At 65.9% G+C, this 57,671-nt stretch carries 44 protein-coding genes, 1 pseudogene and 1 riboswitch (2 of these 46 cut by a window edge); of the genes and pseudogenes, 20 read left to right on the forward strand and 25 right to left on the reverse strand.

Features of this window, described 5'->3' with window-relative positions:
* Window positions 1–151, reverse strand: the start of a protein-coding gene (locus NX778_RS13520; protein WP_258812272.1) for a pirin family protein. 761 nt of this gene lie to the left of the window's left edge; only the first 151 of its 912 coding nucleotides appear in the window; its start codon is at window positions 149–151; its stop codon lies off the left edge, out of view.
* Between the two features lie 229 nt (window positions 152–380).
* On the opposite strand from NX778_RS13520, the gene NX778_RS13525 reads away from it, so the two are divergent.
* The 4 genes from NX778_RS13525 (at window position 381) to NX778_RS13540 (ending at window position 6,243) form a co-directional block, all read left to right on the forward strand.
* Entirely contained in the window at window positions 381–1,484 is a 1,104-nt protein-coding gene (locus NX778_RS13525; protein WP_258812273.1) for a TIGR03118 family protein, read from the forward strand.
* A 109-nt stretch (window positions 1,485–1,593) separates the two neighbouring features.
* Window positions 1,594–2,958 carry an exodeoxyribonuclease VII large subunit gene (gene xseA / locus NX778_RS13530; RefSeq protein ID WP_258812274.1) on the forward strand — a complete coding sequence of 455 codons (1,365 nt, stop codon included), beginning with the start codon at window positions 1,594–1,596 and terminating at the stop codon, window positions 2,956–2,958.
* Window positions 2,959–3,073: 115 nt separating this feature from the next.
* Window positions 3,074–3,652, forward strand: coding sequence for a superoxide dismutase (locus tag NX778_RS13535; RefSeq protein WP_258812275.1), 579 nt, complete (start codon window positions 3,074–3,076; stop codon window positions 3,650–3,652).
* 203 nt (window positions 3,653–3,855) lie between these two features.
* Window positions 3,856–6,243 (forward strand): sensor domain-containing protein, encoded by a 2,388-nt coding sequence (locus NX778_RS13540; protein ID WP_258812276.1) that lies wholly within the window; start codon window positions 3,856–3,858, stop codon window positions 6,241–6,243.
* Between the two features lie 15 nt (window positions 6,244–6,258).
* On the opposite strand, the gene NX778_RS13545 is transcribed toward NX778_RS13540, so the two are convergent.
* From NX778_RS13545 to NX778_RS13555, 3 genes are all read right to left on the reverse strand, one after another.
* The gene (locus NX778_RS13545; RefSeq protein ID WP_258812277.1) at window positions 6,259–9,375 is read right to left on the reverse strand and encodes a glycoside hydrolase family 2 TIM barrel-domain containing protein; all 3,117 of its coding nucleotides are present in this window, start codon (window positions 9,373–9,375) and stop codon (window positions 6,259–6,261) included.
* A 68-nt stretch (window positions 9,376–9,443) separates the two neighbouring features.
* Window positions 9,444–10,322 carry an aldose epimerase family protein gene (locus tag NX778_RS13550; RefSeq protein WP_258812278.1) on the reverse strand — a complete coding sequence of 293 codons (879 nt, stop codon included), beginning with the start codon at window positions 10,320–10,322 and terminating at the stop codon, window positions 9,444–9,446.
* Complete coding sequence (locus tag NX778_RS13555) at window positions 10,288–11,532, reverse strand: XylR family transcriptional regulator (RefSeq protein ID WP_258812279.1); 1,245 nt, start codon at window positions 11,530–11,532, stop codon at window positions 10,288–10,290. Before NX778_RS13555 ends, NX778_RS13550 begins: the two co-directional genes overlap by 35 nt.
* A 187-nt stretch (window positions 11,533–11,719) precedes the next feature.
* Between NX778_RS13555 and NX778_RS13560 the strand changes: the two genes are divergently transcribed.
* From NX778_RS13560 to NX778_RS13580, 5 genes are all read left to right on the forward strand, one after another.
* Entirely contained in the window at window positions 11,720–13,351 is a 1,632-nt protein-coding gene (locus tag NX778_RS13560) for a glycoside hydrolase family 43 protein (RefSeq protein ID WP_258812280.1), read from the forward strand.
* A gap of 16 nt (window positions 13,352–13,367) precedes the next feature.
* Entirely contained in the window at window positions 13,368–14,618 is a 1,251-nt protein-coding gene (locus NX778_RS13565) for a glycoside hydrolase family 28 protein (RefSeq protein ID WP_258812281.1), read from the forward strand.
* Window positions 14,615–16,069, forward strand: coding sequence for a pectinesterase family protein (locus NX778_RS13570; RefSeq protein ID WP_258812282.1), 1,455 nt, complete (start codon window positions 14,615–14,617; stop codon window positions 16,067–16,069). Before NX778_RS13565 ends, NX778_RS13570 begins: the two co-directional genes overlap by 4 nt.
* A gap of 222 nt (window positions 16,070–16,291) precedes the next feature.
* The gene (locus NX778_RS13575) at window positions 16,292–20,020 is read left to right on the forward strand and encodes a TonB-dependent receptor (protein WP_258812283.1); all 3,729 of its coding nucleotides are present in this window, start codon (window positions 16,292–16,294) and stop codon (window positions 20,018–20,020) included.
* A gap of 77 nt (window positions 20,021–20,097) precedes the next feature.
* Window positions 20,098–21,564 (forward strand): tetratricopeptide repeat protein, encoded by a 1,467-nt coding sequence (locus NX778_RS13580; RefSeq protein WP_258812284.1) that lies wholly within the window; start codon window positions 20,098–20,100, stop codon window positions 21,562–21,564.
* 98 nt (window positions 21,565–21,662) lie between these two features.
* Here NX778_RS13580 and NX778_RS13585 read toward each other — a convergent pair whose 3' ends face one another.
* From NX778_RS13585 to NX778_RS13635, 11 genes are all read right to left on the reverse strand, one after another.
* A complete protein-coding gene (locus tag NX778_RS13585) occupies window positions 21,663–24,257 on the reverse strand; it encodes a glycoside hydrolase family 3 C-terminal domain-containing protein (RefSeq protein WP_258812285.1) in 2,595 nt (864 codons plus the stop codon).
* A gap of 115 nt (window positions 24,258–24,372) precedes the next feature.
* Window positions 24,373–25,413: an aldose epimerase family protein gene (locus tag NX778_RS13590; RefSeq protein WP_258812286.1), complete on the reverse strand. Its 1,041-nt coding sequence runs from the start codon at window positions 25,411–25,413 to the stop codon at window positions 24,373–24,375.
* Between the two features lie 22 nt (window positions 25,414–25,435).
* Window positions 25,436–26,578, reverse strand: a complete 1,143-nt coding sequence (locus tag NX778_RS13595) for a sugar ABC transporter permease (RefSeq protein WP_258812287.1) — start codon at window positions 26,576–26,578, stop codon at window positions 25,436–25,438.
* Window positions 26,579–26,582: 4 nt separating this feature from the next.
* A complete protein-coding gene (gene xylG / locus NX778_RS13600) occupies window positions 26,583–28,121 on the reverse strand; it encodes a D-xylose ABC transporter ATP-binding protein (protein ID WP_258812288.1) in 1,539 nt (512 codons plus the stop codon).
* A gap of 63 nt (window positions 28,122–28,184) precedes the next feature.
* Complete coding sequence (gene xylF, locus NX778_RS13605; RefSeq protein ID WP_258812289.1) at window positions 28,185–29,183, reverse strand: D-xylose ABC transporter substrate-binding protein; 999 nt, start codon at window positions 29,181–29,183, stop codon at window positions 28,185–28,187.
* A gap of 90 nt (window positions 29,184–29,273) precedes the next feature.
* The gene (locus NX778_RS13610) at window positions 29,274–31,052 is read right to left on the reverse strand and encodes an IlvD/Edd family dehydratase (RefSeq protein WP_258812290.1); all 1,779 of its coding nucleotides are present in this window, start codon (window positions 31,050–31,052) and stop codon (window positions 29,274–29,276) included.
* A complete protein-coding gene (locus NX778_RS13615; protein ID WP_258812291.1) occupies window positions 31,049–31,924 on the reverse strand; it encodes an SMP-30/gluconolactonase/LRE family protein in 876 nt (291 codons plus the stop codon). Before NX778_RS13615 ends, NX778_RS13610 begins: the two co-directional genes overlap by 4 nt.
* Window positions 31,924–32,709, reverse strand: a complete 786-nt coding sequence (xylB, locus tag NX778_RS13620) for a D-xylose 1-dehydrogenase (RefSeq protein ID WP_307728045.1) — start codon at window positions 32,707–32,709, stop codon at window positions 31,924–31,926. Before xylB ends, NX778_RS13615 begins: the two co-directional genes overlap by 1 nt.
* Window positions 32,710–32,730: 21 nt before the next feature.
* Window positions 32,731–33,912 (reverse strand): fumarylacetoacetate hydrolase family protein, encoded by a 1,182-nt coding sequence (locus tag NX778_RS13625; RefSeq protein WP_258812292.1) that lies wholly within the window; start codon window positions 33,910–33,912, stop codon window positions 32,731–32,733.
* Between the two features lie 117 nt (window positions 33,913–34,029).
* Window positions 34,030–35,124 carry a LacI family DNA-binding transcriptional regulator gene (locus tag NX778_RS13630; protein ID WP_258812293.1) on the reverse strand — a complete coding sequence of 365 codons (1,095 nt, stop codon included), beginning with the start codon at window positions 35,122–35,124 and terminating at the stop codon, window positions 34,030–34,032.
* A gap of 80 nt (window positions 35,125–35,204) precedes the next feature.
* Entirely contained in the window at window positions 35,205–36,098 is an 894-nt protein-coding gene (locus tag NX778_RS13635) for a LysR family transcriptional regulator (protein ID WP_258812294.1), read from the reverse strand.
* Window positions 36,099–36,199: 101 nt separating this feature from the next.
* Between NX778_RS13635 and NX778_RS13640 the strand changes: the two genes are divergently transcribed.
* The 8 genes from NX778_RS13640 to NX778_RS13675 all read left to right on the forward strand — a co-directional run bounded on the left by NX778_RS13640 (window position 36,200) and on the right by NX778_RS13675 (window position 44,599).
* Window positions 36,200–36,898, forward strand: coding sequence for an RraA family protein (locus tag NX778_RS13640; protein WP_258812295.1), 699 nt, complete (start codon window positions 36,200–36,202; stop codon window positions 36,896–36,898).
* Complete coding sequence (locus NX778_RS13645) at window positions 36,895–37,833, forward strand: hydroxyacid dehydrogenase (RefSeq protein ID WP_258812296.1); 939 nt, start codon at window positions 36,895–36,897, stop codon at window positions 37,831–37,833. The genes NX778_RS13640 and NX778_RS13645 overlap by 4 nt, the downstream gene beginning before the upstream one ends.
* 71 nt (window positions 37,834–37,904) lie before the next feature.
* Entirely contained in the window at window positions 37,905–39,227 is a 1,323-nt protein-coding gene (locus tag NX778_RS13650; RefSeq protein ID WP_258812297.1) for an MFS transporter, read from the forward strand.
* 121 nt (window positions 39,228–39,348) lie between these two features.
* On the forward strand, window positions 39,349–40,401 hold the full coding sequence (locus NX778_RS13655; RefSeq protein WP_258812298.1) for a porin: 1,053 nt from the start codon (window positions 39,349–39,351) through the stop codon (window positions 40,399–40,401).
* Between the two features lie 54 nt (window positions 40,402–40,455).
* On the forward strand, window positions 40,456–40,881 hold the full coding sequence (locus tag NX778_RS13660; protein WP_258812299.1) for a VOC family protein: 426 nt from the start codon (window positions 40,456–40,458) through the stop codon (window positions 40,879–40,881).
* 130 nt (window positions 40,882–41,011) lie between these two features.
* Complete coding sequence (locus NX778_RS13665) at window positions 41,012–42,313, forward strand: M20/M25/M40 family metallo-hydrolase (protein ID WP_258812300.1); 1,302 nt, start codon at window positions 41,012–41,014, stop codon at window positions 42,311–42,313.
* A gap of 233 nt (window positions 42,314–42,546) precedes the next feature.
* Window positions 42,547–43,146: a hypothetical protein gene (locus tag NX778_RS13670; protein WP_258812301.1), complete on the forward strand. Its 600-nt coding sequence runs from the start codon at window positions 42,547–42,549 to the stop codon at window positions 43,144–43,146.
* Between the two features lie 94 nt (window positions 43,147–43,240).
* Entirely contained in the window at window positions 43,241–44,599 is a 1,359-nt protein-coding gene (locus NX778_RS13675) for a serine hydrolase domain-containing protein (protein ID WP_258812302.1), read from the forward strand.
* Here NX778_RS13675 and NX778_RS13680 read toward each other — a convergent pair.
* Window positions 44,586–45,479, reverse strand: coding sequence for a DUF817 domain-containing protein (locus NX778_RS13680; protein WP_307728061.1), 894 nt, complete (start codon window positions 45,477–45,479; stop codon window positions 44,586–44,588). The genes NX778_RS13675 and NX778_RS13680 overlap by 14 nt on opposite strands.
* A 206-nt stretch (window positions 45,480–45,685) precedes the next feature.
* Here NX778_RS13680 and NX778_RS13685 point away from each other — a divergent pair, with 206 nt between their 5' ends.
* On the forward strand, window positions 45,686–46,372 hold the full coding sequence (locus tag NX778_RS13685) for a response regulator (protein WP_258812304.1): 687 nt from the start codon (window positions 45,686–45,688) through the stop codon (window positions 46,370–46,372).
* A gap of 90 nt (window positions 46,373–46,462) precedes the next feature.
* On the opposite strand, the gene NX778_RS13690 is transcribed toward NX778_RS13685, so the two are convergent.
* From NX778_RS13690 to NX778_RS13700, 3 genes are all read right to left on the reverse strand, one after another.
* Entirely contained in the window at window positions 46,463–47,155 is a 693-nt protein-coding gene (locus NX778_RS13690) for a hypothetical protein (protein WP_258812305.1), read from the reverse strand.
* Window positions 47,155–48,018, reverse strand: a complete 864-nt coding sequence (locus NX778_RS13695) for a MipA/OmpV family protein (RefSeq protein WP_258812306.1) — start codon at window positions 48,016–48,018, stop codon at window positions 47,155–47,157. The genes NX778_RS13690 and NX778_RS13695 overlap by 1 nt, the downstream gene beginning before the upstream one ends.
* 369 nt (window positions 48,019–48,387) lie before the next feature.
* The gene (locus NX778_RS13700) at window positions 48,388–49,608 is read right to left on the reverse strand and encodes a hypothetical protein (RefSeq protein ID WP_258812307.1); all 1,221 of its coding nucleotides are present in this window, start codon (window positions 49,606–49,608) and stop codon (window positions 48,388–48,390) included.
* A gap of 195 nt (window positions 49,609–49,803) precedes the next feature.
* Between NX778_RS13700 and NX778_RS13705 the strand changes: the two genes are divergently transcribed.
* Complete coding sequence (locus NX778_RS13705) at window positions 49,804–51,123, forward strand: ATP-binding protein (RefSeq protein ID WP_258812308.1); 1,320 nt, start codon at window positions 49,804–49,806, stop codon at window positions 51,121–51,123.
* 163 nt (window positions 51,124–51,286) lie between these two features.
* Here the strand turns inward: NX778_RS13705 and NX778_RS13710 are convergent, their stop codons facing one another.
* From NX778_RS13710 to NX778_RS13735, 6 genes and pseudogenes are all read right to left on the reverse strand, one after another.
* Complete coding sequence (locus NX778_RS13710) at window positions 51,287–51,622, reverse strand: hypothetical protein (RefSeq protein WP_258812309.1); 336 nt, start codon at window positions 51,620–51,622, stop codon at window positions 51,287–51,289.
* Window positions 51,619–52,293: a thiol:disulfide interchange protein DsbA/DsbL gene (locus tag NX778_RS13715; protein WP_258812310.1), complete on the reverse strand. Its 675-nt coding sequence runs from the start codon at window positions 52,291–52,293 to the stop codon at window positions 51,619–51,621. The genes NX778_RS13710 and NX778_RS13715 overlap by 4 nt, the downstream gene beginning before the upstream one ends.
* Before the next feature lie 112 nt (window positions 52,294–52,405).
* Entirely contained in the window at window positions 52,406–53,281 is an 876-nt protein-coding gene (locus tag NX778_RS13720; protein WP_258812311.1) for a cobalamin-binding protein, read from the reverse strand.
* Window positions 53,282–53,544: 263 nt separating this feature from the next.
* Window positions 53,545–54,051 (reverse strand): annotated as a pseudogene (locus tag NX778_RS13725) (ABC transporter ATP-binding protein); the annotation flags it as partial.
* Entirely contained in the window at window positions 54,048–55,085 is a 1,038-nt protein-coding gene (locus NX778_RS13730) for a FecCD family ABC transporter permease (RefSeq protein WP_258812313.1), read from the reverse strand. The gene NX778_RS13730 and the pseudogene NX778_RS13725, both read right to left, overlap by 4 nt.
* Before the next feature lie 4 nt (window positions 55,086–55,089).
* Window positions 55,090–57,078 carry a TonB-dependent receptor gene (locus NX778_RS13735; RefSeq protein ID WP_258812314.1) on the reverse strand — a complete coding sequence of 663 codons (1,989 nt, stop codon included), beginning with the start codon at window positions 57,076–57,078 and terminating at the stop codon, window positions 55,090–55,092.
* 71 nt (window positions 57,079–57,149) lie between these two features.
* A riboswitch (cobalamin riboswitch) is annotated at window positions 57,150–57,379 on the reverse strand.
* Window positions 57,380–57,514: 135 nt separating this feature from the next.
* Between NX778_RS13735 and NX778_RS13740 the strand changes: the two genes are divergently transcribed.
* On the forward strand, window positions 57,515–57,671 hold the 5' portion of the coding sequence (locus NX778_RS13740; RefSeq protein WP_258812315.1) for a M1 family metallopeptidase. The gene runs 2,030 nt beyond the window's last position; 157 of the gene's 2,187 nt are visible here — the first part of the coding sequence; its start codon is at window positions 57,515–57,517; the stop codon falls past the right edge of the window.

The following is a 57,671-nucleotide window of genomic DNA, read 5'->3' on the forward strand; positions in this document are numbered from 1 at the left end:
GCTCGAACACGTGCGGCCCCATCTGGTCGAGGAAGACGAAGGGCCCGACCATGCGCTTGTTCCGGCTCGGCAAGGCACGCCGCACCTTGAAGTCGTCACCAAGCTCATGCACCGGCGGCACCACCACCACTTCCAGTGAACTGTTGTCCATTTGTCGTCCCTTTCAATCTCGTAATGTGTGCTCATTGCGCCGCACAAAGCGACGAGTATGATGATGCCACGACCACGCCCAAACGTGAGCAACGCGACAGCGCGGCCGAGCAGTGAACTCCCGATGAGCACAAAAGTGCCGGGTCGCTGTTTGGCGAACCTCAAGCACTCTGTTGGCACCCCTGCGCATCATCGGACCCACGTCGACGATATGCGAATAGGAGCTAACAATGAAGAAGCTGAGCATGTCCCTGGCCGTCGCCGCAAGCGCGCTGGCCCTTACTGCCGCCGTGCCAGTCCTGGCGGGCGACTTCTACCAGCAGCGCAACCTGGTATCCAACAACCCGGCGCTGCACGCCGAACAACTCGATGCCAAGGTCGTCAACGCCTGGGGCGTGGCATTCAATCCCTATGCCGTGTCCTGGGTCGCCGACAACGGCACCGGGGTCTCCACCCTGTTCAACGGCGAGGGCGTGCCGTCCAGCCTGGTGGTGACCATCCCCGGGCCGAATGGCAGCGCCGGATCGCCGACCGGCATCGTGTTCTACGGCGGCTCCGGCTTCGTGGTCACCAAGGGCACGGCGTCCGGACCCAGCGTGTTCCTGTTCGCGGCCGAGGATGGCGGCATCTCGGGCTGGTCCCCGACCGTGGACCGCCTCAATGCCATCCGCGTCATCGACAATAGCGGTTCGGGCGCGGTATACAAGGGCATTGCGATCAGCGGCGCCGGCACCGGCAATCTGCTGTATGCGACCGACTTCCACAATGGCAGGGTCGACGTGTTCGACACCACCTTCAAACCGGTGACCTTGCCGGGGCGGCCGTTCCAGGATCCCCACCTGCCCGCCGGCTACGCGCCCTTCGGCATCCAGGCCATCCACGGCGACCTGGTCGTCACCTTCGCCAAACAGGACGCCGCCCGCCATGACGATGTCAAGGGCGCCGGCTTCGGCTTCGTCGACGTGTTCGCCCCCGACGGCACGCTGCTGCGCCGCCTGGCCGGGGGCCGCATGTTCAACGCGCCGTGGGGCGTGGCGATGGCACCGGACGGCTTCGGCCGCTTCAGCGGACGGCTCCTGGTCGGCAATTTCGGCGACGGCGCCATCAATGCCTTTGACGTCGCCACCGGCAGGTGGGTCGGCCAGTTGAAAGGCAGCGACCACAAGCCGATCCACATCGACGGCCTGTGGGGCATTGCTTTCGGCAATGGGGTCAGCCTGCAGCACGTCAACACCCTCTACTTCGCGGCCGGACCGAACGGCGAAGCAGACGGCCTGTACGGCAGGCTCGACGTGGTCCCCGGCGACGACCGCGACGACGACGCACAAAACTAGCGCGCAGCTACGCCGGCCGGCCCAGGACGGGCCGCCGGCGCCAAAAACACTTGTCGAATTTTCCCTGATGTGACATAAGCATCGGGTCAACCGTTTTCATGTCCAGGAAATGCAGCAGCCACCCGACACCGCCGACCAGGCCTACGCCGCACCCCAGGTGCTGTCCGTCACCGCGCTCAACCAGCAGGTCGCGCGCCTGCTGGAGCGCTCCTTCCCGCTGGTCTGGATCGGCGGCGAGATCTCCAACTTCACGCGCGCCTCCTCCGGCCACTGGTACTTCACGCTGAAGGACGACGCGGCCCAGGTGCGCGCCGTGATGTTCCGCGGCCGCGCGCAGTTCGCCGGCTTCATCCCGCGCGAGGGCGACAAGGTCGAGGTGCGCGCGCTGGTCACGCTGTACGGCGCGCGCGGCGACTACCAGATCAATGTCGAGGCGATCCGCCGCGCCGGCGTCGGCGAGCTGTACGAACGCTTCCTGCGCCTGAAGGAAAAGCTCGGCGCGCAAGGCCTGTTCGACCAGGACCGCAAGCGCGCCCTGCCCCTGTTCACGCGCCGCATCGGCATCGTCACCAGCCCGCAAGCGGCCGCCCTGCGCGACGTGCTGACCGCGCTGCGCCGCCGCGCGCCGCACGTGAGCATCGTGCTGTACCCGGCGCCGGTGCAGGGCCAGTTCGCCGCGGACAAGATCGCCGAGGCCATCATGACCGCCTCGCGCCGCGCCGAAGTCGACCTGCTGCTGGTGTGCCGCGGCGGCGGTTCGATCGAAGACCTGTGGTGCTTCAACGAAGAATGCGTGGCGCGCGCGATCGCCGCCTGCGCGGTGCCGGTGATTTCCGGTGTCGGCCACGAGACCGATTTCACCATCGCCGATTTCGCCGCCGACCTGCGCGCCGCCACGCCCACCGCCGCCGCCGAACTGGCGGCGACGCCGCGTGCCGACTGGCTCGGCTCGCTGGCAGCCGATGCCGGCGACGTGCGCCGGGCCATGCAGCGCATCCTGTCCGAAGCGAACCAGGGCCTGGACAACCTCAGCCGCCGCCTGCTGAGCCCGACGGCGCAGATCGCGCACCAGCGCCTGAAGCTGCGTTCGATGGCCGGCGCGATGACGCACGCGCTGCACCAGCCGCTGAACCGCCAGGGCATGGCGCTGGCCCAGCTGCGCCAGCGCTGGGCGCGCCACCGGCCGGACGTGCGGGCCGTTCGCGCGCAGATCGTCTCCGAGCAGCGCCACCTGGACACCAGTATCTGCAACCAGCTCAGGCAGCGGCGCGAAGCGCTGGCCGCGCTGGCCGCGCAACTCGAATTATTGAACCCGCAGCGCACGCTGGAACGCGGTTACGCCATCGTGTGTGATGCCAAGGGAAACATCCTGCGCAATCCAGCGAAGATCAAGGTCCACGAGACCCTGGCGCTGCGGCTGGCCGAAGGCAGCGCCGAGGTCGGCGTGGCCAGCGTACAAAGCCTGTTCGAATGACAAGGCCGTAAATACCGGGCCGTCTTGGAAGCCGGGAAGCAAATATGCAACCTTTCGCCAACCGGTTTAGAATGATGGCCCGACCGACTCGTTTCCAACCAATCAAGGACAAGACATGGAACACACTCTGCCGCCGCTGCCCTATGCCAAGAACGCCCTCGCCCCGACCATGTCGGAAGAGACGCTGGAATACCACTACGGCAAGCATCATCAGGCATATGTCACCAACCTGAACAACCTGATCAAGGGCACCGAATTCGAAAACCTGTCGCTGGAAGAGATCATCAAGAAGTCGTCCGGCGGCGTGTTCAACAACTCGGCCCAGGTCTGGAACCACACCTTCTTCTGGAACGGCATGAAGCCGAACGGCGGCGGCGCACCGACCGGTGCCGTGGCTGACGCGATCAACGCCAAGTGGGGCTCGTTCGACAAGTTCAAGGAAGAGTTCCAGAAATCGGCCGTGGGCAACTTCGGTTCCGGCTGGACCTGGCTGGTGAAGAAGCCGGACGGCAGCGTGGACATCGTCAACACCTCGAACGCCGCCACCCCGCTGACCACCGACAACAAGCCGCTGCTGACCGTCGACGTCTGGGAGCACGCCTACTACATCGACTACCGCAACGCCCGTCCGAAATTCGTCGAGAGCTGGTGGAACATCGTCAACTGGGACTTCGTGAACCAGAACTTCGCCTGAGCCTGACTCGGCAAAAAAAAATCCGCTGCGGCGGATTTTTTTTCGCGGTTCGCGCACGTTCGAAGATTTACCGTCGTTCCCTTTGTTTTCCCAGCAGCGTCCGTTCCATCCCCACCCGCACCAATTTCGCGCCGGTATTTCGATTGGCGCGCTACCATGCTCCCTCAGCGCCACTTTTCTCACGTGTCCGCAAGGAGGATGAGTTGGAGGCCGCCCCCCTGCCGATTGCCGTCTTCGTGGTCGATGCGGCCGGCAACATCGAAAGCTGGAACAAGGCCTGCGAAAAGATGGCCGGCTACACCGCGTCCGATATTCGCGGAAGCCGGCTGGACCGCATCATCAGCTTCGACGAGTCCGGCAACTGCAAGGCGCCGTCGCTGCCGCTCACCGGCGAATGCGAGGCCACCGGACACCTGACCAGCAACGACGGCCGCCGCATCCCGGTCCGCGTCACCATCGCGCCGCAGGCGCTGGACCCCGACAAGCCCGACTCCTTCAGCGTCATCGTGGCGCCGCGCCCCGGTGTGATGCCGCCCCGCTATGCGCTGATCCAGGACCTGCCGGTCACCGACATCATCGAGGGCCTGCCCTGCGTGTTCTATGTGATCGACCAGAGCGGCCACCTGCTGCTGTGGAACCGCCAGCTCGAAGCCGTGCTCGAAAGGACGAGCGAAGAACTGCCGACCATCAATGTGCAAAACTTCTTCGACGAGAAGGATGCGCTGCGCAGCACCGAAAACATCCTCGACGCCTTCGAGCACGGCAGCTCCAGCCACGAGGCCGAACTGATCGGCAAGTTCGGCAAGCGCACCGCCTGCCTGTTCAACTGCGCCCGCACCAGCCTGGGCAACGTGCCCTGCGTCTTCGGCACCGGCCTCGACATCAGCGCCCGCAAGGAAGCCGAACTGAGCCTGCTGCTGCGCGAGCGCGCCATTTCCTGCAGCGTCAACGCGATCTTGATCAGCTGCTGCAAGAACAAGGAATTCCCGATCGAGTACGTCAACCCCGCCTTCGAGCAGATCACCGGCTACACGCTGGACGAGATCAAGGGCCGCGACCCGCGCTTCATGCGGGTGGAAGGCTGCGACGAGCAGGAACACGAGCGCATCCGCGACGCGCTCCAGCGCCATGAAAGCGTTCACGCGATCGTGCGCAACGCCAGGAAGAACGGCGAAATCTTCTGGAACGACCTGCGCATCGACCCCGTGGTCAACCAGGAAGGCGAAGTGACCCACTTTGTCGGCGTCATCAACGACATCACCGAGGCCAAGCATTACGAGCGGCGCCTGCAGCACCTGGCCCACCACGACCCCTTGACCGGCCTGGCCAACCGCACCCTCCTGCACGACCGGCTCGGCTCTGCCATCGAACAGGCGGTGCATGAACACACGCTGGGCGCCCTCGCCTTCCTCGACCTCGACAACTTCAAGTACATCAACGACACCTTCGGCCACGACGCCGGCGACGAAGTCCTGCGCGAGATCGCCCAGCGCCTGCGCGCCGGCGTGCGCGACGAGGACACCGTGGCGCGCGTCGGCGGCGACGAGTTCGTACTGGTCATCAACGACCAGCCCAGCCCCGCCCACGTGGCCGAACTGGTCGAGCGCCTGCGCCACAGCGTCAGCGCACCGGTGACGGCAGAAGGCAACGCCATCCTGCCGGGCGTGAGCATCGGCGTCAGCCTGTTTCCGCGCGACGGCGAACGCGCCGAGCGCGTGATGCGCGCGGCCGACGCCGCCATGTACCACGCCAAGACCATGGGCAAGAACAATTGCCAGTTCTACTCGCCGGAGCTGAACCAGGCCGTGCACGACCAGCTGCTGCTCGAAGCGAGCCTGAGCCGCGCCATTCGTGACGACGACATGGTGGTCGGCTACCAGCCCAAGGTGGACCTACGCAGCGGCAAGATCGTCGGCGCGGAAGCGCTGGTGCGCTGGCGCCATCCCGACAAGGGCATCATCCCGCCCGACCGTTTCATTCCGGTCGCCGAGGCCACCGGCCTGATCGTCCCGCTGGGCGAGCTGGTCCTGTCCAAGGTGTGCGCAACCCTGAAGGAGATGCGCTCGGACGGCGCGCCCGACTTCGTCATCTCGGTCAACCTGTCGGCGCGCCAGCTGCGGCAGCGGCAATTCGTGACCCGGCTCGGCCAGATGCTCGCCCAGCACCAGGTCGAGCCCGGATCGCTCGAACTGGAAGTGACGGAAAGCCAGCTGATGGACCAGCCGGAGGAAGCTGTCGACGTGCTGGAGCAGCTCAAGGGGCTGGGCGTGCGCCTGTCCATCGACGACTTCGGGACCGGCTATTCAAGCTTGTCCTACCTGCGGAAATTCCCGGTCGACTTCATCAAGATCGACCGTTCCTTCCTCAGCGACGTCAGCATCGAGGGCAACGGCGTCATCACCCGCGCCATCATCGGGCTCGGCCACAGCCTGCGGATGAAGGTGGTCGCGGAAGGCGTGGAAACGCGCGAGCAGATCGCCTTCCTGCGCGACTACGACTGTGACCAGATGCAGGGCTACTACTTCAGCCCGCCCGTGCCGCGCGACAGCCTGCGGCAGATGGTGTCGAAGGACACGCGCCTGCCGGACTAGGCCCGTGGTCTCGCATCAGGCCGCCATCCAGCGCAGCGCGTTCAGCAGGAAGCGCGTCTGCAAAGGCGCCACCATGTCCGGCATGCGGTGGAACAGCACTTGCGCGCCCGCCTTGCGCACCGTGAAGCTCGACGCGCCCAGGCGACGGTCGTGGTCGCGGCTGTAGGCGGCGATCACCTCGATGCCCTCGCCCTCGACCAGCAAGCCGTTCGACGGCTGGCCCTCGACCTGGTGCCAGACGCCGGCCGCCATGTCCGCCGGAATGCCCTCGAACAGCGGATGCGCGCGCAGGATATTCCAGTTGCCCATCCACGGCGCGCGCAGATTGCCCGCCGCGCCGGCGTATTGGAACAATCCCAGCGCCGCCAGCTGTGTCGCAACGCCATCCGACAAGCCGTCTTCCGGCACCATCGCCAGCAAGGGCAGGCCGCCCTGGACGGCGGCGAGCACCTCAGGCGGCAACTCGCCCGGCACCAGCTTCGGCTTCGCGCCCTTCTTCGGCGCCGCTTCCAGTCCGGTCTGGTCGCCGACCTGGCGGCGCGCGATTTCCTCCGCCTTCAGGCCGGAAGCGACCAGCCCGTCATACGCCGCACCGGCCTTGAAATCCTCGACCTCCACACCCGGCAATGCCACCAGCCGCGCACGCAGCGAGCGCGAAATGCCGGACACGGCAATGCGCAAGGTCTTCGCGGCCGGCTTCACATCGGTGCGCGTGACCCACAAGTCGCGCACGAATGTCGCCTCGGGTTTCCCGGGTAACTCCAGCCGAATGGTGTGCCTGCCCTCCTTGGCGAATGCCGGCGTCCTGACTTTCTCCGCCAACAAATAGCTGAACTGGTCAGCCTCGTTCGCCGGCGCCGGGTAATCGGCGATCCTGATCGCTTTACCGTCCGGATCGATCACGCTCAGGCTCAGCTTGCCCGGCACCTGCTTGCCGGTGTCATTGAGCAGCCAGACGTCCAGCTCCGCCGCCTCGCCCGCCGCGTAGGTGTAGCGGCGCTGCTTGGCCACTGGCCGAACCGGCAACAGGCTGCAGCGGATGATCTCCGGATCGGCGTGGAAGTAGCGCAGGTTGTCGACGATGCCCGAATGGTTCTCGATCGCCGTCGATTCCCAGCCGCTGATGGCGGCCATGTCGACCTGGTCGCAGATGCGGATATTCTCCAGGTAATTCTGCCAGGCGTCGTACTGCTTCTTGCCGACCGCGAGGAAATAGCTCTCGGTGGTCGGGAAGGCCGTGCGGAAGCCCCATCGATCGAGGAAGGCGGCGGCGCCGTTGACGATCGCCTTGTGGTCCGCCAGGTCGTAGCTCTTGCCCCCACGCCGCACGATGTCGGCGATCATCTTCACATGGTTGTCGCCGACGGCGCAGCCTTCCATTTCACCGAACTCGACGATCGCTTCCGGCATCGTCTGGCGGTGAATGAAATGCTCCTGGTCGACATAGAATTTGTCATACCACTGGTCGCCCGCGCCCTGGTGATTGACCCACCAGCCGCCCGCCTTTTCCACATCGGAACGATAGTAGTGATCGTCATACGGCAGGAACATTGCCTGCGCCGCGCCGCGCCCGACGAAACCATCATTCAGGATCACGCTGCGGCTGGGATCGAGCTCGTGCATCGCACGCAGCACCGCTTCCACGTCCGGATTATTCAGGTCGGCCGACACCTCGTTCTGCAGCGTGTAGTGCACCAGCGAGGGATGCGAGCGCAGCGCGCGCACCATGGCCCTGCACTTGGATACCATGAAGTCGCGGCTGAAGGCATCGCCCGGCGACAGCCGTTCGCCCGCCTTGAGCGCCTTGCCGATCGCCATGCGCCCCGCGCCCGGCTCCATCGTGCGGGTCAGGCCCAGCTCGTCCTGCAGGTCCAGCACTTCGGGCTTGCCGACGTTGCGGTGGAAACTGAGCGAGTTCAGGCCCAGCGCCTTGGCCGCCGTCACTTCGCGCCGCGCCAGTTCGGTCGTCGGGAACAGGCCGTTGTAACCCCAGTAGCCCCACGAGATCGCGGTGTACAGCTTGATCCGGCGGCCATTCAGGCGGAACAGCGCGTTCTTGCTAATGCCTTCGGCGGCAAACCAGCGGAAGCCGAAGCGGACGATGCGCGAGTCGCCCTTCCATTGCAAGCGCAGGCGGTACAGGTTCGGCGTGTCGAGATCCCACAGCTTCGCCGACGGCGCGCTCACCCGCAGGCGGACCCGGGTGACACCGTCCCCTGTGGCGAGCTGTTCGACCTTGACCTGCGCCGCGACCGGTGCGCCCGATGCGTCCAGCACGGTGGCGCTCAAGTCGGCGGCGGTGACCGGCTGTTTCGCCACGATCTCGGCGTGCGCGGTGACAACGCGCGGATCCGGCGTATTGAGCACCCAGGCGTCGGCGATCCGGCCTTCCATCGGGTGCACGCTCAGCGTCATGCCGCGGTCGATGCCGCCGAAGCCGTGCGAGTGATACAGCCTGACCTTGCCCCACGGCGTGTTGTTGGAATCCTTCCAGTCGAAGCGTCCGCCCGGATTGGTGATGCGGATCGCCAGGCGGTTCGGCTGCCCCGGCTTCATCGCGGCCGTCAGGTCGCAATCGATCGGCAGTTCCGACATGATCGAATAGCCGACCAGCACCTCGTTCAGGAAGACCTCGGCGCGCATGCGGGCGCCACGGATGTGCAGCCACACCTGCTGCCCGGCTGCCGAGGCGGGAATATCGATGTTCTTCCACCACCACGACACGCCCGGTAGCGCGCCGTTCTGCGGCACGGGATCGTCGTCGGCGTAGCGGTATTCGTCGGCGGTGTAGGAGCGCGCGCCGAACTGGCCCCAGAAATGCTCCTCGACCGTCGTCGGCAATGTCACCATCAGTCCCTGCCCCTTGTACAGCGCATCCCAGCCGCCGGTCGGCCGGTTGACCGGCAGGTCGGCCATCGGCGGCACTTGCTCCGGCAGGTAGATGGCGTCGTCCTGCCACTGGGCGGCGCGGTCGAGCCACAGGCTCCAGCCTTCGTCGGCGATGGCGCGCCGGCCGTCGACCGCAGCCTGGTCTGCCGACGCGTTATCCAGTCCGAATGCCTTGACGCTAGTGAGCAGGCCGAGCGCTGCCGAGACGCCGAGCGCGCCGCGGCGGGTGATTTTGATAGACATTGTGTTTGGGTTAGGGTTGGAGGGGCCTCGCGCGGGCAAGGCTTGGCAAGTGCGTGCCGATGCGCACGCTAAAGCTGCAGCGTCAGCTGGTACACGGTTGTCCTGCGAAACACATTGCGCGGGCTGACGATCACTGCCGCTGCCAGCCCCACGCCCAGGTGCTCCGGATGCGAACATGGCTGCAGCCGCAAGCCGGCCCCGTCTGGCGACCCGCCCTGGGTGTCGGTGCAAAATCCCAGGCCCGCCTCGGTCGTGGCGACCTGCAGCCGCCTGCCCGAGCGCGGATCGTAGACCCGGGCCACGACGCGCAGCTGCCCGCGCTCCGCGCCCACCTGGAAACAATGGCCGAAGCCGCCCGCCAGCCCGATCTGCACGTCCGGCCAGACCAGCCGTGGCCCGATGGCGGCCGGCTTGCGAAAGTCGAACGCCGTGCCTTCCACCGGCGCCACGTCCATGGGAATGCCGCCGCGGTCGATCTTCAGGTAATGGTCGGCCTCGATCTGGAGCATGTGGTCGGCGACGTCGCCGCGCCCGCCGGTCAGGTTGAAGCGCGGGTGTGCGCCGAGGTCGACGGTCGACTCTTCGCGCGCGCCGACGTGGTGCTCGATCGACAGGCGTCCCTCGTCGTCGAGCCGGTAACTCAGCTCCACCGCAAGTTCTTCCGAGGCATGGCGCAGCGTCACGCAGCGTCCGTCCATCGTCCCCTGCCAGCCCGCGGGCGCCAGCCGGCGCAGGCTGCCCGGATGGCCGGGCTCCGCCAGGCTGTCGGCGCCGGCCATGACGACATCGGCCAGGCGCCCGTAGCGGTCCGGCGCCCACCACGCCATCAGGGCGGCGCCGTGCTCGCTGATGGTGACCGCCATGTCGCGGTCGTTGTGCAGCGTGAACAGGCGGCCGGGACCGGACGGGCCGCTAGCGCGAGAGTGATTCGCGGTCGTCAAAAACATCATCATCTTTCTGCAACTCTTCTTGCTGGTCCTGCGGCGCCAGCACGCGCTTCTGGTAGGCGCGCGGCGAACATCCGAGTTCGCGCTTGAACACGGAATGCATGTATGGACTGGAGGTGAAGCCGCAGCGGCGCGCCACGTCGGCCAGATTGCATTCGCCGCTTTCCAGGATCGTGGTGGCCGCCTCCAGCCGCATGCGCAGGATCTCGTCGTGCACGCTGCAACCGAGCTCCTGGCGGAAATAGCCCTCCAGCGAGGAACGCGAGATGCCCACGTACTCGGCCACCTGGTCGGTCTTGATGCCCTGGCAGGCGTACTGGCGGATGAAATGGCGCGCCCGCATCACGTGCGGATGCTTGGCCGCCTGGTGCCGGCTCGATGCGCGCACGTTGATGCCGGCCGGCGGCACCAGAATCCGCGACGCCGGCAGCCGCACACCGTGCAGCATCTGGTCCAGCAAGTGGGCCGCGGTGCGCCCCATCTCGTTGGCGCCCTGCACCACCGAGCTCATCGGAATGCGGGTCAGCATATTCGCCAGCGGGTCGTTGTCGATGCCGATCAGCGCGACCTGTTCCGGCACCGCGATGTCGGCCACGGCGCAAGCCTGAAGCAGCTGGCGGGCTCTAGCGTCGGTGACGGCGATGATGCCGACCGGCTTGGGCAGGCTGCGCAACCAGGCGATCTGCTGCTGCACCGCTTCGTCCCACGAAGGCGCGTTCGTGCTCTGCCCGCGGAACACTTGCGGCTCGAGCCGGTCGCGCCGCATCAGCGCGCAGAAGGCCTTCTCGCGCTCCTGCGCCCAGCGATTGGTCTGCGCCTCGGGCAGGCTGAACAGCGCGAAATTGTTCAGGCCCGCGCCGATCAATTGTTCGTAGGCGAGGCGGATCAGCTTGAAATTGTCGGTGGCGACGTAGGGCACGCCGGCCGGGTAGTCGTCCGGATTCTCGTAGGAGCCGCCCACCGCGACCAGCGGAATGGCGCTGTTTTCCAGCGCCGCCGCCACCGCCGGGTCGTCGAAATCGGCAATGATGCCGTCGCCCTGCCAGCGGTCGATACCGGGCAGGCGCAAGCGGAAATCCTCTTCGAGGAACAGTTCCCACTGGCTGCGCCGGCTCGACAGATAGGATGCGATGCCCGCAATCACTTCCCGGTCAAAAATCTTGTTCGCGTTAAACAACAACGCAATGCGATGCGTTTTCTTTGTCAACATATCTCCCCCCACCAGCGCATTCTAAAGCACGCTTTGTCAGCTTCCTGAGGAGCTCCATTCTGCATTCCGGTGCCGAGCCCGGCAATTTCGAATTCCACCAAGGCCCAATTCGATTTCTGACGACGATTCCTCCTGCGCGGGCCGAACTGCTAGCATCTCGCCAACTCTGCAGACCTGATTGCACATCATGAAAAAACGCTCTGTTGCCGCCTGCCTGCTGCCGCTGGCCATGGCGACCGTCCATGCGGCGCCGCAACAAACCAATACCAAGGACGCCTGGGTGGCCGACCTCGGCGACGGCCGCTACCAGAACCCGGTGCTGCACGCCGACTACTCCGACCCGGACGCGATCCGGGTCGGCGACACCTATTACATGACCTCGTCGAGCTTCAACAGCGCCCCGGGTCTGCCGCTGTTGCAGTCGAAGGACATGGTCAACTGGGAACTGGTCGGGCATGCGCTGCCGAAACTGGTCCCGGAAGACCACTTCGCGGTGCCGCGCCACGGCGACGGCGTCTGGGCGCCCTGCCTGCGCTACCACGACGGCAAGTTCTGGATCTTCTACCCCGATCCCGACTTCGGCATCTTCGTGATCACGGCCGAAAAGTTCACCGGCCCGTGGACCAAGCCGCACCTGCTCCTGCCCGGCAAAGGCATCATCGACCCGACTCCGCTGTGGGACGACGACGGCAAGGCCTGGCTGCTGCACGGCTGGGCCAAGAGCCGCGCCGGCATCAACAACCTGCTCACCCTGCGCAGCATGGCGCCGGACGCCAGCGGCCTGCTCGACACCGAAGGCAAGACCATCATCGACGGCAACAAGATCGCCGGCTACCGCACGCTGGAAGGGCCGAAGTTCTACAAGGAAAAAGGCTGGTACTACGTGTTCGCGCCCGCCGGCGGCGTCGAGGACGGCTGGCAGGCGGTGTTCCGCTCGCGCAGCCTCGAAGGCCCCTACGAGGTGCGCACCGTCATGGACCAGGGCAAGACCCCGATCAACGGCCCGCACCAGGGCGCGTGGGTGCGCGCGCAGGACGGCAGCGACTGGTTCCTGCACTTCCAGGACAAGGGCGCCTACGGCCGCTTGCTGCACCTGCAGCCGATGCGCTGGGTGGACGGCTGGCCCATCATCGGCGAAGACGGCGCCAAGGCCGGCGTCGGCCAGCCGGTGCTGGCCTACAAGAAGCCGGTGGCCGGCTTCCCGGTCAAGGCGCCGCCCACCAGCGACGAATTCAACGGCCCCACGCTCGGCCTGCAGTGGCAGTGGAACGCCAACAGCGACCCGCGCTGGTATTCGCTGACCGAGCGTCCCGGCTACCTGCGCCTGCACACCCAGGTGGTCCCGGAGGCGAACGGCTATGTGCGCGCCACGCCTGCCCTGCTGGCCCAAAAGCCGCCGGCGCCGGTCTTCGCCGTCAACACCCACGTGCAGCTGAACGATGCCGCCGAGGGCGACCGCGCGGGCCTGATCGTCAACGCCATGCAGTACGCCTGGCTGGGCCTGCGCAAGACCGCGGGCGCCACGCAGCTGGTCTACACGACCTGCACGCCGGCCAAGGTGCGCTGCACCGAGAAGACCACCGTGGTGCTGCCACAAGCGCCGAACGCGCTGTACCTGCGCATGAACATGGCTGAAGGCGCACTGGCCAGCTTCTCCTACAGCGCCGACAACGCGAACTTCACGAGCGTCGGCCAGCCGCTCGCGATCAGCAAGGGCCGCTGGGTCGGCGCGCAAATCGGCGTGTTCACTGTCGGCGAACAGGCCGGCGCCAAGCCCTCCAGCCTCGACGTCGATTACTTCCGCGTCACCCCACAATAAGATCGAGACAATACACATGAACGCACGCCTGATTTCCGCGCTGTCGGTCATCGCCATGGCCTTCGCGCCCGGCCTGGCATCGGCCGCCAAGACCTGTGACGTCAAGGCCTACGGCGCGACTGGCGACGGCGCGACCAAGGACACTGCCGCCATCCAGAAGGCGATCGACGATTGCGCCGCCGCGGGTGGCGGCACGGTGGTCCTCGCCGGCGCTCCGGTGTTTGTCTCCGGCCCGTTGTCCCTGAAGAGCCACATCACGCTGTCAATCGCCGCCGGCACCACGCTGGCCGGCAGCGAGAACCATGACGATTATCCGTTGATCGAGGAACTGCGCGAACACGGCCGCCAGCCGCTGCTCTCCTCGGACCACGCCACCGACATCACCATCAACGGCGGCGGCGCCATCGACGGCCGCGGCCAGTCGTGGTGGCCGGACCGTTCGGCCGCCAACAAGCGCCCGCGCCTGATCGTGTTCCGCCACTCCAGCCACATCCTGATGGAGAACGTCACCGTCCAGAATTCGCCGAGCTGGCAGATCGTCCCCTTCAACAGCACCGACCTGGTGTTCCGGAACTTGAAGATCTACGCACCCGACCGCGTGTCGCACAACACCGATGGCATCGACCCGTTCTCGTCCAGCCATGTGCTGATCGACCACGTCACCATCGATACCGGCGACGACAACGTCGCCATCAAGAGCGGCCAGCCGAATTCGCCGGGCGGCGATGAACCGAGCCACGACATCGTCATCCGCGACAGCACCTTCCTGCATGGCCATGGCCTGTCGGTCGGCAGCGAAGTCGCGGGCGGCGTCTACAACGTGCTGGCCGAGCGCGTGCACTTCAAGGGCACCGGCACCGGCGTGCGCATCAAGTCGAACCGCGACCGTGGCAATGAGCTGAAGAACCTCGTCTACCGCGACCTGACGATGGAAGACGTGGGCACGCCGATCCTGATCAGCGAGTTCTATCCGAAGATCCCGGACGTGATCGACACCCAGCCGGTTGGCCGGCTGACGCCACGCTTCTCCGACATCACCATCGAGAACCTCAGCGCGACGGGCGCCAGGCAAGCCGCAGTCATTGTCGGCCTGCCGGAATCGCCGGTATCAGGACTCAAACTGACCAACGTCCACATCAAGGGCGACAAGGGTGCGGTGATCAAGTACGCGCACATGGAGACGAAGGGCTTTACGGTGAAGGCGGCGCAAGGCCACGCCTACATGACCGGGCCGGATGTGCAGGACGTAAACCAGGAAATCAAATGAAAGCCAAGTTGATCGCGTCCGTGCTGGGCGCGGCATTTTCGATGTGCGCGACCGCCGCTGACGGCCCTTACTCGCCGGCTTCGCATTCCGCCGAGGTGCAGGTCGACACGCCGCTGCAGCTGCGCTTCGACAGCGCGCCGAAGCTCGGCGCCAGCGGGACCATCCGCATCTATCGATCGTCGGATGATGCGCTGGTCGACGAAATCCACGCGACCAATGAAATCAATCGTATCGGCCCGGCGCGCGACGGCATGCGGCGTGTGGTGCGCTATCTGCCGATCGAAGTCTCCGGCGCGAGCGTGACGATTCATCCGCACGATGCGCGCCTCGCCTACGGCACCGAATACTACGTGGTGATCGACGCCAGCCTGTTCCCCGGCGCGACCATCGGCGGCGCTCCGTTCGCCGGCATTGGCAAAAAGGACTGGGCCTTCCGCACGCGCGCCCACATGCCGACGGGACGCAGCTTCACCGTCGATGACGACGGTGCGGCGGATTTTCGCACCGTGCAGGGCGCGCTGGACCACGTGATGCGCAACGTGCCACGTGAAGACGCCGTCACGATCAATATCGCCAACGGGCGCTACGGCGACCTGCTCTACCTGCGGGGCAAGGACAACGTCACGCTGCACGGCCAAAGCCGCGACGGCGCCGTCATCAGCGTCGAAAACGGCAACGGCCTGAATCCCGGCGCCGGCGGCGGCCAGGCCGAGGCGGCGACGAACGTGAACGGCGGGCGCTCGGTGTTCCTGGTCGAGGACGCGGACATGCTGCGCCTCGATAAGCTGAGCATCGTCAGCACCGGCTGGCGCAACAAGCCGACCGGGGGACAAGCGGAAACGATTTACTTCAATAGCGAAGGACGCCTCGTCGCGACCAACAGCAACTTCATCAGCGAGCAGGACACCATCCTCGTGCGCGGCTGGTCGTGGTTCTACCACAGCCTCATCGCCGGCAATGTCGATTTCATCTGGGGCTACAACCACGCCGCGCTGTTCGAAGAAGACGAGATCCGTTCGCTTGGGGACAGCAGCGGGCCGGCCAAGGGCGGCTACATCGTGCAGGCGCGCACCCTGGCCAAGGACGATCCCGGCTTCGTCTTCCTCAACAGCCGCCTCACGCACGGCCCGGGCCCGGCCGGCAACGACGTGCCGGCTGCATCGAGCTTCCTCGCGCGTCCCGGCTCGTCGTGGGACAACGTCAGCTACATCAACTGCCGCATGGACGAACACATCTCGCCCAAAGGCTGGAAAGGCGCGCCGCGCGAAGGCATCGGCTGGTACGAATTCAACAGCATGGACCTGGACGGCAGGCCGCTCGACCTGTCAGCGCGCAGCAATGGCCAGGTGCTGAACCCGACGCAAGCCGCACGCTTCGCCAGCCGCGCCAGCGTGTTCGCGGCGTTTGATCACGGCAAAGGATGGGTGCCCAGCGCTGACGACGCGCAGTAGCCGCAGCACGCTAGCAAAAAAAGAGACCGTCGTTCCCGAGCAGGAGGAACGACGGTCTCTTTTTTTGTGTCGTTTCCGATTATGAAAATCACCACCACGACATTCGATTCTTAGCAAAACCGCTGATCGTCATTTCGTCCTCAATTTGCTCTTGCTACTATTTTTTAAGACGCAAAAAAACCGCGGCAATGAACGCGGCAACTACAATTGGAGACGGAGAGAATGAGAAACACAACTCGCGAAATTCGACGCACCCGCTTAAGCTTTGCTGTATCGCTTGCCCTGGCCTCGCTGGTCGCCGGCAACATGGCGCTGGCGCAGGAACAGCAGAAAACCGATTCCCCCACAGCCCCTGCCACGACCGACGACACCAAGATCACGACGGTGAAAGTCGTCGCCACCCGCCTGTCGCAGCAGTCCAGTATCGAACGCAAGAAGAACGCCGCCACCGCGATCGATTCCATCGTCGCCGAAGACGTCGGCTCGCTCCCCGACCGCAACGTCGGCGAAGCGATCTCGCGCATGTCCGGCGTGGCGCTCGACCGCGGCGACTTCGGCGAAGGCGTCAGCGTGGCGGTGCGCGGCAACGGCCCGGACCTGACTCGGGTCGAAATCGACGGCCAGGGCGTGCAGTCCGCTGGCGGCACCGACATGTACGGCGGCGGCAGCGGCCGCGGCACCGAATTCCGCCAGCTCTCGGCTGACCTGATCAAGAGCGTCGACGTGGTCAAGGGCTCCACCGCCGACATGACCGAAGGTTCGCTCGGCGGCGGCATCGTCATCAAGACCCGCACCGGTCTCGATTTCAAGAAGCCCTTTATATCGCTGCGCGTGGCCGGTTCGCAAAGCTCACTCAATAAAAAATGGGAGCCGGACACCAACCTGATCCTGGCCGACAAATTCCTCGACGGCCGCCTCGGCGTGATCCTGAATGCGTCGCACACGGTACTGGCAAACGAAGCGCATTCGGTGCAGGTAGCGAACGCCGCGCGTTCCGGCTACTACCGCCTGGCCGACTTCGACAACTCGCCCGACAAGACCTTCACCTTCCAGCCCAACACGCTGACGGCGGACGCCAACGCCAATGTACCGCTGCTGCAGTCGCCGCTGGCCGCGGGCGGTTTCTTCAACTCAGCGACGCCGCTGGAAGTGCTGACCAAATCGGCGGCCGCGAAGACCAAGGCCGACTGCTACGCCGCTTTCCCGAAGCTGACGACAACCCAGAGCAACGCGATCACCTCGAGCGCACGCGGCGCCGCGTCGTCGCAGCGCGCGAATGAATTGATCAGCTGCCTGAACCAGTGGAACGACTACACGCCGTCCAACATCCGCTACTTCGTCAAGCGCGAATTCGACAAGCGCCAGAACCTGGACCTGCGCACCGACTTCAAGGTCAACAACAACCTGACCGTGTATGCCAAGGGCAGCTACAACCGCCGTTACGACGACATGCACCAGCTCACTTATACGCTGGGCAGCGTGAAGGTCAATCCATCGGCGTCGACAGGCGTGGTCACCCCGACCTATACCGGCCCGGCCTACGTCGACAACCTGACCGCCGGGACGCGCACCCCGGTACCAGGCTCCGGCTACTACAACTACGACACGCCGACCCAGGCCACCAACACCCTGCTGCAAAGTTCGGTGGCCAACATCGTGCCGGGTTCGATCGTCACCGACGCCAACCACCACCTGACCCAGTTCACGATCACCGACGCGGCGGCCACCACCGACCAGGTGCATGAGTATGCGAAGACCACGGCGGCCTACCTTCAGCTGGGTGGCGCGTGGAAGAGCGGGCCGCTCAGCACCGAATTCTTCGTCGGCGACGCCAAGTCCGACTTCGAGCGCGTGCAGAAGCGCCTGAGCTACAACAACTACTACGGCCCGGCGACCATGACCGTGCTGCCGAACGGCCTGTGGGGCTACAGCGTCCCGTCCGGCAGCGGTTTCAACCAGGCCGACCCGTCGCAGTATGCGATCGCCTACCCCGGCTCGGCCAGCGGCGCGGTCAAGCTCAGCCCGACGCAGACGCGCGCGATCCCGGCATACACCGCCGCCCAGCAGCCGCTGATGACCCAGCAGCCGAGCACCTACTACAACCCGCGCCTGATGGACAGCGAGGAACGCACGGCCAAGTTCGACCTGGCGTATGCGACGCCGGAATCGGTCCCGTTCTTCAAGCGCATCAAGACCGGCTTCAACCTGCGCGACACCATCAAGGACAGCTGGGATCCGAATAGCGGCAACAGCGGCGGCTACACCGTGCAGGCGGCGGTGGGCACCTTTGGCCAACCGGGCTACCAGCCGGCCGTGGTGCTGCCGACGCCGATCATCCGCAGCACCTTCAACGGCTGCCAGGACACCGCAGGCTCGCTCGGCGCAGGCGGCAACGCCTGCCAATTCGGCTTCCTGCCCAGCGCCGATCCGCGCCACGCGCTCGATGGCAATACGACGATGACCGTGCAGCAGTTCCAGGACCTGATCACGCAAACGATGAAGGGCCAGGCCACGCCGACCCAGTTCTTCTCGGGCGCGAAAGGCCGTCCGGCCGACCTGCTGAACAACTGGACCGGGATCGACGTCGACAAGGCCTTCGCGATGGTGAACACGCCGAACACGAATCTCGACTGCGTCAAGTCATGCACGGCAAGCGACGGCAAAGTCTACGCCCAGCCGCAACAGCACCTGACGGAGCGCACCCAGGCGTTCTACATCATGGGCGACTTCGGCCTGGACCACATCCCGTTCACCGACCGCGCCCTGCCCTTCGGCTGGGAGCTTGAAGGGAATATGGGCTATCGCTACGTGCGCACCAAAGTCCATGGCACCGGCATGATGACCCTGACCTCGATCACCCCGGTCGCGGGCGTGTACGACCCGACCCACCCGACCGCGCAGGGCGGCACGGTCACCAGCTCGATCTCGCAGCCGGTCGAGATCAACGACACCAGCCACGACTTCCTGCCGATCTATAACCTGGCGATGTGGATGGTGCCGGACAAGCTGGTGGCACGCTACAACCACGCCAAGACCGTGGCGCGTCCGCCGGTGACCTACCTGCTGCCGTCCGGGACCTGCACCTATGACGCAACGCTGGTCGACAAGGATCCGAACGCGGCGCAGAGCTGCAGCGGCACCATCGGCAACCCGGGCCTGAAAGCCCAGATGAACGTCAACCAGAACCTGAGCTTCGAGTACTACCCGAACAAGGACACGATGTTCTCGATCGCCGCCTTCAAACAGGAAGGCAAGATCGGCCCGGCCGTCAGCCGCGGCGTGAACAACATCCCGCTGGCCGGTGGCAAGAGCTTGGTCGACCCGGTCACCAACATCGCGCTGTCGGACATCGACTTCAACTACTCGCTGTGGCTGAACGGTGCGACGACCACCCGCAAGGGCGTCGAGTTCGGGACCAAGACCGCCTTCACCTTCCTGCCCTGGTTCCTGCGCTACACCGGCTTCGACGCCAACTACACCAAGCTGCGCTCGGCCACCTCGTCCGAGAACGTGGTCGACTTGCTGACCGGCGCTCCGCTGCCGCCGGCGCGCGAATCGGCCTACCAGTACAACTGGGCGCTGTGGTACGACGACGGCAAGCTGTCGGCGCGCGTGGCGGTGCAGGCTGTCGCGTCCTACTTCAACTGCATCGCCGGTTGCGGTTCGACCGACAACAACAACTACGCGGCTTCCGGCGTGACCTTCACCCGCTTCCCGTACAACCCGGGCTCGCCGAACTTCAAGGATGCAACCAAGTTCATCGACGGGAAAATCTCGTACAAGCTGAAACCCAACGTCGAGATCTTCATCGAGGGCCGCAACCTGGGCAACGCGACGACCTCGAACAGCCAGCAGCAGTACGCCGGCTTCGCGGCCGGCACGCCCAACCTGCTCGACTACGCGTACGCAGGCCGCCGCATCATGGTCGGCCTGAACTTCCGCAATCTGTAAGGCCGCCAGGCCCCACCCAAACGACGGCGCATTCCAATCCGCCGTCGTTTTTTTATTCAAGACGAGGGAGACGATTGATGTTGACGATACCGGTATCCGGACTGCGGCGCACCGCGCCTGTTCTTCTGCTGATGCTGTTGCAGGGCGCGTTCGCGCAGACAGCGCCGGCGCCCACGGTGACGGTGCAAGGCACGCGCGGCGCGGCCGGGCAGGCCGGCAACGTGACCGCGGCGAAGAGCAAGGTCATGTCGCATCACCGCGCGTCGTCCTGCAACTTCATGGGCACGCCCAGCGCGGCGGAAGACGAAGTGGCGCTGGCCTACATGAGCGACTTCGGCCTCGACGACAGCAGCACGAACGATGCCGAGCGCTTCACCGACGTGGCCCCCGGAGGCGACGTGTCCAACACGTCCACGCCGTCCTCCCTCGACGCCGTAGCCGACGCGCCCACCGACACCGGCACGCCGACGGTCGGCTGCGGCCCGGCGGACCGCCGCTTCGCCGCCGGCCGCAACCACATCGAACGCAAGGACAAGTCGCTCGCCCTCGCCTTCGAGGCCTTCGACAACAAGGATTACGCGCGCGCCGCGTCGCTGTTCAAGACTGCCTGGAACAAGGTCGGCTACGAAGAAGCCGCACTGTCGCTGGCGAAAATGAGCCTGTACGGACTGGGCTCGCCGAAGGACCCGAAGCAGGCGATCTCCTGGCTCAGGGAAGTGGCCGAGGGGCGCTTCGATCCCGCTACCGGCCGGCAGCAGTTCGACCCGACGTATCCGCTCATGATGAGCCCACGTTCGGAAGCGGCCTTCATGCTGGCGCGGATCTACGAACGTGGCATCGGGGTCGCCAAGGATCCGGCGCAGGCCAAACGCTGGTACGAAACCAGCGCCGACGCAGGCTTCGTGCCGGCCTTCGACATCCTGGGGCAGGCCTGGCTCGCGGGCTATGCGGGAGAGCGCAACCCTTCGAAGGCACTTTCAAACTTCAAGCAGGCGGCGGAGGCAGGCTATGTGCAGGCCGAGTACGACCTCGCCAAGCTGTATTACAACGGCGACGACGGCGTGCCGCAGAACCTGCAGCTGGCGGCGGCCTGGTTCGGCGCGGCGGCGAATGCGGGCCATGCCGGCGCACTGTTCGCCGCCGGGCGCATGCTCGACCTGGGCAAAGGCATCCCTGCGGATCAGAAGAAGGCGGCGTTCTACTACAAGCAGGCGGCCGTCAAAGGCAACCGCGATGCGCGCTATGCGCTGGCGACCTACTTCTACGAGGGTGCCATCGTGCCGAAGGACCTGGGCACGGCGCGCCAACTGTTCGAAGCGGCGGCTAAACAGGGGCAATCGGATGCGATGTTCAGCCTCGGCGCGATGGAGGCCAATGGCGAGGGTGGCGCGCGGGATCGCGCCGGGGCCTACGTCTGGCTCACTTTGGCCAGCGCTTCAGGGAATGCGGATGCGGCCAATGCGCTGAAAGCCGTTGCGCCGCTGCTGACGGCGCAGGATCGTGCAAAGGCCGACTCAATCCTCAAACCCGCCAGCAAACAATAAACTTCGTCCCGGCGAAGGCCGGGGACCCATGCTGAGTCTGCGATTACGCGACTTGTCTATGGGTCCCGTCCTTCGACGGGACGACGGTTTTGAGCTTATCAGAACGCGTTTAGCACTTGCTGACCGCTGACAGTAATCCTTGCGGGGACACCTGCAGCAGGCTTCGCGCCACCCGGCTGGCCTCCGCCAATCCACAGATCCACCGCCCCCGCCGGCACCACGCGCGTGCCCTTGGCATCGACGATGCTCATATCCTTCGCTTCCACCTTGAACGTTACCTTGCGCGCTTCCCCAGCCTTCAGGTGAATGCGCTGGAACCCGCGCAGCGCCCGCAGCGGCGCGCCATCCGCCTTGCGCGACACATACAGCTGGACCACCTCATCGCCATCGCGGCTGCCGCTGTTGCGCACTTCCGCCGAGACCTCGACCGCATCGCCCGCGCGCACCGAGGCCTTGCTCACAACTGGCTGGCCATAGGCGAAGGAGGTATAGCTCAGGCCATAGCCGAACGGGTACAGCGGCTCGCCGCTGAAGTAGCGGTAGGTGCGGCCTTTCATCGCGTAGTCGCCGAACGGCGGCAGCTGGTCCACCGATTTGTAGAAGGTGACCGGCAGACGACCCGCCGGGCTGAAGTCGCCCGCCAGCAGTTCCGCCACCGCCTGCCCGCCCTCGCCGCCCGGATACCAGGCCTCGACGATGGCGGGCAAATTGGCCTCGGCCCAGTTCAGGCTCATCGCGCTGCCGTTCATCATGACGAGCACCACCGGCTTGCCGGTCGCGTGCAGGCGTTCGAGCAATTTCTGCTGCGGCGCCGGCAGGTCCATCGTGACGCGGTCGCCTCCGGCAAAGCCCGGCGCCTTGACGCTCATCGCCTCACCTTCAAACCGCGCCGTCAGGCCGCCGACGAAGACCACCACGTCGGCGTCCTGCGCGGCCTTGATGGCGACATCGTCGCTGGAGCCAGGACGGCTCCACTGCAGCCGATGATCGCCGCGCGAGCCCTTCTGCATCGCCTCGATCCGGATCTTGTAGACCTGGCCGGCCTTGAGCTGGATGTCGGTGTCCGACGTCGGCCAGGCGATGTCCCACACGTCGGCCACCATCTTGTCGTCCACGTAGATGCGATAGCCGTTCTCGCCCGAGTAGCGGAAGCGAAACGCGCCGCTGTCGCCCGGCTTGATGTAGCCGGTCCAGCGGATCGAGGTTTCGCGCTCCTCGCGGGTCGGCGTGCCCCAGGCGACCCTGGCGTTGGAATCGGTGCGCACCACGGCCGCCGTTCCCGCCAGCTTGGCGCCCTTGAACTCTTCCGCCTTCAATCCCGGTTGCGTGCAGGCTGCGTCCTGGCAGAAGGCAGCGTCAGGAACATCCTCCAGCGGCGGCGCGACCCAGCCCGTGCCCTCGACATAGTTCACCTCCGAGTTCGCGAAACGTGCCTTGATGCCGGCGTAGACCGTGATCGGTTGCGACGGCGTGCCGTTGTAGTTGCCGACCAGGGAATCGACGCTGTTCGCATTCGGGCCGACCACAACGATGCGGCGCGGCGCCGATTTGAACGGCAGCAGGCCGCTGTTCTTCAACAGGACCATCGATTCGCGCGCGGCCTGCGTCGACAGCGCCTTGTGCGCCGGCGTGTCGAAATCCTTCGCTGTGATGCCCGCGTACGGACCAACGCCGGGCGCATCGAGCAGTCCCAGTCGCACGCGCGCCTCCATCAGGCGGCGCACCGCTACGTCAAGCTCCGCCTCCGAGACCAGTCCCTGCCTGACCGCCCGCACGGTGGTAGCGGGATCGGACGTGTCTTTCGCGCCGGATGAGCAGAACAGGTCGGTGCCGGCCTTGAGCGCGACCGCCGCCGCCTCTTCCGGCGACTTCACATACGCATGCGACTTGGCCACATGGATGTCGGCGATCGCCGCGCAGTCCGAAACGACATGGCCATCGAACTTCCACTGGCCGCGCAGGGTGTCCTTCAGGTAGCGGGTATTCGCGCAGGCCGGCACGCCGTCCACTGCGTTGTACGCGCACATGACGGCTTGCGATTTCGCTTCGGTGACGGCGGCGTAGAAAGCCGGCAGGTAGGTGTCGACCACGTCGTGCTGCGACGGGTGCACGTCCTCGTGGTGGCGATCCGGTTCCGGCCCGCTGTGCACGGCGAAATGCTTGACGGTGGCGACCGTCTTCGGATGCTCCGGATCGTCGCCCTGCAGCCCGCGGATGAAGGCCACGCCCATGCGCGTGGTCAGGAAGGGATCTTCGCCGTAGGTCTCCTGCCCGCGGCCCCAGCGCGGGTCGCGGAAGATGTTCACGTTCGGCGACCATACCGTCAGGCCCGGACCGCCCGAGATGCTGCCGTCGGGACGGCGGTGCGCCAGGTATTTGGCGCGGAACTCAGTCGCGGTGGTGTCCGCGATATCGTGGACCAGCTGCGTATCCCAGCTGGCCGCCATGCCGATCGCCTGCGGGAAGACGGTCGCTTCGCCGGTTCGCGCCACGCCGTGCAGGCCCTCGTTCCACCAGTTGTAGGCGGGGATGCCAAGGCGCGGGATGGCCGGCGCGCGGTGCTGGATCTGCGCCGCCTTTTCCTCCAGCGTCATCTGCGAGACCAGCTGCGCGGCGCGCTGTTCGGCCGTGGTTTGCGCGCAGGCCGCGCTCATCATCGCCGCGATTGCGGATGCGAGGATTAACCGCTTCATTTTTATTGTCTCCTTCGTTGTCGATTTCATTGACGAAGGATGCTAGCAGAGCGCTATCTGCAAGGGCGGCAGGGCAGCGCTCTTTGCGCGAAATTGAAATGCGGCTTGGTGGATTTCAGGACGCGCGGTCGGTGGAGAACACGAAGCGCGATTCGGTCTCGTAGATTTCGCCCGGGCGCAGGATCGTATTCGGGAACGAGGCCTGGTTCGGCGCGTCCGGAAAATGCTGCGGCTCGATGCAGAAGCCGCTGCGGCGAATCCAGGCCTGCCCTTTCCCCTGCAGCGATCCGTCGAGCGCATTCCCGCTGTAGAACTGCACAGCCGGTTCCTGCGTGAACAGCTCCAGCACGCGGCCCGAGCGCGGCTCGACCACGCGCACGGCGCGACTCATTGCTTTCGGCGCCGGTTTGTCCAGCACGTAGCAATGATCGTAACCGCCGCCACGACGCAGCTGCTCGTCCGCATCATCGATCCGGGTGCCGATGGCTTGCGGCGCGCAGAAATCGAAGGAAGTGCCTGCCACGCGGGCCAATTCGCCGGTCGGAATCAGGCCGTCGTCCACAGGCAGGAAGGCGCCGGCGTCGATCGTGAGCTCGTGGCCGAGGATGTCGCCGCCGCCGGCGAGGTTGAAGTAGCTGTGCTGGGTGAGGTTCACTGGCGTCGCCTTGTCGGCCACCGCACGGAAACGCACGACCAGCTCGTTGTCATCGGTGAGCGAGTACACCGCAGTGACATCGAGATTGCCTGGGTAGCCCTGTTCGCCGTCGACGCTGCGGTAGGACAGGTGCAGCTCGCGCCCTTCCGCGTGCGCCTGCCACAGCACGCCATCGAAACCGGGCGAGCCGCCGTGAAGGTGATTGGCGCCGTCGTTGACCGCCAGCTGATAGTCCTGGCCGTCCAGCGTGAAGCGCCCTTGACTGATCCGGTTGCCGTAGCGGCCGATCAGGGCGCCGAAGAACGGACTGCCGGCGCGGTAGGCGGCCAGGCTGTCGAGGCCTAGCGCGACATCCGCAAACCGTCCATCGCGGTCGGGCGCATGGATTTCGGTGACGATGCCGCCGAAGTTGGTGATCCTGACGACCATGCCGTTGGCATTGGCCAGGGTGTACAGGTTCGCGCCCTGGCCGAACGGGACTACCGTGATCTCACTGCTCACTATCTTGTTTCACTTCCTTGTGTTACCGGCGTCCCGTGCGGGTCGCCACGTCGATCCAGACCGCGAGCGTGAGGATCAGGCCCTTCACGATCATCTGCCAGTAGGTGTCGACGTCGAGCATCGACATACCGTTGTCCAGGCTGGCCATGACCAGTGCGCCGACCAGCGCGCCATGCACCGTGCCGGCGCCCCCGCGCATCGAGGTGCCGCCGATGAAGCAGGCCGCGATCACATCCAGCTCGGCCGAGGTGCCCGCCGATGGCGAACCTGCCGCAAGGCGCGCGGTGTTGATCAGGCCAGCCAATGCGCACATCAGGCCCATGATCCCGAAGATCCAGAGCTTCACGGCGCGCACGTTGATGCCCGACAGGCGCGTCGCTTCCATATTGCTGCCCACCGCGTAAATGCGGCGGCCGAACACGGTCTGGTTGGCGATGTAGCTGAATACGCCGAGCAGCACCAGCAGCACCAGCACCGGATACGGGATGCCTTCGTAGCCATTAAGGGTGCTGACGAATGCGGCCAGCACGACGCCGGTGACAAGCACGCGCACGATGCCGCGCCATGCGGCCGGCACAGGCAGGTTGTGGCGCGCCAGCGCGGCGCGGCTGCGCAGCGCGAGCACCGCGGCCAGCGCGAACAGGCCAACGCCGAGCGCGATGCCGAGCGCCGGCGGCAGGTAGCCCTGGGCCAGCACCTGCATGTCGTCGGACACGGGCGAGATGGTCTCGCCGTGCGTCACGCCGAGCAGGATGCCGCGGTAGGCCAGCATGCCGCCCAGGCCGACGATGAAGGACGGGATGCCCGCGTAGGCGGTGAGGAAGCCGTTGAGGAAGCCGAAGGCCAGGCCCGCCAGCAGCACCAGCCCGATCCCGAGCGGCAGCGCCATATGATGGGTCACGTCGAGGATCGCGGCCACGCCGCCGAGCAGGCCAAGTAGCGAGCCGATCGACAGGTCGATCTCGCCGGCGACGATGACGAACACCATGCCGCAGGCGAGGATGCCGGTGATCGACATCTGGCGCATCAGGTTCGACAGGTTACGCGCCGAAGTGAAGTCGCCGTCGGTCTTGAAGCTGAAGAAGGCCCAGATCGCGGCGGTGGCGAGCAGCAGCGCCAGGATTTTGTATTGTGTGAAGATCTGTTTGAGTTTGGTCGTGTTCATGGTTTCAGCTTCCCTGGCGGCCGGTTTGTCCGATCGCCGCGGCCAGCACCATCTCCTGGGTCAGGCCTTTGTTTTCGAATTCACCTCGCAGCTGGCCTTCGCCCATCACCAGCACGCGGTCGGACACGCCCAGCACCTCGGCCAGTTCCGACGACACCATGATGATGGAGATGCCCTGCGCGGCCAGTTCGAGCATCAGCTTGTAGATCTCGAACTTGGCGCCGACGTCGACGCCGCGCGTGGGCTCGTCCAGGATCAGCACCTTCGGCCCGGTCAGCAGCATCTTGGCCAGCACCGCCTTCTGCTGGTTGCCGCCGGAGAGCGCCGTGATCGGCAACGCCGGGCTGGCGGTCTTCAACGCCAGCCGCTTGATCTGTTCGTTGATTGCGACCGACTCGGCGCCGTCGTCGACGCGCGTCAGCCTGGAGAAGCGCTCCAGCACCGACAGCGTGATGTTCTGGCCTACCGACAGGTCGCGCACGATGCCGTGGTGCTTGCGGTCTTCCGGCACCATCGCAAAGCCTTCGCCGATGGCCTTCAGCGGCGTGGAGGTGTCGACCTTGCGGCCTTCGAGCCAGACCTCGCCTTCGTGCTCGCCGGGATAGGCGCCGAACAGCGCGGACACCAGCTCGGTGCGCCCGGCTCCCACCAGGCCGGCGATGCCGAGGATCTCGCCGCGGCGCAGCTTGAACGACACGTCGTCCACGCGCTTGCGCTGCGGCTGGTCGACGTCGTAGCAGCTGATGTGGCGCGCTTCCATGATCACGTCGCCGACTTCATGCGGCAGCGACGGGTACATCTGGTTCATCTCGCGCCCGACCATCTGCGCGATGATGCGCTCGACGTTCATGTCGTGCATCGGCGTGGTGGCGATATGCTTGCCGTCGCGGATCACGGTGATGGTGTCGCACACCGCGGCCACCTCTTCCAGCTTGTGCGAGATGTAGACGCAGGCCACGCCCTTGGCCTTGAGGTCGCGGACGATCGCCAGCAGCACCTCGATCTCGGCGGCGGTCAGCGATGCCGACGGTTCGTCGAGGATCAGCAGGCGCGCCTTCTTGTTGAGGGCCTTGCCGATCTCGATCAGCTGCTGGTGGCCGCCGCCGTAGTTCTTCACCGGCAGCACCACGTTCACGTCCGGCAGCTTCAGCTCGCGCAGGATCTCTTCCGCGCGGCGGTTCATGGCCGGATAGTCCAGGCGCCCGCCCGGCAGCGTGATCTCGTTCCCGAGGAAGATGTTCTCCGCCACCGACAGCTCGGGCACGAGCATCAGTTCCTGGTGGATGATGATGATGCCGGCTTCCTCCGTCTCGCGCACCGAGCGCGCGCGCAGCGGCTGGCCGTCCAGCAGGATTTCGCCATCCCAGCTGCCGTGCGGGTAGACCGCCGACAGGACCTTCATCAGGGTGGACTTGCCGGCGCCGTTCTCGCCGCACAGGCCGATACACTCGCCGGGACGGATCGCGAGATCGATCCCGTCGAGCGCCGCGACACCGCCAAAGTGCTTGGCGATGCCTTTCATTTCAAGCAGATAGCCGGACATTCAAGGACTCGTTGGATGCATGAGGGGGACGCGCCCACACCCGCGGTGTGGGCGTCCCGGCGCTTACTTGCCAGCCAGCTGGGCCTGGGTGTAGAAGCCGTCCTTGACCAGCACGTCGACGTTCGACTTGGTCAGCATGATCGGCTTGAGCAGCAGGCTGTCGACCTTCTTGGCGCCGTTGTCCATCTGCGCGTTGTAGGCCGGCTTCTGGCCGCGCACCAGCTGCACCGCGAGCTGCGCGGCGGTCGATGCGATCTGCTTGAGCGGCTTGTAGACGGTCATGGTCTGGGTGCCCGCGATCACGCGGCGCACGCCGGCGAGGTCGGCATCCTGGCCCGACACGGCGACCTTGCCGGCCAGCTTCTGCGCAGCCAGCGCCTGGATCGCGCCGCCGGCGGTGGCGTCGTTGGACGCGACCACGGCGTCGAGCTTGTTGTTGTTCGCGGTCAGCGCGTTCTCGACGATCGCCATCGCTTCCGACGGACTCCAGTCCTTCACCCACTGCTGGCCGGCGATCTTGATCGCGCCCTTGTCCACCAGCGGCTTGAGCACTTCCATCTGGCCTTCGCGCAGGATCTTGGCGTTGTTGTCGGTCGGCGCGCCGCCCAGCAGGTAGTAGGTGCCCTTCGGCTTGACGTTCACCAGGCCCTGCGCCTGCATCTTGCCGACTTCCTTGTTGTCGAAGGAGATGTAGGCGTCGATGTCGGAGTTGAGGATCAGGCGGTCATAGGCGACGACCTTGATCTTGGCCTTCTTCGCTTCGCGGATCGCGTTGGACAGCACGGTCGCGTTATAGGGCACGATGACCAGCACGTCGACGCCGCGCGAGATCAGGTTTTCGATCTGCGCGATCTGGCGCTGCTCGCTGGCGTCGGCAGATTGCACGTAGACTTTGGCGCCCAGTTGCTCGGCCGACTGCACGAAGTAGTCGCGGTCACGGGTCCAGCGCTCCAGGCGCAGGTCGTCGATCGAGAAGCCGATCTTCGGATGCTGCGGATCCGCTTGCGCCACGCCTGCCATCATGAGCATCGCCAGGCCCACGGCCTTGATCATCTTGTTCATTTCACGTCTCCTTGATAATTTTTTTCACCGCACGCCAGCTTAGCAGCAAGGCGTTCCATCCTGTCCAAAAAATCCTTCTGGCGCTGCAGATCAGTGGTTATGCCGCGGCATATCGTGTCCCACGTCGTGGTACTTGAGAGCCGGTTCCATGCAGGCGCCGGTGTGCAGCTGGCCGACGGTCGCGCGGTAGATTTCCTGCCACGGCGTCTGGTTCGGCGGGATCGGCGGCGGCGCGTCTTTACGGCGCGCTTCCAGCTGTTCGTCGGACAGCAGCACGTCGCAGCGGCCGGTGTTCAGGTCGACCCGCACCACGTCGCCGGTGCGCAGCAGCGCCAGGTTGCCGCCGGCCGCGCTTTCCGGGGACGCGTTCAGGATCGACGGGCTGTCTGAAGTGCCGGACTGGCGGCCGTCGCCCAGCGTCGGCAGCGCCGTGATGCCGCGCTTGATCAACGCGTCGGGCGGCTGCATGTTCACCACTTCGGCCGAACCGGGCCAGCCGACCGCTCCGGCGCCTCGGATCACCAGCATGGTGTTCTCGTCGATGTCCAGCGCCGGGTCGTTGATGCGGTGGTGGTAATCGTCGGAGCCGTCGAATACGACGACGCGGCACTCGAAGCGATTCTTGGAGCCCGGCGTCGACAGGTAGCGCGCGCGGAAGGCGTCCGAGATCACGCTGGTCTTCATGATCGCGAAGTCGAACAGGTTGCCCTTCAGGACCATGAAGCCGGCGGTTTGCTTGAGCGGTTCAGCGAAGGGCCTGATCATCTCGCGGTCCGCGCTTTCGTGCCCGACGAGGTTTTCGGCCATGCTGCGGCCAGTCACCGTCGGGCGCCTCGAGCGCAGCAGGCCCTGCTGCTCCAGCTCCCACATCACGGCCGGCACGCCGCCGGCGCGATGGAAGCGCTCACCAAGATATTTACCGGCCGGCTGCATGTTCAGCAGCAGCGGCACGTCGTAACCTACCTGCATCCAGTCTTCCGGCGTGATCTCGACGCCGGCGTGGCGCGCCATCGCAACGATGTGCGGCTGGGCGTTGCTGGACCCGCCGATCGCGGCGTTGACCACGATCGCGTCGAGGAAGGCGTCACGTGTCAGGATGGTGGACGGGCGCACGTCCTGCTGCGCCAGTTCGACGATGCGGCGGCCGGTCTCGTAAGCCATCTGGCCGCGCTCGCGGTACGGCGCGGGAATCGCGGAGCAGCCGGTCAGCGACATGCCGAGCGCTTCGGCGATGGCGTTCATGGTCGACGCGGTGCCCATGGTGTTGCAGTGGCCGGCCGACGGCGCCGATGCGGTCGCGATCTGGATGAATTTCTCTTCATCGATCTCGCCCGCGGCCAGACGGCGGCGGCCTTTCCAGATCGCGGCGCCGGAGCCAACCAGCTCACCCTCGAACCAGCCGTCCAGCATCGGGCCGCCCGACAGCACGATGGCCGGGATGTCGACCGTGGCCGCGGCCATCAGCTGCGACGGCGTGGTCTTGTCGCAGCCGGTGGTCAGCACCACGGCGTCGATCGGGTAGCCATGCAGGATCTCGACCAGGCCGAGGTAGGCCAGGTTGCGGTCCAGCGCGGCGGTGGGCCGGCGGCAGTTCTCGAAGATCGGGTGCAGCGGGAATTCCATCGGGATGCCGCCCGCATCGCGGATGCCGTCGCGCACGCGCTTGGCCAGGTCCAGGTGGATGCGGTTGCAAGGCGAGATGTCGCTGCCGCTTTGGGCGATGCCGATGATCGGCTTCCCGGAGCGCAGTTCTTCCGGCGTGATCCCGTAGTTCATGAAGCGCTCGAGGTAGAGCGCGGTCATGTCGATGCGCTCCTCGTTGTCGAACCAGTCCTGCGAGCGGTAGCGCTTTTTGCTGGTGTTGCTCATGCTTGCTCCTCAAGGCGCAGCGCGTGCTGCGCCAGTCCCGGCACGTCGGCGCGGAAGGTGAACAGTGCGCCCGCGAGCGGCTGCTGCGCCAGCTCTTCTTCGGACAGTCCCTTGCGCGCGGTGGTCACCCACACGGTGCGCAGGTCGCCGCCGCCGAAGGCCAGCTTGGTGATGTTCGAGCACGGGAAGCGCACGCTGCCGACCTTGCGGCCGTCCGGCGCGTAGCGGTCGATGCGCCAGCCGCGGAATACGGCGATCCACACGTGGCCTTCGGCGTCCACCGCCATGCCGTCCGGATGGCCGCCTTCGGTGATGTGCGCGAACAGGCGCTTGTTGGACAGGCTGCCGTCCGCGGCCAGGTCGAAGGCGTAGGTGCGCTTGTCGAGCGTATCGGTGTGGTACAGGGTGCGGCCGTCCGGGCTGGTGGCCGGGCCGTTGGTGATGATGTAACCGGAATCGGCCTGCTTCACATCACGGCCGTTGTAACTGTAGAGAGAGCCGGTCGGGCTTTTCTCGCCGTTGTCCATCGAGCCGAACCACAACCGGCCGGCGGCGTCGACGAAGGCGTCGTTGAAGCGGTTGCCCGGCAGGTCGGCTTCCACCGCGCGCAGCAGCGTGAACTGGCCGCTGGCTTCATCGAAGCGGTACAGGCCATCTTCCAGCGACACGACCCAGCCGCCGCCTTCCACCGGCACGACGGCGCTGACCTGCGACGGCGCGGTCCAGGTGCGGCGCTCACTGCCATCGGCCGCGCAGCTGTGGATGTGGTTCTTCTTGATGTCGACGAACCACACGCGGCCGGTGGCGGCATGCCACAGCACGCCCTCGCCCAGCGTCGCTTCGACTTCCCACAGGCTGGTCGGCGTCATCATCAGTACCACCCGCAATCGACGAAGTATTCGCGGCCGGTGCAGTGGCGCGCGTTATCGGAGGCCAGGAACAGCGCCAGCGCGGCCACGTCCTGCATCTCGACGCGCTCGGGGATGCACTGGCCGGCCAGGATGCGCTGTTCCTCGTCCGGGTTATGCCACAGTGCCTGCTGGCGCGGGGTGCGCACCGCGCCCGGCACCACGGTGTTGACGCGGATGCCGTGCGGACCGAGGTCGCGCGCCAGTGCGCGGCTCATGCCCTCGATCGCGGCCTTGGCCGTCATGTACAGCGCCAGCTCGGTGTGCGGCACGTGCCAGGAGATCGAGCCGAAGTTGAGGATCGCGCCGCTGCGGCGATCGCGCATGCCGCTGGCCGCAGCCTGCGCGCAGAAGAACTGGTGGCGCAGGTTGACGTTCATGCGGTTTTCCCAATACGCCGGGGTCACCTCGAACACGTCGTGGCGGTCGTCGTTGGCGGCGTTGTTGAGCAGGACGTCGACGCCGCCGCACTCCTGCTCGATGGCGGCGAATGCCGTCGACACCGCGTCCATATTGGTGAGGTCGCAGTGGATGAAGCGCGGCGCATGGCGCGAACCCTTCAGCGCAGTCTCCAGCTCGCGCGAGGCTTCCTCGGCGATGTCGAGGAAGTAGACACGCGCGCCCTGCCCCGCAAACGCGGACACCAATTCGCCGCCGATGCCGCTGCCGCCGCCGGTGACCACCACACGCTTGCCGGCGAGGTCGGGATAGGTCGCGTAGACCATGCTTTGTTTCACACTGTCAGACATGAATTCTTTCGTTGGATACTGTCACGCGCCCAGCAGGCCGCGGTGCGCGAGATTGCGGTACAGGGCGCGCACGCCGAAGGTCCACGGCGCGATCTCATCGCTGCGCTGGACCTGGTTGACCAGGGTGCCGAGCGATGGCGTCGAGATGCTGACGCGGTCGCCCGCATGATGGGTGAAGCCGCCGCCTGCGGCGTTGCGGTCTTTGATCGGCGAGAACATGGTGCCGAGGAAGAGCATGAAGCCATCCGGGTACTGGTGGTGCTTGCCGTGCGTTTGCGCCACGAGGTCGAGCGGGTCGCGGCTGATCTCGCGCATGAAGCTGGCGCCGGCCAGTTCGAAGCCGTCGTCCTCGCCTTCGATCAGCATGCTCACTTCGGCCTGGCGCAGCGTGTCGATGCTGAAGCCGCCGTCGAACAGGCGGATGAAGGGCCCGATCGCGCAGGAGCCGTTGTTGTCCTTGGCCTTGCCGAGCAGGAGCGCGCTGCGGCCTTCGATGTCGCGCAGGTTGACGTCGTTGCCGAGCGTGGCGCCGACCACCTTGCCCTGGCTGTTCACGGCCAACACGATCTCCGGCTCGGGATTGTTCCAGTGCGAGGACGGATGCAGGCCAACCGCCGCGCCGTGGCCCACCGCGGACATCGGCTGCGACTTGGTGAACACTTCGGCGTCGGGGCCGATGCCCACTTCCATGTACTGCGACCACAGGCCGCGCCCGACCAGCTCGGACTTGAGCTTCATCGCGGCGTCGGAACCGGGCTTCATCTCGGCGAGGTTGGTGCCGATCGACGCTTGCAGCTGCTGGCGCAGTTCGGTGGCGCGCGCCGGGTCGCCCTTGGCCTGCTCCTCGATCACGCGTTCGAGCAGGCTGACGGCGAAGGTCACGCCGCAGGCCTTGATCGCTTGCAGGTCGCAGGGCGCGAGCAGCTCGATACCGCCGGCGCCGGCCTGGCCGCGCAGCGCGGCCTGCAGCAGCGCGGCGGCGTCGCCGAGATCTTCGCCGTCGGCGTCGCGCACGATCGCGAGCAGGTCGTCGCGCTCGAACAGGTCGGACACGGTGGGCGCATGGCGCGTGATGTCGAACAAGCGGCCGCCGCGCACGGCGACCACGGCGGGCCCGGCCTGCGGGCCGTCGCGCCAGATGCGGCCGACCAGCAGCGCGCGTTCGACGTCGTGGGGAAGCATGTCAACCTGGGGTGCTGTCATTTTTCTCTCGCTTTTCCTGCACTGCCTTAAACATGAATGTTACCGCAACCATTCAAAGTCTAAGCGCGGCCCTCGTGGCTTGTCAACGAAAGTTTTTGTTTTACGGATTAAAAAATGTTAGCGTGTTTCAGCCCGCCGCAGGCGCGCCGGCGGGCGCACCCGCGGGGCGGCGTCGGACTGGCGGCGCACCAGTTCGAAGTCGACCGTAATCTGCTCGGCCTCGGCCGGCTCGCCTTCGCGCAGTGCGCGCACGCGCCGCACCAGCGACTGCACGGCCTCGCGCACCATGCCGGCGATCGGCTGGCGAACCGTGGTGAGCTCGGGCCAGATGGTGGTCGCGAGCGCGGTGTCGTCAAAGCCGGTGACGGTCAGGTCGCCCGGCACGTCCAGCCCGAGGCGGTGAGCGACCGCCACCGCGGCCGCCGCCATGTCGTCATTGCTGGCAAAGATCGCCGTCGGGCGCTCGGCCAGCGCCAGCAGCTGTTCGGCCGCGTCGAGGCCGGAGCGGTAGGTGAACATGCCCTGCACTACCAGCTCCTCGGACGCATCGGCGCCCTTCTCGGCCACGGCGGCGCGGTAGCCGGCGAGGCGCTTGGCGCTGGCGGTCTGGTTCGGGTGGCCCACCACGAAGCCGATGCGCTGGTGACCCAGCGCGATCAGGTGCAGCGTCATCTCGTACGCCGCCTGGTAGTCGTCGATGCTGACCGCGCCGGCGCGCTTGTCGGGCAGGCCGCAGGCCACCAGCATGGCCGGTATGCCCGCCTGCGCGACGCAGCCGATGACCGCCTCGTTGTCGCACAGGGGCGGCGGCAGGATGATGCCGTCCAGGCCGTTCTCGATCAGGCGCCGGGCCTGCTCCTCGGCCTGTTCGCCGGCCTCGCACTTCTCCACGAACAGCTGGACATTGTTCAAGCCCGACTGGCTGAGCAGGCCGACGAGGAATTCGCTGAGGTAGGCCGCGCTGGGGTTGCTGTACAAGAAACCGACCCGGATCGGCTTGTTGCCGGCCAGGTTGCGCGCTTCCTGGTTGGGCGTGTAGTTCAGGGCGGCGATGGCGTCGGCGACCTTGCGCCGCGTGCTTTCCGCGACCAGGCCCTTGCCGTTCATCACACGCGAGACCGTCATCGCGGAGACTCCGGCCAGCTTGGCGACATCGGCCATGGTCGCCTGGCCGCGGCGCTCCGGCTCGTCGTGGTCTTTCGCTTTGCTCATCGCTTGTGTCGTCCCTGAGTTTTCCATTTTTTCACCCGGCTTCCATTGTAGGAGTTTGCGCTAACATTTGTCACGCACAATCAGGGCAGGAGCAGGTCCTTGCCGTGCGCCCGCAAGATGGCGGCCACCCGCGCCGCGAGCGGCGACAGGTAGCCATTGCGGCGCCAGGTCAAGCCAAGGGGACGGTGCAGGCGCGCTTCGGGCACGTCCACCTCCCTCACCTTGATCCGTCCGCTCGCGAGGTGGTGCCGCGTCACGAAGCACAGGAGGGGCGAGGCCTCCAGCACCGGCAAGGTCAGGCTCAGCATGTTCGACTCGACCTGCACATCGGGGCGCGCCAGGCCGTGCCGTTCGAAGGTCTGGTCCAGCCATTGGCGCGAGGCGACCGAGGTCGGCGGCAGCAGCCATTTATGTTCCAGCAGCCCGGCCAAGGTGCACGGCGCATCGAAAATCGGGTGTCCCTCGCGCGCCATCACGACCACCGTGTCCTCGGCAATCTGCTCGCACTCGAAATCGGCGTCGTTTTCACGCATCGGGCCGACCAGCAGGTCCAGTTTGCCGTCGAGCAGGCCATCAAACAGGCTGTCGTTGGCCGCCACGGTCTGCTTGACACTGACGGCCGGCGCTTCCGCCAGCAATTGTCCATACAGCACAGGCATCAGATGCTGGGCCAGCGCCGGCGCGAAGCCCAGCCGCAGCTCGCCCTTCAGGCCATCCGCGTATTCCTTCATCTCGCGCGAGGTCTCCTCGACCATCACCCCCATCTGGCGGCTGCGCTTGAGCAGGATGTGGCCGGCGGCGGTCAGGCGCATGCCGCGCCCGTCTTTTTCGAACAGCCGCGAGCCGAGGTCCTCCTCGAGCCGGTCAATGCATTTGGTCAGCGCGGGCTGGGTGCGGTGCAGGCGCTCCGCGGCCCGGCCAAGGCTGCCTTCGGTGGCGATCACTTCGAAATACTTCAGGTCACGGAAGTCCACAACACATTCCTAAAAGTTTAATAAATCGAAAAATAAGTGAATATACATTATAGATTGCCCTTCCTATACTCGGCTCACATCACCACACAGCAACCGGAGACATGATGAGTTTTCCCACCCCACCGGACGTGATCCGCCACATCGAGCGCACGAGCGCCGAACTGGTCGCACGCGCGGCCCAATTCCCCTCTTCCATCCTGGCCGACGTGGCCGGCCGCCGCGGCGCGCTGTCCAGCCGGATCGCGCCGCTGGCGCCGAGCATGCGCCTGGCCGGCCCGGCCCTGACCGTCGAAGTGCGGCCCGGCGACAACCTGATGATCCACGCCGCGATGGCGATCGCTAAACCCGGCGACGTGCTCGTCATCGACGGCAAGGGCGACGAATCTTGCGCCCTGATGGGCGAGATCATGGTGTCGCAGTGCATGGCCTCGGGCATCGCCGGCGTCATCGTCTATGGCGCGGTGCGCGACACCGAAGCGATCCGCGCGCTCGGCTTCCCGGTGTACGCGGTCGGCGCCAACCCGAATGGGCCGACCAAGCTGGTGCCGGGCCGCGTCAACTGGCCGATCTCGGTCGGCGGCGTGAGCGTGCAGCCGGGCGACCTGGTGGTAGCCGATGCCGATGGCGTGGTCGTGGTCGAACCGGCCAAGGCGCCGGCGGTGCTGGAGGCGGCCGCGAAAAAGCTGGCCGATGAAACCGCGCGCCTCGAAGGCATCCGCAACGGCAGCCAGCTGCGTCCCACCTGGCTGGACGGCGCGCTGCGCAAGGCGGGCGTGCTGGCCGAAGGGGAATCGCTGTGAGCGCGCTGCCGCAGCAACAGGCGTCGCGCGAGGTCATCCTCGTGACCGGCGCCGACCTGGCCGAACAGGCGGTCGCACTGCTGTCCGGCTATGAGCTGGTCTTCGCGGGCAAGGCGCCGGACGAGGAGCAATTGGTCGCGCTGGCGCGCCAGCACCAGCCGGTCGCGATCATCGTGCGCTACGGCCGCATCACGGCGCGCGTGATCGAGGCCAGCGCGCGCTTACGCGTGATTTCCAAGCACGGCACCGGCATCGACACCATCGACAGCGAAGCCGCCAAACAGCGCGGCATCGCAGTCAAAGCCGCCACCGGCGCGAATGCAGCCGCCGTCGCCGAGCACAGCTGGGCCCTGATCCTGGCGTGCGCCAAGGCGGTGCCGCAACTGGACCGCCGCATGCACGAAGGCCATTGGGACAAGGCGACGCACAAGAGCCTGGAGCTGCGCGGGCGCACGCTGGGACTGGTCGGCCTGGGCGCGATCGGCGCCCGCACCGCCGCCGTCGGCGTGGCGCTGGGCATGCGCGTCATCGCCCACGATCCCTTCGCGGCATCGGCACCAAGCGGCATCGAGCTGCTGCCGCTGGCCGAGGTGATCGCCCAGTCCGACGTGCTGTCGCTGCACTGCCCGCTTACCAAGGACAACGCCAATATGCTGGGCGCCGCCACGCTGGCGACCATGCGCCCGGGCGCGATCGTGGTCAACACCGCGCGCGGCGGATTGATCGACGAGGCGGCCTTGGCCGATGCGCTGCGCAGCGGCGCCGTGCGCGCGGCGGGGCTGGACAGTTTCCAGTCCGAGCCCGTCCAGCCCGGCCACCCGTTCACCGGCATCGACAACGTGATCCTGTCGCCGCACATCGGCGGCGTGACCAGCGACGCCTACGTCGGCATGGGCGTGGCGGCGGCCCGCAACGTACTCGCCGTGCTGGGCTAGCCAGCCTGACAACAACCCAAGAAAACGCGCACCAAAGACGCGTGACCACGCTACACTTTACGGAGACAACAATGAGCGATATCGAAAAATCCGCACGGCTCGAAGCCGAGACCATGCGCAAGGTGACCTGGCGCCTGCTGCCCTTCCTGATGGTGTGCTACCTGCTGGCCTTCATCGACCGTGGCAACATCGGCATGGCGTCCTTGCAGATGAATGGCGACCTCGGCCTGTCCAAGGCCGCGTTCGGCTTCGCCGGCAGCCTGTTCTTCTTCTCGTATTTCCTTTTCGAAGTGCCGAGCAACCTGGCGCTGCAGAAGTTCGGCGCGCGCAAGTGGATTGCCCGCATCATGATCACCTGGGGCCTGGTGTCGGCCTGCACCGCCTTCGTGCAGGGCCAGAACTCGCTGTTCGCGCTGCGCTTCCTGCTCGGCGCAGCCGAGGCCGGCTTCTTCCCGGGCGTGGTGCTGTACCTGACCTACTGGTTCCCGGCCGCCTACCGCGCCCGCATCGTGGCGATCTTCATGGTGGCGATTCCGATGGCCAGCTTCATCGGCTCGCCGCTGTCGGCCCTGTTGCTGCAGGCGGACGGCGTCGGCGGCCTGCGCGGCTGGCACTGGCTATTCATCCTCGAAGGGCTGCCGACCGTGCTGCTCGGCTTCGTCTGCCTGTTCTTCCTGACCGACAAGCCGGAACAGGCCGGGTGGCTGGGCAAGGAACAGCGCGAGTGGCTGTGCGCCCGCCTCGCGGCCGAGCGCCAGGACAAGAAGACGGTCACCCGCCCGTCGATCTGGAAACTGTTCCGCAGCAAGGAAGTGCTGGGCATGGCGCTGACCTGCTCGGCCGCCTCGGCCGCCGGCACGGTGCTCGGCGTGTGGCAGCCGCAGCTGATCAAGTCCTTTGGCCTGACGGTGATGCAGACCGGCCTGCTGAACTCGGTCCCCTACATCATCGCCGCCGTCCTGATGGTGCTGTGGGGCCGCCACTCCGACAAGACCGGCGAGCGCCGCTGGCACACGGTGGTGCCGCTGGCGCTGATCGGCATCGGCATGCTGTCGACCCTGGCCACGACTTCGCTGGCCCCGACCATCTTCCTGCTGTCGTGCATCCTGGTCGGCGCCTACTCGTTCAAGGGTCCGTTCTGGGCGCTGAGCTCGAGCTGGCTGGCGCCATCGGCGGCCGCGGCCGGGCTGGCCTCGATCAATGCCGTCTCCAACCTGATCGGCGGCGGCCTGATGGTCAACGTCTACGGCTGGATCAAGCAGGCGACCGGCAGCTACGCGCTGGCGCTGTTGCCGATCGCCCTGCTGTCGCTGGCCAGCATCATGACCTTGCTCTCGCTGAGCAGTGAGCAGCAGCGCGCCGCCCGCAACGCGGCGTCCGGGGCGGCCGTCTAGCGCCGCTTCCGCCAGCGGCCTGCTGGCCACTGTCCACCAAGTACTTCACCTACCGGTAATTCGCGGAGGGCGCGGCGCGTCCCTGCCCTCCCACAACACATCACAACAACGGAGACACACGATGAAAAAAACCGTCCTGACCTTGATGCTGGCGGCCGCGCTGCCCGCCACCGCCCTGGCCCAGTCCAGCGTGACCGTGTACGGCTCGATCGACGCCGGCCTGCGCGAGCAGACCAAGGTCGACGCCGCCGGGAACAGCCAGCTGACCATGGGCACCGGCAATTACTATTCGAACCGGCTAGGCTTTCGCGGCATCGAAAAACTCGACAACGGCCTGAACGTGCACTTCCAGCTCGAAAGCGGCTTCAACAGCAAGACGGGCGCGCTCGACAACACCAACAACGTGCTCTTCAACCGAACCGCCGAAGTCGGCATCGGCGGGGCCTGGGGCTCGATCGACATGGGCCACCAGTACACGATCGGTTTCCGCACCGAGAAGTTCCTCGATCCCTTCGACCATCACTACACCGGCATCGTGCCGCTGTCCTCGGGCGCGGGCACGTCGCTGCCGGCGGATGCCAAGACCGCGGGCCTGTCCGCATCGTCGAATTCGGGCACCCGCTTCAACAATGACGTGCAATACACCGGCACCTTCGGCGGCCTGACCGTACGCGGCGAATATGCGCTGGGCGAAGTCGCGGGCGACGCCAACAAAGGCACGGCACGCGGCGTGGCGTTCAGCTATACCGGCAGCACGCTGCTGGCGGCCGCCTCCTACATCCACAAGGAGACCGTGGCTGGCCTGGGCAACACGGCCTGGGTGGGCGGCGGCGGGTTCAAGCTGCACGGCGTCACGGTCAAGGCCGGAATGTCGCGTGAACGCCAGGATACGGCGACCTCGGGCATCTACCAGAACGAAACGCGCTTCGGTGGCGCCAGCTACCAGCTCAGCAAGCCGGTGGAACTGACCGCGGCGGTCTATCATTCCGACTACAGCAGCCTTGCAGCCAAGGGCGAGCGCACGCTGGACATCGTCGGCGCCATCTACGCGTTTTCGAAACGCAGCAACCTGTACGCGGAGTTCGACGTCAACCACTACGAAGGCGCGCTGGTGCCGTCGTCGAAACAGTCCACGCAGCGCGGAATTTCGGTAGGATTGAACCACCTGTTCTAATTGTCCAGCAAGGGGCGCCTCTTCGTGGGCGCCCGCTTTACAGAAAGGGGTCCCATGGCAGCCGTCATTCCTCCGTTCCACCTCGCCTTTCCCGTCCACGACCTGGAGCAGGCGCGTCATTTCTACGGAACGATCATGGGCTGCCCCGAGGGCCGCAGTTCGCCCGGCTGGATCGACTTTAATTTCTTTGGGCACCAGATCGTCGCCCACCTGTCGCCGGAGGAATGCGGCGCGCGCTGCACCAGCGAGGTCGACGGGCACCAGGTGCCGGTGCGGCACTTCGGCCTGGTCCTGCCGATGCCGGAATGGGAAAAGCTGGCCGACCGCCTGCGCGGGCTGGAGCTGGAATTCCTGATGGAGCCGCAGATCCGTTTCAAGGGCAAGATCGGCGAGCAGGCGACCATGTTTTTCCTCGACCCGTCCGGCAACGCCATCGAGATCAAGGCCTTCGACGATCCAACTCAGCTGTTCGCCAAATGATGGCGTAGCAGGAAAGCGCAATCTTCCCTTACACGCGTTGCGGTGGAAATGTTCCTCTTTTTGTCGAAAACGATTTATATTTAACTTCGGCAAGATAAGCCGTTCGACAACAACGAGACAAGGACACTCCATGAAGATTGCATCGCTCCTGCCCGCGCCGGCCCTGGCCTTCGGCGCGCTAGCCTTCCTGATACCTGCCGCCTACGCGCAAACCGCAACGCCGGCTGCGTCCGCTCCCAGCGCAGATCCGGTCGCCGCGCTGGTCAGCCAGCTGGACCTGGAAAAGTACAAAGCGACCATCAAGGGGCTGACGCACTTCGGGGATCGCCGCCAGGGCACCGAGCGCAACCGCAAGGCGCTGGACTGGATCGAGGCGCAGCTGAAGGCTTATGGCTGCACGAATGTCGAGCGGCTGCAATACCAGTACACGCAAGCGGCGCCGAAGCCGGCTGGCGCGGCGATGCCGGCGCAGGCGAGGACGGCGCCTCCGGGCGGCCGCGGCGGACCCGCTGGCCAGGGCGGCAGCATCCTGTTCGGCAACCGCATCGCGACCGGCGTGAACACCGATCCGATGCTGCAGCCGGACGAGAAGATCCGCGCCCTCGACGCCGAGCAGACGCCGGTCGGCGCCTCGCTGCGTGAGAACGTGTACTGCACCAAGGTCGGCACGACCCATCCGGAAGAAATGTACATCGTCAGCGCGCACATGGACGGCATCGGTTTTGGCGAGGCGGCCAATGACGATGGCTCCGGCACCGCGCTGGTGATGGAGCTGGCGCGCATCCTCAACGCGCCCGGCGTGACGACCGAACGCTCGATCCGCTTCGCGCTGTGGAACAACGAAGAGACCGGCCTGAACGGCGCCCGCGCCTACGTCGAGCAGCGCAAGGACTTGCAGGGCATCGAATCGCCCAAGGGTTCGGGCAACTATCCGGAGCCCAAGTGGCTGGGCATGATCCAGCACGACATGCTGCTGTGGGACCACGGCATGCCGGTGCCCAAGCTCGATGCCAGCGGCAAGCAGGTGCTCGACGCCAAGGGTCATCCCGTGTTCGTGATCTCGAAAGAACAGCGCCTGGAAGCGGACGTGAATATCGAATTCCAGTCGAACTCCAAGCAGGCCGATGCGTCCGCCAAGCTGGCCTGGGTGCTGCATGCGGCGAACAACCAATACGCGAGCAACTATCCCGCCTTCGTCGGCCCGCACATGACGAATACGGACTCGACGCCCTTCATGGACCTGGTGCCGTCGATTTCCGTGCGCGAGAACGAACGCGGGATGCAGATCGGCGCCGGTTGGGATCCGAACTGGCACCAGCCGACGGACGTGTTCAGCACTTACTCGGACAAGGACTTCATGCTGGGCTTGAATGCGGCGCAGACGACACTGGCTGCTGTCGCACAGTTGAGCGGCGCCAATATCAAAAAATAGGTCTCATACAAACATAAAGGGCATACGGGGCTACTCAAGTTTGCGGATCGCCGTTCCGCAGACTTGAGTAGCCCCGGCTTCTACTGACGACATCAACAGCCCGGGATGTGACGACGATGGCTCCGACAACTAATCAATTGCACCGTGGTCGAATCCAATCACAGGGAGGTCCAGTCAATGACTCGGAACGATGGTCGCAAGATGCCCCGCTCCTGGCACCAATTGCCATCGACATGACAAACAGGCTCGAAGCGCGGCACAGCCAGCGTGAACAGGTCGCGCGTGCGAAAGCATTCGAGGACGCACGCCGTTTCATCAGAAATGCATCGATTCACGGTGGCGTAGCAGCGCATACCGTAAAATCGTTTCTAGTGAGAGGCGATTCATCCGGCCGCCGTGTCGATGGAAGTTCAAAGCGGGCTTGCATTTGTATGAGTACGTTTTTGTATCCCGGTTTTCTACGCGACAAACAAGAGTACGCCGCATTGCGGGGCTTTTGGACGCATCATCTGCTGGCGGCAATGCCCTCCGATGAGCCATGCGAAGCGTACGCCAATGACCAATTCGCAAATGGCGAGCTCTTTTACGACGGCAATCCGATTGCCAGCGCGGTCAACTGGCGTAAGCAGCACGCCGTTCGAATCATCCAGCAATTGTCAGCTGAGTTTGGCGAGAATTACCTGAGCTGGACAAGCGAGATTCAATTGCAAGGTCCTGGACAAGCGCTTCCCGTCGCAGTGACGGAAAAAGTCATTGCGTTGACGCTGACAGAGAAAACACTTCAACGGGCCCTCACTGAAATCCAGCAGTGGCTGAGCGAACCATCGCCCTGATGCCAGCGGCTTATGGCCCGGCCAAGATTTTTCATTAGCGGGCTTGCGCGGGCGCGCTTAAGATGACGAGCGCCAGAACTCGTCCGGGATGTCCATGAAACCCTTGCTCGCGATGCTAGCCCTGTCCATGCTCTCCACCTCCGTGATGTCCGCTCCCCTGTCCGAAGCGCGGGCGGCCGCGCTGACCAGGCAGCTGCAGGCCATCGTCGACGACCCGGCGATGCCGCTGCCCGGCCTGTCCGTCGTCGCGCTGCGCCACGGCGAGATCGTCTACAGCGCCCAGTTCGGCAGCAAGCGCCTCGCCACGCCAGGCGCGCCCGCGCAGCCGGTCGACCGCAACACCATGTTCCGTGTGGCCTCGGTCTCCAAGTTCGTCACCGCGCTGGGCACGATGAAGCTGGTCGAACAAGGCAAGCTGTCGCTCGACATGGATATAAGCGACGTGCTCGGCTACCGCCTGCGCAACCCGCACTTCCCGGACCAGCCGATCACCCTGCGCATGCTGCTGACGCATACCTCGTCCCTGCGCGACGAAGGCGGCTTCAAATGGGCGCCGGACGTCGACCTGAAAGACGTGCTGGTACCCGGTGGCCGCTTCTACGGCAAGGGCGACGCGTGGTCGGCAACGCATGCGCCGGGGCGCTACTTTGAGTACGTCAACTTCAACTGGGGCCTGATCGCCACGATCATGGAGCGCGACGGCGGCGAGCGCTTCGACCGCCTGATGCGCCGCTTGATCTTCGACCCGATGCGCCTGAAGGCGGGCTTCTATCTCGCCGATTTCGCGCCCGCGAACATCGACGACGTGGCAACGCTCTACCGCAAGCGCGAAAAGGACGGCAACGAAACCTGGGACCCGCAGGGCCCGTGGATCGCGCAGGCGGATGACTTTGGCGTGGAAGCCCCGACCGCACCGCCCGGCATGGACAAGTACGTGATCGGCACCAATGGCACTGTCTTTGGACCGCAAGGGAGCCTGCGCATTTCGACGAACGATTTGGCGCAGATCATGCTGATGCTGATGAATGGCGGGAACTACCACGGACAGGCCATCCTCCAACCGCATACGGTCGACCTGATGTTCGCGCGCCAGTGGACGCTGACCGGTGACGGCGAAAACGGCAATGGCGACAGCGATTACTTCCACGGCCTGTACCACGCCTGGGGTCTTGGCAACCAGCAGTTCACCGACACCAGCATCGTGTCCAGAGGCCGCGCCGGCGGCGACCGGCTGGTGCAAGGCGGCGGCTTCACCGGCGTCGGTCACCTCGGCTGGTCGTGGGGACTGAACGCGCTCTTCGTGTTCAACCGCGACACGAAGGACGGCATGATCTATGTGAGCAGCGGCGTCGGCGCCAATCCGGACCTGCAGCCCGGCAGCTTCTCGTCGGAAGCGCGCTTCCAGGAACGCATCACGGACGCCATCTACCGCGGCGCGATCAAGGCTCCCTGACCGGCACCGCCGCCGGTTCGGGCCGCTGCGCCGGAATGTGCACGTGCTGCTTGATGTGCTTCAGGTTGGCGGTGATCGTAAAAGTCATCATCACCAGCAGCGACCAGGCGCTCCATTTGCTCACGTGGACCGCCGACCACGCACCCAGCTGGTTGGGGTACTTCCACACGCCGAAGAAGGTGCCGATGTTTTCGGCCAGCCAGATGAAGAAGCCGGTCAGCACGAAGCCCAGCAGCAGCGGCATGCGGCGCTCGCGGTCAAGCGGCCGGAACACCACGGTCGAGCGCGCGTACAGCCCGAGCGCGCAGGCCGCCAGATACCAGCGGTAGTCGCCGATGAAGTGGTGCGTGAAGAAATTGACGTAGATGAGGCAGGCCAGCAGGCCCGCCATCCAGTACGGAGGATGGTGCTCGATGCGCATCCCGAGCATCTTCCACGCCTGCGTGATATAGCTGCCAATGGCGGCATACATGAAACCGGAAAACAATGGCACGCCAAACAGCTTGGTCACGCCGGCTTCCGGATAGACCCAGGACTGGATGCCGCTCGAGGTCTTGAACGCCTCCAGTGCGAAGCCGATGACGTGGAACAGCGTGATCGCCTTCAGCTCGTCCACGGTTTCCAGCCTGGCGCGCACCATCCACAGCTGCACGGCGACGGCGAACACGAACAGCACGTCGTAGCGGGCGATGCCGAACAGGCCGCTGCGCGGCACCAGGAACACGGCGGCAAAGAACAGGCCGGCGAACAGGCAGGCGCGCGCCTCCTTGATGCCGAAATAAAGGAATTCGAGCGCGAACCGGCGCACCCCGTGCAGATCGTCGCGCCAGCGCAGCGAAAGCAGGTGATCGTCGAGCTGGCGCAACTGGAAACGGGGCATGGCGGCGATGGCGGATGGCTTGTCGTTCACATTAGCACAAGATCATGCACAAAAAAGACAGATTACCCGGCACGCATAGGCGCGCGCACGCGGCGCTGGCGCAAGCATTAAAAATGTCTTAAAAGTGTAATGGTTTGTCTGGTCAATAAGGCAAATGCGATTTTTGGTAACTGCTCGCATACAATAACGCGTCCAAGGAGGAGAGCATGTATCGAGTGATGTTGGTCGAAGACGACGCCCGGCTGGCCGAGCTCGTCACCGAGTACCTGTCGGGCTACGAATTTTCGGTTGAACTGGTCACGCGCGGCGATGTCGCGCTGGAGCGCTTCAAGTCGCTGGCGCCGGACGTGGTGGTGCTCGACCTCATGCTGCCGGGCCTCGACGGCATGGTGGTCTGCCGCAAATTGCGCGACATGTCGGACGTGCCCATCCTCATCCTGACCGCGCGCGAGGATTCCTACGACGAGGTGTCGGGCCTGGAGCAAGGCGCGGACGATTTCGTCAACAAGCCGGTGCAGCCGCGCGTGCTGCTGGCGCGCCTGCGCGCCCTGCTCCGCCGCGCCCAGGGCAAGGCCGGGGTGGACAGCCGCGTGCTGGAGTTCGGCACCCTGCGCATCTCCACCACCGACCGCACCGTCAACTGGCGCGGGCAGCCCTGCGTGCTGTCGAATACCGAATACAAGCTGCTGCTGGTGCTGGCCGAATCGGCCGGCCGCGTGCTGTCGCGCGATGCGCTGCTCAAGAAAATGCGCGGGATCGAGTTCGACGGACTGGACCGCAGCATCGACAATTCGATCTCCAAGCTGCGCCGCAAGTTCGAGGACAGCGATTCGGAGAAGATCAAGACGGTGTGGGGCGAAGGCTATCTATTTTCGCCGGCGGCCTGGCATTAAGTTACCGTCGTGCCCGGCACTGCCGGACCCGGCTTCCCGCGCAGGCGGGAACGACGGACTGTAAATTGCAAGCGCTTGCGCTCGTCGCAATCACTCAAACACCGGCGCAATCGCCAGCGGGGCCGTCGAGGTCAGCACCTGCGCCCGCTCCGACCCATTGAAGCGATAGGTCACCGTCGGCAGCACATTGCCGCTGTCGAAGGCCTGGCTTTCCGTCACCGGCAAAGTCCCATTGCCGCCGTCCGCCCGGCGCACCCGCGCCAGCATGCCCGATGCCTTGCGGTCGAACACGAAGCGCACCCCCACGCACTGGCGGCCGGTGACCGGCGCCTTGACGTAGCGCGCAAAGCCGAGCGCCTGTTCGCAGGCGGCGCGCAGTTCCGAGCTTTCATACGTGCTGTCCGGGCGCACCTGGATGGTCACGCGCGGAAGCAGCGCGAACTGCGCATCTTTCTGGCCGAGCGCCAGCACCGCGTTGTCGTCATACGCCGCCTTCAGTAGCGGAAACACGGTGCGCCCGGTCGCGTCCAGCGGCAACGACAGATGCGTGTTCTTGCCGTTCAGCGTCAGTTGCTGCGGCATGTCGAAAGGCACGTCCTTGGCCAGCACCTGCAGCTCGCTCTGGATCAGGTTCTTGGCGCCGCCGTATTTTTCGAACACCACCATGACCCGGTAGGCGTCGCGATAGCTGACCCAGTCGCCCACGAGCGCGCCCGCTGCCGCCAGGCTGGTGGCCTGGAGCAGTACGAGCAGCGCTAGCAGGTGGCGGGTCTTGTGCATCATCAGAATCGGTAAGCGACGGCGGCGGTAACGGTCAGGTTGGTCGGGCGCGTGACGAGGGTGCTGTCGGCCGCGCTGTTCAGCAGGCGCGTGGCCTGCACATTGGTGGTCACCATCCACGACGGCGAGATCGACCAGTTCCAGCGCACGCCGGCATGCACGTCCTTCAGGCCGCCGTGGGCCTCATAGTAGCGGTTGCCGCTGCGGACGGCGTTCGGCACGTTCACCCCGAAGTAGGACTGGTTGTAGTCGCGGTTGGCGACGATCGCCCCTGCCGAGAACGACAGCGTGTGATGGGCCGCAATATTCGCCGCCAGCCTTTGCACGCCCAGGTCGACAAAGCCGCCATGGCGGTCATTGCCGGCGCCCCACAGCACGCTGCTGGTCAGGCGCCACTGCGTGCCCAGGTAATAGTTGAAGAAGCCGCCGCCCAGCAGGCGCGTGCCGATCGGCTCCATGCCCACCAGCCGGTTGGCGGTAAGCACCTTGGCCGTGCCCGGCGAACCGACGCCGGCGCCGCCGATCATGCCCCAGGTCCCGTCTGGATTGATGGCGCCGCTGCCCACGCCGCTCTCGTCGCGACGCGGCTGCAGCGCCAGCAGCGGACCGTACTCGATTCCTGGCTGGCTCGACAGATGCATGCCCGCGTTCATGCCGGACACGAAGATGCCATTGCTCCACTGGATCTGGAGCGCCGGGACCAGCCGCGTACGGCGCAGGCTCGCGCCCTCGTAGCGCGGGGCCGACTGCAGGCCGAGGCCGACGTACATGTCGCGGCTGCCGTCGGGCATGGGGTCGTCGGCCGGCGTCTGGGCATGGGCGGCGCAGCAGGTTGTCAGCAGCGCGAGGGCGGAAAGCTTCTTCATGTCAGGGTGATAAAAGTTGGTTTGCCCATAATTTTACCCATAGGCAAGCAAACCTTATCAAAAACTGGAAAAAGCACGATGGAAGGCGGTGAGGTTAAACATTGATCATGACGCCCGGCTAGGGTGCAGGCCGGCTTGTGGCCCGCCTGCGCCCGGAATAAAAAGGCCCACGCTGGAACGCGCCGCACCAGGTGGGCAAACGGAATCGGTGTTGATATGCATGGTAGGAGCCGCCCGGCTTGAAATCCCCCCCGACATGTCGGGTATTTGTCTTCAATTTGTAGCTACACGGGAAGTTAAAAAAACCGGCGCCCGCAGCGCGACGCCGGCCAAGCCCAACCGGCGGGAGCCGGCCCCTACACAGAAAACTCAGCGCGTGATCGTGTCTTTGTGGAAGTAGATCGGCAGCAAAGTGCGATCGATCGCGACCAGGATGGCGGGACTGCGCACCATGGCAATGCAGGCCGTGCCAGCTGGCGGCACCGTTCGGAAATAGTTCACGGTAATTTGCTTGCCGTCGTTGGTGATGCTGTCCAGGACCAGGCCGTCGCAGTAGCTGACCCAGCCGGCGAACAGGCCGATCACCATCTTCTTGCTGAAGTCGATCGACGGCATGGGCTTGTCCTTGCCGGCATGGTCGGTCCACAGCTGTTCGAACGAGGACTGGTCGTTGATGATGATCTCGCGCGCCGTGTGGATGCCCGAGTCCGCGCTGTCATCGACCGCCAGCGCCATCATCAGTTCGACATCGTGGCGCACGAACTGGACCGGGGCATCGCTGCGGTCGATGGTCACCAGTTCCATCGGCGCGCCATCCACGATGGCCATGCAGACGATCGGACCGGACGGCTTGCGGATCTCATAGTCGACCACGATATTGCCGTCGCGCAGGGACACCTTGGACACCCCCAACATGCTGCCGCACGACAGCGCATTGGCGCCGGCGAACACGCCCACCACCATCTGGCGCGAGAAATCCACCGCCGGCGCCGGCGGCGCGCCGGTCATCCCCACCACCACGGAATTCCACAGCTTGGCGTAGGCGTCGGCATCCTTGATCACCACGTTCTGCCTGGCCTTGACGCCGTTATTGCCGAACTTGGCGATCGACATGAACGGCAGCGCGGTCTGCATCGGCTCCGGGATCATGATCGGCACCACCTTGTGGCTGCTGTCCAGGCCCAGGTTGGCCGCGTCGGCGTTCTTGGAGACGATGTCGAACAGCGCGCGCTTGCTGTCGTCGGCGCAGCGGGTCTGCGGGCCGGCGATCGAATCCTCGGACGAGCACTGCAGCGCATCCGGTGTGGCGCCGTACAGCTTCTGCGACCAGTTCATGTCCGGGCAGCCGTAGCCGGCGCGGTCCCAGAACACTTGCTTGCCGTCGATGACCCACAGGCGATTCTTGCGGTCCGCGCAAGAGCTCATGCCGACCGCCAGCTTGACGAAGGCGGCGCTGTCGATCACAGGATCGTTTATCACGACGTCGGCCGCGGTTTTGGTGGTCGGCGCGACGCCATCGCCACCGCCGCCGCAACCCGCCAGCACCAGTGCCAACAGCACCGTGCCCGCGCTAAAGATTCGTTTGATCATTCCGGTTCTCCCGAGTTGGTGGCCTCACAAGGCCCGACGCTGCAAATCTTATGCAGCCGCGGCCGGGAAATCCTCCGCGGGATGTCGAGGAATTGTCCTGACTTTGTATTGCTCGCATTGCAGCTAATTGCTCCTATACAATGCGAACATGTCCGCATTTCAACCCAATTTCGCAGCTGGCGGCAGGTCGCGCGCATGAACCGGATTTTTTTCCGCTTCTTCGTGCTCGTCATGCTCTCGATCACGGCGGCGACCTTTGTCATCTACCTCGCGATCAGCCAGCTGTTCGGCGATCCGGTGGAGGACATCGCACGCCGCCAGGCCGCCGCGCCGATCGTGCTGCTGCAGGACTACGTCGATCGCGCCGGCCCGGACGAATGGCTGACGCGGCTGAACAAGGCGCGCGAGACCTCGCCGGTGCGCTACGACCTGATCGACCTCGACGAAGCGCGCCAGGCGGTGCCGGTGGGCACGCTGGCCGAGCTGGAACGGGGCGACGTGGTGATCGTGCCGGCCACGCGCACCCTGTACCGGCGCGTCGACCTGAATGGCGAGCGCTACATCGGCAGCGAGCACGACGTGCTGCGCGCCACCAACCTGCCGATCGACCTCGCGGTGGCGCTGCAGAAGGAGATCGTGCGCTTCGTGATCGTCGCGCTGGCGCTGCTGGTGCCGATCGCGCTGTGGTCGCGTTCGCACTGGCAGGGCCTGCAGGTGCTGTCGCGCGTGGCCGACGAATTCGGCGCAGGCCAGCTGGACGCGCGCGCCCACATGCAGCCCTCGGCCAGCATCTATCCGCTGGCCGAACGCATCAACCACATGGCCGACCGCATCGCCAACCTGCTGCAGTCGCAGAAAAACCTGCTGCACTCGGTCTCGCACGAGCTGCGCACGCCGATCGCGCGGCTGGAATTCGGGCTGGAGCTGCTGTCGGCCAAGGCGGCCGACCCGGCGCTGGAAAAGCGCATCAAGGCGATGGAAGGCGACGTCGCCGAGCTCAACGACCTGGTCAACGAGCTCCTCGGCATGGCGCGGCTGGACAGCGCGCAATCGTTGCAGCTGGCGCCGTTCACGCTGGGGCCGATGCTGCGCGACTGCGTGCAGGCGCTGCCGCCCTCCCCGCACACGCTCGGTTGCGCGCTGGGCGATGAATTGGGCAGCGTCGAGGCCGACCGGCGCCTGCTCGGCCGCGCCATTTCCAACCTGCTGCGCAATGCACAGAAGTATGCGGGCCAGCGCATCGTGCTGTCGGCGGCGCGCACGGAGGCGGGCCGGGTCGAGATCGCGATCGAGGATGATGGGCCGGGAATCCCGGCGGAGGACCGCGCGCGCATCTTCGAGCCCTTCTACCGGCTGGACCGCAGCCGCGACCGCGCGACCGGCGGCTTCGGGCTGGGGCTGTCGATCGCGCAGAAAGCGGTAGTGCTGCACGGCGGGACGCTGCAGATCGATGAGTCGCCGACGCTGGGTGGCGCGCGCTTCATCATCGCGTTGCCGCCGGAGCGGGTGCTTTGACGCCAAAGCGAAAGTCATACTAAAAACCGTCGCCCCCGCGAAGGCGGGAATCCATGCCGAGTGTGCTTTACGCACCTTGTCTATGGGTCCCCGCCTGCGCGGGGACGACGGGGTGTGAGCTAATCAAAAAAAATCCCGCCGTTTGGCGGGACTTGGATGTTGCTTACTTCTGCTTGCCGTACTTGGGCGGCTCCGGCGGATTCACGTGCGTGACCGCATACCACCAGTTCTCCCACCAATGGTCGCGCGCATGCACGTGCACCAGGCATTGGCGATCGATCTCGCCCTTGAACAGCTGGTCCGGACACTTGTTGGTCATCAGCGCATAACGCTGGTTCTCGGCATTCACGATCGCGATGCTGAGCCACACGATCAGGAAAGCAAGGATGACCACCAGCGTCCACGCCAGCTGGTTCACATTACTGGTTTCAAACAGGTCCTCTTCGCGCGGGCGCGAGCCCTCGTAGATCTTGAGGATGTCCCGTTCAGCGTCACTCATTTCGACTTCTGGGCCTTCGCAATCAGTGCATCGACCACCTGCAGGGTGGCCTGGAACAGCTCCTGCTCGGAGCTGGCTTTCACCGAGCCGCCGACCTGGGCCGGCGAGGTGACATATTTACCATCGACGATGATGGTCGGCACGCTGTCGACCTTGTAATCCTGGCTGACGATGGCGTTCAGGCGGCGCAGCTTGGTCATCACGCCGAAGGAATTCCAGGTGTCGGTGAACTTGGCCTTGTCCAGGCTCGGCTGCTTGGCGGCCCAGTCCAGGATCGCCTTGTCCGACACATTGCGGTCGCGCATCACGATTTCCTTCACGCCAGCCATGGCCTTGGACTGGAGCTCCTCGTTCTTGCCCATGGCCGACAGCGTCAGGAACAGGTGCGCCTCGGGATCGCTGGCGCCCTGGTACGGCATGTGGACGCGCTTGAAGATGATGTTCCCGTCCTGCTTTTTGACCCACTGCTCGAGGGTAGGTTCCAGCGCCTGGCAGTGCGGGCAGTGGTACATGAAGAACTCGATCACCTCGATTTTCTTGCCGACCGTCGCCGACGGCTGCGGCTGGGCCAGCACCGTGTATTCGACTCCCTGCTTGGGATCGGTGGGCGACGCGAAGGCTGTACTGACAACCAGGCTGGCGGCGACAATGGCAAGACGCAGGACGCGCATAAGTATCCTTATTGAAAGAGTTAAACAGACGAACGCGAGATTACCACTTTTTGCCCGGCCAGCCTAAGGCGGAAACCAATTTTCACGCTTTGTTTCGCAGTTTAAGCCTGGCTTAAGGACGGCGGCCGCGCGCCACATCCAGCACCTCGCACAGTTTGGCCGTGCCGTCGGCGGTGCGCGGGCCGGGGCGCGTGAGGAGCTCGCCATCCAGCGTGAACAGGTTGCCGCGCTGGACGGCGGCGACCGCCTTGTACGGCTTCCAGATATGGATGCCGCGGTCGCCCGGCGCGTGCTCGTCGCCGGAGAGGATGACTTCCGGGTCCTTGGCCAGCACCGCTTCCAGGCTGACTTCGGGCGCGATCACGGCCAGCTTGCCGAACACGTTCTGGCCGCCGCAGGTGCGGATCATATCGCTGACGATCTGCTGGTCGTTGAGGGTGTAGATCGGCTTGTCCCACACCTGGTAGAACACACGCACCGGCGCGGCATGGGCGTAGCGCGCTGCCAGCCTGGCGACCGTGGCGCGGTAATCGGCCGCGGCGCCCTGCGCCTGCTGTTCGGTGCCGAGCAGCGCGCCGAAGCGCTCGATGCTGCTGGCCACCTGCTCCAGCTTGCGCGGCTCGCTGTGGAATACCGGGATGCCGAGCCGCGCCAGCTGCTCGATCTGGCGCGCCGTGTTCCCGCTCTGCCAGACCACGATCAGGTCCGGCTTCAGCGCGATCACGCGCTCGATGTCGATCTGGCTGTTCGAGCCGACCAGCGGGATCGCTTTCGCTTCCGGCGGATAGTCGCTCCAGTTCATGGCGCCGACGATGCGCTTGCCGCCTCCGGCCGCGAACAGCAGCTCGGTCGCATGCGGCGCCATCGAGATCACACGCTGCGCCGGCCGCGCCAGCGTGACGCGCGCGCCGGTGTCGTCCACCACGGTGACGGCGGCGTTGGCGGCCGTGGCCACCGACAGCAGGAGCGCAGGCAGGAGCTTGTTCATGGATGCCTCGATTCGGGAATGAAGATGGTGCGTTCGCCATGCGCGATCGCCGCGACCGGGTGGCCGAGGCAGGCGCCGAGGAGGTCCGGCCGCATCACCTCGCGGACGGGGCCGGCGTGCCAGCCGCCGCCCGGCATCAACAATAGCGCATGGGTCGAGCCGGCGAAAGCCTGGTTCAGGTCATGGATGGCCTGCACCGCCAGCTTGCCCTGTTCGCGGCACAGGCGCGCCAGCAGTTCGGTGACGGCCACCGCATGGCCAAGGTCGAGCGCGTTGGTCGGCTCGTCGAGCAGCAGCAGCGGCGTGTCCTGCGCCAGCAGCGCGGCCAGCGCCACCCGCTGGCGTTCGCCGCCGGACAGGGTGCGTACGTCGCGTCCGGCCAGGTGGGCCGCGTCGAGCAGCGCCAGCGCGCGCTGCGCGGCTTCCACGTCCTCGGCGCCTTCCCAGTAGCGGCCGCCCTGGTAGGGATGGCGCGCCGCCAGCACGGTATCGATGACGCTGTAGGCGAATGCGTCGCCGCGCGCCTGCGGCAGCCAGGCGCGCGCGCGGGCCAGCTCGCCCAGCGGCCAGCTGGAAAGCGGACGGCCGTCGAGCTTCACCTCGCCGCCGTCGGCGTCGCGCACGCCGGCCAGGGTGCGCAGCAAGGTGCTCTTGCCCGCGCCGTTGGCGCCGATCACGCACCAGTTTTCGCCGGCGCGGGCCTGCCAGTCCAGGCGCTCGAGCAGGACCCGCTGCCCTGCTTTCAAAGTGAGGTGGGTGGTTGTGATCATGTCCGGCGCAGGTGCAGCTGGTGCAGCTGGAACAGGAAGACCGGCACGCCGATCAGGGAGGTCAGCACGCCCACCGGCAACTGCTGCGGCGCGATCACGGTGCGCGCCAGCGTGTCGGCCACCACCAGCAGGCTGCCGCCCGCCAGCGCCGATGCCGGCAACAGGACCCGGTGGTCGGCGCCGAAAGCGAAGCGGCAGGCATGCGGCACCACCAGCCCGACGAAGCCGATCGCGCCGCCGGTCGTGACGGCGCAGGCGGTCAGCACGCCCGAGCAGGCAAACAGGAAGCGGCGCAGCGCGCCCACGTCCACGCCGAGCGCGGCGGCGGCGTCGGCATGCAGCGCCAGCACATTGAGCGCGCCGGCGCGGCGCAAGGCCAGCACCAGCGCCGCAGCCAGCACCACCCACGGCAGCAGGCGCCAGCTGGTGCCGGCCAGGTCGCCGATCATCCAGAACACCATGCTGCGCAGGCGCGATTCCGGCGCGATCGACAGCAACAGCGTGACCAGCGCCATGCAGGCCGAGGCCAGCACCACGCCGGTCAGCAGCAAGGTGCCGGTGTCGGACGCGGCTTCGCGCCGGGTGCCGAGGTCACGCCGCGCCAGCGCATACAACATCAGCGAGACGCCGGCCGCGCCAGCCAGCGCGCCGGCGTCCACCATCCACATCGCGGCGCCGACGAACAGCGCGGTGAGCGCGCCCACCGCCGCGCCGCTGGAGATCCCGAGCACGTAGGGATCGGCCAGCGGATTCCTCACCAGCGCCTGCATCATCACACCGGCCAGCGACAGGCTGGCGCCGGTGACGAAGGCGCTGCTGGCGCGGCCGAGCCGCAGGTCGAGCAGGGTTCCCGCCATGCCCTCCGGCCTGGCCAGCAGCACCTCGCGCAGCGCGCCGGGCAGCTCCGCCGCGGGCAGCGCGACCGAGCCCGCGAGCCCGGCCGCCGCCATCGCCAGCAGCGCGCACCCGATCAGCAGCGCCAGCACCCAGCGCTGGCGGCGGGCTGCATCGAGCGGGCTGCGAAAGGCATGCATGGCGTCAGAACGCGTAGCGCGCCGACAGCTTGAGCTGGCGGCCGTCGCTCGGGTAGATGCCCGACTTGCAGCCGAAAGCGTTGCTGTAGTACTGGCGGTCAGTCAGGTTGTTGCCGGCCACCGCCAGCTCCCACGGGCCGAGCTGGCGCGCGTAGCGTGCATCCAGCGTGGCGTAGGACGGGATGCGCGCGCCGCAGCTGTTGCTGAAGTCATTGCCGTAGCGCTGGCTCGACACCCACTGCGCGCCGACGTCCGCGCTCTGGCCATTACCCGGCACCCAGGCGAGGCGCGCCGACAGCGTATTGCGCGGCACCAGCACCATCTCGCGGCCGGCGTTGGGGCCGGCGGTGAAGCTGGCGTCCACGTGCTGCAGGTGGCCGCTGATGCGCCAATCCTGCGCCAGCGCGGCCTGGCCGTCGATCTCCACGCCCTGGCGGCGGGTCGGGTCGAGGTTGGTGTTGGCGCCCCAGCCGTTGATGGTCGGGTCGAAGAAGATCTCGTTGCGCAGGCGGTGGCGGAACACGCGCACGGCGACGTTATTGACCGCGCCGCCGAGGGTCGCGCCCAGTTCCAGGTCGTGCGAGGTCTGCGCGTTCAGCACGCCGATGCTGGAGCGGTAGCTGTTCTCGTCCGCGTTCGGCAGGCGGTAGCTCTGCCCCGCCTTGGCGTGCAGGCCCAGGCCCGGCGCCACGTCATAGCTGGCCTGCAGGTCCCAGGCGTTCTGCGACTGCACGCTGTGCTCCGGCGCGGTCGACATGCCGAGCGGGTCGACGTAGTCCTTGTCGAACACTTCGTGGCGCGCGCCGGCGGCCACGCGGCCGTTGTGGGCCGCATCCCAGCGCAGCTCGTCGCGCACATAGATGGCTTTCGAATCCTGGCTGGCGTCGGCCAGCGAGAAGTCGGCGGTGGTCTTGCGGTTCCAGCGGATCAGGTCCGCGCCCGCCACCAGCTCGTTGCGCATGCCGTCGATGTCGGACAGGTTGCGCATGCGCGGCGAGAACTGGGTCTGGCGGCTGTCGTACTTCGAGCGCGAGTAGAACGGGCCGCTGCCGTAGTTGTATTCGTAGGCCGCCTTGACGGTCTTCTCGCGGTGCGACAGCTCGGCCGCGATTTCGGTGGCGCCCAGGTGGTGCTCGACGAAGGCGGTGACACGGTCGCTGTCCAGCGAGCCGAAGTCGTGCGGCGTCTTGCTCTGGCGCGGGTCGGCCTGGAACTGGGCCTCGGTCAGCGATCCCGGCAGGCGCGAATCCTGGCGCGCGCTGTCGACGCGGATGCCGGCGCGGCCGCCATCGTAGGAGTAGGCGGCGCCGCCGTTGAAGTTGGTCTGCTTGAAGCGGTTGTTGGCGCGGTAGTTGTCGGTGTCCTGGTTGCCGATCGAGCCGTCCAGCGCCCACTGGCCGATGCCGGCCGACAGGTTGGCGCGCAGGTCGCGCGCCTCGAACTGGCCGTAGGAAGCCAGCACCGAACCGTGCACGCCGCGCGCCGCGCCGCTCTTGGTGAAGATCGCGATCACGCCGCCGGTGGCGCCGTCGCCGTACAGCACGCTGCTGCCGCCGCGCGTGATCTCGATGCGCTCGACGCTGTCTACCGGGATGGTGGACAGCACGGCGCCGGACAGCTCGTTCTCCGACAGGCGCACGCCGTCGACCATCACCACCAGGTTCTGGCTGCTGTTGGAGCCGAAGCCGCGCAGGTCGAGCGCGAAGTCGGGCGAGCCGTCCAGGCTCTGGCGACCGAACACGCCGCCGATCTTGCGGATCGCTTCGTTGACATCGGCGCTGCCGGCGCGGCGGATCTCGTCCGCGGTGATCACGGTGGAGCCGATCGGCGCCAGCGCCGGGTCAGCCGGGAAGCGCGCGCCGCTGACGACGACGGTGGGCACATCGGCTTCGTCCGCGAAGGCGGCCGAAGCGGCAAAGGTCAGGGAGACGGCGAGGGCGAGCGCGAGCGGCTTGGCGGCCGGTGCGACGCACGGGACAACACGAATAGTCATGGCAATCAATGATAAGTGTGCATCCGCCCTGCGTCCCCGCAGAGCCGGATTCAACGGAAGTCGCTTCGATGGCGCTTCCACCTGTCCTGGCCGGTATCCGGGCTCGCAAGACGGACCGCCTCACCTTCCTATGCGCATGCACAGTGGTTGTCGAGACAGCCAGCCGCCGATGGGCGGCGCTTGTTTACCGTTGCGGGGGCAGCACACCTTGGCCGGACGCGAGGGTCGCATGCGGCCTTGTGTTTCCCGTTTAACTGCACGCGTGGTCACGCGCGCGGGCACCAGAACCCGGCGATTATAAACCTATCAAGACCCTGGCCCAAGAGCGGCTGTGGTTTTTGGCGACCCAGGTCAAGCATGCATACGTTGCTTATTTTTCACTTTCGGGGCTATATTGCATTGCTTACAAAAACGACAAGCCCAAACTGGAGGATGCATGAGACGTATCGTGAAGACGTCGCTGGCGGCGGGATGCTTCGCCGCCGGCCTTGCAGCGGCAGTAGTGCACCAGGGCGCGGCCCCGCCCGCGCCGGTGGCCAGCCCCGATGCGATCGCGCTGGCGCCTCCAGGCGCCGCAGCGGTCGTGGCGCCAA

It is taken from the genome of Massilia terrae, from assembly GCF_024753145.1.
Taxonomy (GTDB): Bacteria; Pseudomonadota; Gammaproteobacteria; order Burkholderiales; family Burkholderiaceae_D; genus Telluria; species Telluria terrae.

Bases quoted from the DNA above. Each gene is read 5' to 3' on its own strand.
- NX778_RS13665 (WP_258812300.1), top strand. From the start codon at position 41,012: ATGAAGATTGCATCGCTCCTGCCCGCGCCGGCCCTGGCCTTCGGCGCG.
- NX778_RS13700 (WP_258812307.1), bottom strand. From the start codon at position 49,608: ATGATCAAACGAATCTTTAGCGCGGGCACGGTGCTGTTGGCACTGGTG.
- NX778_RS13555 (WP_258812279.1), bottom strand. From the start codon at position 11,532: ATGTTGACAAAGAAAACGCATCGCATTGCGTTGTTGTTTAACGCGAAC.
- NX778_RS13630 (WP_258812293.1), bottom strand. From the start codon at position 35,124: ATGAGCAAAGCGAAAGACCACGACGAGCCGGAGCGCCGCGGCCAGGCG.
- NX778_RS13705 (WP_258812308.1), top strand. From the start codon at position 49,804: ATGAACCGGATTTTTTTCCGCTTCTTCGTGCTCGTCATGCTCTCGATC.
- NX778_RS13715 (WP_258812310.1), bottom strand. From the start codon at position 52,293: ATGCGCGTCCTGCGTCTTGCCATTGTCGCCGCCAGCCTGGTTGTCAGT.
- NX778_RS13685 (WP_258812304.1), top strand. From the start codon at position 45,686: ATGTATCGAGTGATGTTGGTCGAAGACGACGCCCGGCTGGCCGAGCTC.
- NX778_RS13675 (WP_258812302.1), top strand. From the start codon at position 43,241: ATGAAACCCTTGCTCGCGATGCTAGCCCTGTCCATGCTCTCCACCTCC.
- NX778_RS13575 (WP_258812283.1), top strand. From the start codon at position 16,292: ATGAGAAACACAACTCGCGAAATTCGACGCACCCGCTTAAGCTTTGCT.
- NX778_RS13720 (WP_258812311.1), bottom strand. From the start codon at position 53,281: ATGAACAAGCTCCTGCCTGCGCTCCTGCTGTCGGTGGCCACGGCCGCC.
- NX778_RS13595 (WP_258812287.1), bottom strand. From the start codon at position 26,578: ATGAACACGACCAAACTCAAACAGATCTTCACACAATACAAAATCCTG.
- xseA (WP_258812274.1), top strand. From the start codon at position 1,594: ATGCAGCAGCCACCCGACACCGCCGACCAGGCCTACGCCGCACCCCAG.
- NX778_RS13560 (WP_258812280.1), top strand. From the start codon at position 11,720: ATGAAAAAACGCTCTGTTGCCGCCTGCCTGCTGCCGCTGGCCATGGCG.
- NX778_RS13525 (WP_258812273.1), top strand. From the start codon at position 381: ATGAAGAAGCTGAGCATGTCCCTGGCCGTCGCCGCAAGCGCGCTGGCC.
- NX778_RS13550 (WP_258812278.1), bottom strand. From the start codon at position 10,322: ATGTTTTTGACGACCGCGAATCACTCTCGCGCTAGCGGCCCGTCCGGT.
- xylG (WP_258812288.1), bottom strand. From the start codon at position 28,121: ATGTCCGGCTATCTGCTTGAAATGAAAGGCATCGCCAAGCACTTTGGC.
- NX778_RS13580 (WP_258812284.1), top strand. From the start codon at position 20,098: ATGTTGACGATACCGGTATCCGGACTGCGGCGCACCGCGCCTGTTCTT.
- NX778_RS13660 (WP_258812299.1), top strand. From the start codon at position 40,456: ATGGCAGCCGTCATTCCTCCGTTCCACCTCGCCTTTCCCGTCCACGAC.
- NX778_RS13585 (WP_258812285.1), bottom strand. From the start codon at position 24,257: ATGAAGCGGTTAATCCTCGCATCCGCAATCGCGGCGATGATGAGCGCG.
- NX778_RS13735 (WP_258812314.1), bottom strand. From the start codon at position 57,078: ATGACTATTCGTGTTGTCCCGTGCGTCGCACCGGCCGCCAAGCCGCTC.
- NX778_RS13565 (WP_258812281.1), top strand. From the start codon at position 13,368: ATGAACGCACGCCTGATTTCCGCGCTGTCGGTCATCGCCATGGCCTTC.
- NX778_RS13625 (WP_258812292.1), bottom strand. From the start codon at position 33,912: ATGACAGCACCCCAGGTTGACATGCTTCCCCACGACGTCGAACGCGCG.
- xylB (WP_307728045.1), bottom strand. From the start codon at position 32,709: ATGTCTGACAGTGTGAAACAAAGCATGGTCTACGCGACCTATCCCGAC.
- NX778_RS13680 (WP_307728061.1), bottom strand. From the start codon at position 45,479: ATGCCCCGTTTCCAGTTGCGCCAGCTCGACGATCACCTGCTTTCGCTG.
- NX778_RS13640 (WP_258812295.1), top strand. From the start codon at position 36,200: ATGATGAGTTTTCCCACCCCACCGGACGTGATCCGCCACATCGAGCGC.
- xylF (WP_258812289.1), bottom strand. From the start codon at position 29,183: ATGAACAAGATGATCAAGGCCGTGGGCCTGGCGATGCTCATGATGGCA.
- NX778_RS13730 (WP_258812313.1), bottom strand. From the start codon at position 55,085: ATGCATGCCTTTCGCAGCCCGCTCGATGCAGCCCGCCGCCAGCGCTGG.
- NX778_RS13710 (WP_258812309.1), bottom strand. From the start codon at position 51,622: ATGAGTGACGCTGAACGGGACATCCTCAAGATCTACGAGGGCTCGCGC.
- NX778_RS13690 (WP_258812305.1), bottom strand. From the start codon at position 47,155: ATGATGCACAAGACCCGCCACCTGCTAGCGCTGCTCGTACTGCTCCAG.
- NX778_RS13570 (WP_258812282.1), top strand. From the start codon at position 14,615: ATGAAAGCCAAGTTGATCGCGTCCGTGCTGGGCGCGGCATTTTCGATG.
- NX778_RS13650 (WP_258812297.1), top strand. From the start codon at position 37,905: ATGAGCGATATCGAAAAATCCGCACGGCTCGAAGCCGAGACCATGCGC.
- NX778_RS13670 (WP_258812301.1), top strand. From the start codon at position 42,547: ATGACAAACAGGCTCGAAGCGCGGCACAGCCAGCGTGAACAGGTCGCG.
- NX778_RS13695 (WP_258812306.1), bottom strand. From the start codon at position 48,018: ATGAAGAAGCTTTCCGCCCTCGCGCTGCTGACAACCTGCTGCGCCGCC.
- NX778_RS13615 (WP_258812291.1), bottom strand. From the start codon at position 31,924: ATGATGACGCCGACCAGCCTGTGGGAAGTCGAAGCGACGCTGGGCGAG.
- NX778_RS13545 (WP_258812277.1), bottom strand. From the start codon at position 9,375: ATGTCTATCAAAATCACCCGCCGCGGCGCGCTCGGCGTCTCGGCAGCG.
- NX778_RS13655 (WP_258812298.1), top strand. From the start codon at position 39,349: ATGAAAAAAACCGTCCTGACCTTGATGCTGGCGGCCGCGCTGCCCGCC.
- NX778_RS13610 (WP_258812290.1), bottom strand. From the start codon at position 31,052: ATGAGCAACACCAGCAAAAAGCGCTACCGCTCGCAGGACTGGTTCGAC.
- NX778_RS13535 (WP_258812275.1), top strand. From the start codon at position 3,074: ATGGAACACACTCTGCCGCCGCTGCCCTATGCCAAGAACGCCCTCGCC.